A 57,671-nucleotide genomic window follows, 5' to 3' on the forward strand; every position below is an offset into this window, starting at 1 on the left:
ATAACCTCCTTGTTAAATGCTTAAACAAAGCATAGTCGGAAGCTAACTACCACGCCATTAATGCTGGGTGTCCATTTTTTATTACTGGGGGTTTGGAAAGGGGGCGAGTCGATACAGCCCCCTTTCCTCGGGTGTGGGGCGGCGAGTGTCGCATAGCGACATGCTTACGAGCGAGAGCCAGGGATGGCGAACTGGCAGTTGTGCATGGATGCACTTGCTCCACGACTTTAGGCCGCTGGCACAGCGGCTATCATAGCTTCCAGCTAAAAGTTCCTAAGTTAGTACTGGCCGAGCTTCCGGCCTCGGTGTAGTCAATCACCTGCGGTGCGCCTTTCGCACAGGCGATCCTGTGACATGGCGTGAATACGTCCATGTAGCCTCGACGAAAACGTCCCTGTTTTCGACGGTCACAGTTCCGCCTGTGCCTGGAAATGAGGTGTATGTTTGTAGAAATATAGGCAATTTTAAGCAACGTTATTTTTGCAGAATTGCACCAATTCCCTTTCGGAGCCGCCGCTGGCGTTGTTGCAAATTGGCGTAGCCTAGACAGGTGAGTCGACGCAGTGCACAAATGGGGCTTATTCGCAGCTTATTCGCACCTTCAGCCCCTGTGTTGTTGATTGGTTTTCTTGAGATTAAGCCAAGATTATTTCCATTTATCTCTGAGGAACTCAGGCTCCATATATTCGTCCGGATAACGTCTCTTGCTGTCCCGGCGGCGTTGTTTGACCCGTTTGTTCTTTTGCTTGCCTCTGACATGATCTCCCCATGGAGCATCGTTGTCATCGAAATCATAGTGGTTTGACATGATCCATTTCCAATAACACAGTGCATAATAGGTTGCACCGCTCCTTTTTACCTAAAGCGCCGGTCAAGCTAAAGTGAGAAATTTAGCGTCTCAAGGTAAAAATTATTGCATGTCTGTCCCCGATTCCCTGTCCCGATTCCCTTCAGGCACTAACCTGACTCTTGCTAGCCTTGTTTACGAAAACGAACAACAAACATCCCATCGGCATTGGCTTCAAAGGGCCAAATCGTCAAATACTGCGTCTGTTCACCGCTGAATGGGTGGCTGAGCGTTTCCAGAGTAAACTCGGGCCGCTTGGCCAGGAAGGCATCGACCACCTGGCGGTTTTCGCTGTCCGCCAGTGAGCAGGTGGCGTAAACCAGAGTGCCGCCTGGCTTGACCGCATCGCAGGCGCGGCTGAGTATATCGAGCTGCAGCGCGGGTTTATCGCTGATGGCCTGGCTGTCATCCAACCAGCGCATGTCCGGATTTCGGCGCCAGGTGCCGGTGCAGCTGCAGGGGGCATCGACCAGCACGCCGTCGAAGGTTTCTCTGGCAACCGGCAGGGCATCGCTGCGCCAAGGCGCAACCTTGATGTTGAAACCGGCGCGTTTGGCGCGTTTTTCCAGTTCATTGAGCGCAGCCGGGCGGATATCCGAGGCGGTAATAGTGCCAAAAACTCCTTTGGCGGCACTATCTTGCTGCATCAGCGAACTGAGTTGCAGGCTCTTGCCACCGGCGCCGGAGCAGGCGTCCCACCAGTTTTCATTGGATCTTGGGGCGCAAACCTGGCCTATGACCTGGGAGGCCAGATCCTGCACTTCAATAAACCCTTCTTTATAGAGTCTGATTTCATTGAGGTTGATACTCTTGCTGCCAAGGCTGATGGCGTCATTGAAGACGGGAGCGGCGCTAGCATCGACTCCGGCGCTTCTGAGTTCGGCCAGGGCCTTGGACAGCGGCATATTTTGCACCCTGGCCCAGATAGGCGGGCGACTGCAAAACGCGTCTATCAGCAGCTCTTCCCGGGCCGCTGGCAGCGGCGCCACGGCCTGCCAGAACCAGTCCGGCGCCAGGTCTCTTGCCAAGACATGTTGGCCAGAGACCTTGAATACCAATGCGGCGGCGGCTTTGGGGGCCAGAGCCTGCTCAGGCAGGGCGAATGACTTGCCCACTTGTTGCTGCCAGGCACTGATAATGTCCGTCCAAGGGTGAGCTTCTATCGCCGCCGCCAATGCCAGGCGCTGGAACCACAGGGTTTGCTCATCGGTAGCTTCAAGTTGTTGTAACCAACCCCACCAACGAAACAGGGCAAACAGGGTTTCCCGAATGACCTTTCTGTCTTTGGAGCCGTGTTTCTTGTTGCTGCGGAAATAGTTCGCCAGCACCCGATCGGCACTCTGGCGACTGTCGAGGATTTCAGTAAACAGAGTGTTGATGGTGTTGGCATAACTGGCGGCACGTTTTTGGGCCGGAGTCAATGAAGGGCTTGGCGCGGTCAAAGGTTTCTCTGCATCAAGTGTGGATAGCAATGGCGCCAATATTAACAGAAGTGCCGCGGCCTGTCCCCGGCACCTTGTTTTGCTAATGTTTGCTAATGGTTACCACACGACTCAGACTTAGCGGGTAACCATTTGCGCTATCTGTTTGGCCCTGTCTTCATCGCTTAACTGGTCTCTGGACTCAGGGGTGACTATGCCTTTTTGACAGGCCGGGCGCTGGGCCAGCGTATCGAGCCAACGTTGCAGATGAGGCAGGCCTTGAATATCTATGCCGCTCCAGTCGTAAATCCGTACCCAGGGCCAGGTGGCCATATCGGCTATGCTGTACTCATCACCGGCCAGATAGGCATGTTTGGCCAACTGATTATCCATCACCTCAAACAGACGCCGTCCCTCTTTTTGATAACGCTCTATCGCGGCCGGGATCTTCTCCGGAAAATAACGGTAGAACACATTGGCTTGTCCCATCATGGGGCCTACGCCGCCCATCTGGAACATCAGCCATTGGATGACCTTGGAGCGCTTCTTGGCATCTACAGGTAAGAATTTCCCTGTTTTTTCAGCCAAGTAAAGCAAGATAGCACCGGATTCAAACACCACGAAATCATCGTTATCCCTGTCTATGATGGCCGGGATCCGGCCGTTGGGATTGATGGCTAAAAATTCTGGCTGTTTCTGTTCATTGGCACTGAGATCCAGATGGTGTACCCGGTAGGGCAAGCCCATCTCTTCCAGGGCAATACTGATTTTAAAGCCGTTGGGGGTGGCGGCGGTATAGAGTTCAATCATGTGTGTCTCCTAGATTTTATCCTTGTTTTGGCTGGCTCATTGCCGGGCGTAGTCCGGTTTGCTCATACCAGTCCTGCAGCACAGGGAAAGGCTGCAGTGAAATCTGCAGATTTTTGATGAATCCCAATAAGATATAGGCGGTGATATCGGCAATGGAGTAGTTGTCACCGGCCAGATAGGGGGATTCACTCAGGCGCTGCTCCAGCAGAGGCAGGAAAGATTCTAGGCGCTTGCGGGATTCTTCGCCCCAGGCTTGAATGCAGGTTTCCCGGTCGCTGTAGATGCCGCTGATATTGCGAAATGCCTGAAAGGCAGGTAACAATCCCTGCAGTTCAACGATGCGCTGCCACATCTCCACCTTTGCTCGCTCCAGCGGCGTGCTACCAAAGAGCTTGAGCTCGGTAGGGAACAGCTCGTCGAGATAACGGCAGATGGCCACAGACTCGCACAGATAACTGCCATCATCCAGCTCCAGCAGCGGAATGCGGCCATTGAGACTCTTGGCCTTGAATTCGGCCGAGAGATTTTCTCCGCCGCGAAGATCGACGTTTACCCGCTCGATATCTATGCCTTTCTCTGCCATGAAAATACTGACTCTGCGGGCACTTGGGGTAGGTCCGAGTTCATACAGCTTCATCTATCTTTCTCCATCTGTCTTGGGCTGTTTAGTTATTTTCCCTGGCTTGGCTGTCAGGAAAATGTATTCAAATCTTTTTCGGAACGATCATTTAGGTTAGACTTTAGGGGATATCAGAACGATCAGTCAAGAATTAATTTGGCTAAATATACAGCACGTCATTCGCTGGAAACGCTTGGGAGCAGTATGGCAAGAAGTTGCAATTTTGACCGGCAAGATAAGCTGAAATTGGCAATGGAGCTCTTTTGGCAAAAGGGCTATGCCGCCACCTCAGTGGCGGATCTGGTCGAGCATCTGGGGATCAATAGATTCAGTCTCTATAACACTTATGGCGACAAGCTGAATCTGTACCGGGAGGCGCTGCGTCTGTATCTGCAGCAAAACTCTTTGCCAGCGCTCGACAGCCTGCGCGCTGAAGGCGCAGGGTTACAGCAGGTAATTGATTACCTTGAACAGTTTGTGGCCCTGCAGCGAGAGCAAAAATACGGCTGTTTCCTGCAAAATGCGCTGCTGGAGATGAGCTTGGAGGATGCTGTCGTGCAGCAAGAGAGTCGGCACTTGTTTGACTCCATCAAGGAGGCGTTTGCCAAGGCGTTGACCCACGCCAGAGAACGCGGCGAGCTTAACAGTGACAATACCGAGGCGCTCGCGGCCTGGTTACTGTTGCAACTGCAGGGGATTCGGGTGCTCGGCAAGGCCGGTTTGCATCAGGAGTTGCAGCAGGCGTTGAGTGTGATGCGCGCTCAGCTTGGACGTTGAGCCAGATTCTACCTGGGCAGTTTAAGCTCGGGTACGGCAATCAATAATCCAGGAACAGACATCAATAATCCAAGTCCAGGGCAAAGCACAGATAGCGCATCAACGCCTGGGTGTGTTGGAACTCACTGGCACAGAAGTCGACAAAATCGCTGCGACAAACCTGCTCTTTTGTCAGCATTTTAAGCGCCACAAAGTCTTTGCGTTTCAATTCGTTTATCAATGGGTGGCTTTTATCGAACCCCTTGGGTGGTCGCACCAGGCTGTCACCGTCCATCGTAAACCCATGGCGCCGTAATTCCTCCAACGCCTTGCTGTAGGCGCGTGGGTTGTCGTCGATACATTGTCTGATGGCGCCGAGCACCTTGGATTCGGGGCGCCAGATCCCGGCAGCGATAAAGCAACCATCGTTGGCCAGATGCAGATACAACCCGGGAGCGTGAACATCCTTACCCTGAAAATGGCGAAACTGGATCCCGACATTGAGCTTGTAGGGCGACTTGTCGTGACCAAAGCGAGTGTCCCGCTGTGGCCGCATCAAACTGCCTCCGACCTTCTTGGCGACCGCTGTCAATCTGGGAGACAAGGCCTGAATAGGCTGCTGCATCTGTTCAATAAACGCCAGTGCCGGCCCCCTGAGCAGGGTTTCATACTCATCCTGATGTTGCTTGAACCAGGCCCTGTCGTTGTTGTTTTCCAGCCGGGTCAGAAAGGCAAAACCTTGTTCGCTGAAGCTCATTTTTGTTCTCCATTTTCTTCACGGCGATATCTCAGGTGAAAGCCTGTTGTGAGTCAAGTGGTTTTACATTTTTAAAACAAAGATAACCAAATTGGACCCTGTGTAAATATCGGTGAGAATAATTCTCATTTGTCGACTTGATTCTTATAATGCCGCCTTATTTTTAAGGGGAGATGATAGATGACAAGCGAACAATCCCGGCGAACGGCGCCGAGCGGCAAGCTGCCATTACTGCTGTGTGCCTTGGCGCCCTGGCCCTTGCTGGCCGCCACTTCTCAGCCGTCCAAGAGTGGTACCAGCGTGCTGGGTGAACCTAAGGTGGAAGCGATAGAGATCATAGAGGTGCGTGGCCAGCCTTTTCGTCGGGAACTGACGCTGACCCGTCCGGGCGAAGCCTTGGTGACATTGGAGGACATAGAGGAGCAACAGGCGGGAAACTTTGCCGAAGTGCTGGACACTGTGCCCGGCATCACTCTTGATGGCGGCCCCCGCAGCGGCGGTGAAAAAATCAATGTTTGGGGCTTTGGTGAGACAGAAGATCTCAATGTCTATGTCGACAACGCCCCGGTCGGGTTTGAACAGTATCGCTACGGCTCTTTCTTTATCGACCCGGATATGGTCAAGCGAATTGAGGTGATCAAGGGCGCCCACGATCCCCGCTCCGGCAATGGTGGTTTCGGTGGCTCCATGTATGTGGTGACCAAGAGTGCCGATGATTTTCTGGATTACGGCAAAAGCTTGGGCGCCAGAGTCAAGGCCAGCTATGCCGATAATAACGGCTTGGAGACTTACACTGGTACGCTTTATGGCCGCTTGAACTCAGGGCTGTCGGCACTTGTTAACTACAGCTATAAAGATGCCGGCGATCTTAAGCTGGGCAACGGCCAGGTGTTTCGTTTCTCAGGTTATCGGCAAAACAACCTACTGGCCAAGCTGGATTATGAGCTGGGGGCGCACAAGTTGTCTTTGAGCTATACCTCCTACGATGATGAAGGCCGTAAACCCTGGGCCAACCGCCGCGGCGAAATGCCCACTGTATCTGAGTTCAATATCAAAAAGTACGGCTCTTTTGAGGCGGCAAAATACGCCAATACCGCCCTCAACAGTTACAAAGACAGCACAGTTTCACTCAACTATCGTTATACACCGGCCAGTCCGCTGTGGGATCTGCAATTGGCGCTGTCCAGCAGCAGTAACGACAGGCACTGGGTAAGGCCCCAGATAGCCTTCGATAAGATGTTTGTTTCTGTAGGTAACTTTGGCCACGAGTCCTGGCTCGAATACGACAGGGACTTTATCGATATCAACAACACCAGCCAGTTGGGCGACCACTTGCTGACTGTGGGGCTGCAGTACCGCTCGCTCGATCGCCGCTCACTGGTATTCAACAAGAGTTATCAGAACAAGGCGGAGAAAAACTTCGGCCTGTACACGCCTTACTATCAGCCTGGAGGTCGCCAGGATACCTACGCCTTTTATATCAGCGACAGCATTGCCCTGACGGATAACTTCATCCTAAAACCATCGCTGCGGTTCGATAGTATTTACAGCATAGGCCATGGCAATCTGGCGCCGGATTACAACGACCCCAGTGTCGGCCATGACTTTTCCTCTACCCGCCACAGCGGTTGGTCGCCAAGGCTTGGGCTGGAATACCGTCTCAGTGATGTCAGCTTGCTGACCCTGGATTATGCCTACAGCCTGCAGGCGCCTGTGGTGGATGAGATTTACGCGGTGCAATATGCCAAGGCCAGTAGTGCTCAGGCGACCAGTCGCGGGATAGATGTCGAGCGGCTGCACGCCTATAAGCTTGGGCTGAGCAGCGCCTTTGATGGGGTCTTCGCCGGTGATGACAGGCTCTCGACCCAACTGACTCTGTATTGGAATCAGGGAAAACAGAATATCGCCCAGCGCAAAGGGCTCTGGGTCGACAAGAGTCAGCCATTTGAGAGCGGTTATGTGAATCTCGACGGCTACCATATCTACGGTGGCGATTTCGAGGCTCAATACCGTTGGCACGATTGGTTTGCCGACTATACGGCTTCCTATACCCGAGGCAAGCACAGCGGCAGCCTGCGTGACAGCAGTGGCAGGGATGAAAACCTGGCAGACATTCCTCCGCTCAATATGCGTCTGCACCTGGGGTACTACCTGACTCCCGAGCTGTCGCTCTCCTGGCGTGGCAGTTGGTATGATGCGCAGCAGAAGGTGCCGGAAGAGGGCCTGTTTGTCAGCGATAGACCCAGCCAGGCCTATTTTCTGCAAGACTTGTATCTTGCCTTCCAGCCGGAAGATATGTTGCAGGGGCTTGAGCTGAGGCTGGCGCTGCGTAACCTGACCAACCAGTATTACAGTCCGCATCTGGCTGACGGAATTGCGGCTCAGGGACGGGATATTCGCCTTAGTATGGCGTATCATTTCTGATAAAACCCCAGTTATTTTGTGCTTTTGTGAACTGCAAAACTGATCAAGCTCTGATTTTGCGGCATAATGTGCGTTTTGCCTGACCGAAGAATATTAGTAATGACTTCAGAAACTGAACTGCAAAGCCGCTGTGGCGGGAAATGTGAACTCTGTGGAGCCGAAGGCGCTCTGTCTGTCTATGATCTGCCTCATTCGGGTGATCGCACCGATAGCGACATTATGATCTGCGCTACCTGTGAAGGCCAGATTACCGCTCCGGACACCATGGATGTTAACCACTGGCGTTGCCTGAACGACAGCATGTGGAGTCAGGTTCCTGCCGTGCAGGTCATGGCTTATCGCATGCTCAAGCGCCTCAATGGCGAGAGTTGGGCTCAGGATCTGCTGGATATGCTTTATCTGGAAGACGATCTCAAAGCTTGGGGCGATGCCGAGTCTTTGGCGGCCGAGAGCGATGATTCGGCGCCGACACTGGACAGCAATGGCACTCAGTTGGCCGCCGGTGATAGCGTGGTGATCATTAAAGATCTCAACGTGAAGGGCACCAGCTTTGTGGCCAAGCGCGGTACCGCCGTGCGTAACATAGCTCTGACCAATAACCCTGAGCATATCGAAGGTCGGGTCAATGGCACCCGCATCGTTATCCTTAGCTGTTATGTGAAGAAATCATAAGGGGAGTAATTCGCCTCTTTACTGATTGATTCAGTTAAAAACGCCGCAGAAATCGATTTCTGCGGCGTTTTTGCTTTTCAGGCTTGGGAATAGCCGCTTGCTGGCATAATATTCCTTATAAAGAATCTTGCTATAGAGATAGTTATGTCGCAGGAAGAGCTAAAAATACAAACCCACAAGCCACAAGCCCGCAAGCCACAAGCCAAAGATATCAAGGATGGCGTAGATACCATAGTCAGTCAGTGGTTGGTCGCCGGGGTGACTGACGACCTGCAGCCGATGGAAGTCTTTGGCCGCCTGGCCAGGATTTACAAATATATAGATGCTGAAATCCTCCGTTGCCATAGCGAATTTGGCTTGCGTCAGGGAGAGTTTGATGTGTTGGCAACCTTACGCCGCAGCGGTGAGCCATACACTCTGACCCCGGGGCAATTGCACCAGAGCATGATGCTGACCTCTGGCGCCATGACCAGCCGTTTGGATAAGCTGGAGCAAAAAGGATTCATTTGTCGCAGTCACAGCACCGAAGATCGCCGCGCGGTGAATGTACGATTAACCGCCGAAGGCAAGGCCAAGGTTGAGGCCGCATTGCCTGCTCATATGGCGACTCAGCAGCAGTTGCTCAAGGGCATTTCTGCCAAAGACAGGCAGAGACTGGCGGCTTTATTCAAAGTGTGGTTGGCAGAGCTCGAGTCCTGAGCCTTCTATCTTGGGCAAAGGTAACCTTCCGTCATTGGCGGAGCCGCGAGGCTCCTTCAGTGCGCTTGTTTTGTTAATTGATGCACTGCCTGGGCCCTCAATAGCTGCATCTCCAGTTGCCGAACTTGAGTTCTCAATGACCAAGCTGTCTGCTACTGTATTTGAGAAATTAATGATACTGAATCTGGTTGGCTGAAACTCATTGGCACGTACTTTTGATGGTTACCGCTTCAGTCATAGGTTGGCGTTTCAACGGATATTAAATGTTGCGCTCTTGACTGAACCCGGGCTGACAGGAATTCAGATCCCGGCTGCGGCCATTGGGCTTTGAGGTTAAGGTAGCTCAATGTGCCGATATGGTTGTTTTTGGTGTTAACAGGATGAATTATGAAGCTGTTTATTCGTGTGGCTGTAGTGTTGGGGCTGGTGTTTCTGGCGGTGATTGCGCTTGGGATCTACAGGTTCAACTTTACCCAAGATGACCTCTATGTCAGGGAAAACGATATGGTGCGTCCATTGGCTGAATTTGATGGTGGCGCTCAAGGTGTGATGCAGAGGTTGTTCAGCCTGGATACCCGAGAACAGTTCAGGATCCGTTTGCCGGACAGCAATAAGTTAGTCACTCTCACCGGCTTTAAAGAAGAGCAGCATCTGGCGTTTGGCGAATATCAGGATGAAGTGGTTCGTGGGGAGGTGTTGCTCGATTACCGTAAGCTGACTCCCTTAAACTTGCCCGGCAATGCCGAATCCATGCAGTTTGTTGTTCCGTTCGCGGTGACAACCCAGGGCTCAGGTGTGTTCTGGTACCTGGGCATGTTCAGATTCGACTATCAAACCGGTGCCATTGCGCATCTGGCCAGCCAGTTTCTCGGCGACCGAATTGAGATTGAAGCCATTACTCCCAAAGAGCCGTTCGACCCACCTTACAGCGTGACTCTGGCGCTGAAGACCCGCACCCAGGAGCAATCTATGGCCGAAGTGCCGGGCGAGTATGTGGAACGCACTTTCTTTGTGACACTTAACTCGATTCTGCCGTCTTCTTCCCAATAGGCGCCCGACTGAATGAGCCATGAATCTATGTCTCATCAGGCCGCTTTCCGGGCGCTGACAGACTTTTTCCTTGAATTGGGGCTTGAACCCAGTGCTTTGGCGCCACTCTTGGATAAGGCTCAGCTGAAAAGTTGTCAGGCAGGTGAGGTGCTGCTGGCACAAGGTGGCAAACAGCAGTCGGGCTTTTTATTGCTCAATGGTCTGCTGCGGGCCAGCCACTATCTGAGTGATGGGCAGCAGCGCTGCAAAGAGTTCTATTTCCCTGGCGAATTTTGTCTGCTTTACAGCAGTTTTCTCAGTGCTGAGCCTGCCCGTTATCAGCTTGAGGCACTGGAAAACAGCACTCTGGTGGTCGTGCCCCTGAGCCTGTTTGAGCTTAGCGGGTTTCAGCGCGCCGAGCTTTCATTGCTGCGTGCCCAGCTGCGTTACAAGGAGCAGAAAGAAGCTTTTCTATTGCTCAAGTCGCCAGAGCAGCGCTACCTGTGGTTAAAAAATCACTGGCCACACTGGATAAGCGCCCTGAGCCAGGTGCAGTTGGCCAACTATATCGGCATCACCCCAGAGAGCCTCAGCCGTATTCGCCGGCGTCTTAACCTAAGTTAATGCCATCGCCTCAATGGCACAGCACAATAGCGGCCGGTTTCAATCTTCCGGGATGTAGTGTTGTCCATTTTTGTTATTTCACAGCTGTTGGTCACTCTGGCGCTGTTTAGCGATCTTTTGTCATTCCAGTGCAGGCACAGACGCGCCGTGCTCGCTTGTCTGGTGGTGTCGGGCCTGCTGATCGCGGCGCATTTTATCTTGCTCAACCACTGGAGCCCGGCCATTTTAATGTTGGTTGCCAGTGTCAGATTCTTTGTCAGTATCTTCACCGTTGACAGACGTCTGATGTGGCTGTTTATGGCCGCTTCGGTCACGGCCGTGGCCGTGAGTTTCAATCAATGGCTCGACCTTTTGAGTCTGGCCGGCAGTTTGTTGCAGACCAGGGCGGCCTTTTGCAGTGATGACAAACGATTAAGGGAGCTGATGTTCATCGGCAGTGGTTGCTGGCTGCTGAATAACATCCTGTTGGGTTCGCCGATGGCGGTATTGATGGAGTCTGTGTTTATCGGCAGCAATCTGTTGGGGTACTACCGTTTCTATCTGCGCCGCAAAGGCTCGGCGCTCGCATAAGGGGGCTAATTCATGCGCGCCTTGCCACCGATAATCTTGAATGCAGGCACGCCGCGGATCAGTGCCTGACGGGCGAATACCTGGCCGCAGCCGGGGCAGGTACAGGGCGTTTGCGTATGATCTGTGAGGATCCGTTCGACAAAACACTTAACCAAGGCGCCTTTGCCGCCCTTTCGATATTTGAACAGTTTTGCCTTGCAGCCGCAGCAGATGATTTCCACCGTCTGTTGCGGTCCTTTTTTATTGGGCTTACTCACTTGCCCGGCAGTTCGGTTTCCAGCTCAATATCTGTGCAGCCTTTTGGGCAGCGGATGCTGGCAAGCTCTGAGGTGGATTTTGCCGGTGGCAGGGTGGCACTCAAGGCTTGTTGGCATTTAGGGCAGGGCACTTTTTTACCGGCCAGCAGTTGTTTGATCAGATTCTTCTGCGCCTTGAAGGACTGGGCGCTGCTTTGGTTGATATTGGAAAAGTCGGTGGATTGAGCTGTCATAGGCAGTATCTGAATTCGTCTGTTACGGGTAAATAAGTCTGCAGCGATTATAGCCTCGTCGGCGTGACAAATAAAAGAGGGGGCGCCTGGCGCCCCCTCTATCAATGCAGCTTGAGGTGGGGATGGATTATCCGGGTTATCCCCTTGGCAAACATCAGCAGGGTGCCCTTGACCACGCCGTGCAGCTCTATCAAATGGCGGCGATAGAGCGAGGTATAGACAAATCTGGCTATTTTGCCTTCGACCATGACGCCTCCGCCAATGAAAGACATCAGGTTGCCGACTGTGTGGAAGCGCGACAGGTTCACCAGTGAACCGAGATCCTTGTAAAGGTACTCTTTCGAGGGCGTCTTGCCGCTGAGCATGGCTATGATGTTATCCGCTGTCATCAAGGCCATCTGCCTGGCAGCCTGGCCTCTTGGCGGCACCCAGCTGCCGTCCGGCTGCGGACAAGCGGCACAGTCTCCAATGGCAAAGATATGCTCATCCAGCGTGGTTTGGGCATTGGGTTTGACCAGCAGCTGATGGATATGATTGCTTTCCAGGCCGCCAATACCGTGGAGAAACTCAGGCGCCTTGACCCCGGTGGACCAGATCACCATATCGCTCGGGATCTCTTCGCCTTCACTGGTTGTCAACGCCTTGGCCGTCACCTGGGTGATACGGGTATTGGTCATCACCCGGACCCCCAGAGTGCTCAGCTCTCTGGCGACTGCCGCCGAGATCTCTTCCTTTTCCACCTTGGGCAGTATTCGTTTGTCGGCCTCAATCAGGGTGACTTCCAACAAGCTGGTATCTATCTTGTAGCCAAAGCCTTTGAGCTGATCCACTGCGTGATGCATTTCGGCCGACATCTCCACTCCGGTGGCACCGGCGCCGACGACGGCGATTTTGATCTTCTCATCCAACTGTTGATGGCTGGCATAACGCATAAACTTGTTCAACAAGCGCTGGCGGATGGCCATGGCCTGCTCTGTGTTGTCGAGGAAGACGCAGTGTTCCCGTACCCCGGGAATATTGAAGTCGTTGGCGATACTGCCGATGGCAACCACCAGATAGTCATAGTCGATGCGCCGTGATGGCAACAGCTCTTCACCTTTGTCATCACAAATGGGCGCCAGTATCACCTGCTTGGCTTTGCGGTCTATGTCCGTCATGGCGCCTTGTTGAAAGTGATAGCCGTGAGCGGCAGCGTGACTGCGGTAACTGATGGCATCAACCCCGACATCCAATGCGCCTGTGGCGACTTCATGGAGCAGGGGTTTCCAGACATGGCTGTCGGCGACATCGATAAGCGTGACTCTGGCCTTGGCTTTGCGGCCCAGTTTGTGGCCCAGTTTGGTGGCGATCTCCATACCACCGGCGCCGCCGCCGACGATGACGATATTGGCTAACTCGTGCATTTAATGGCTTTCCTGTTGCAGATTTAAAAACAAATTCTGTTATTCCGGCGGGCGAACTTGGTCGCCCTGATTTGCATCAACCCCGCAAGGCCTGAATGATTGAGATCTTTAGACTTTGGCCCGCGCTGGAAAGTCTAGCAGTGGCAGGGTTTGCCAACAATTGGTCTAAAAATGGATTATATATGGACTAAGTCGGAGTTTTCTTTTATTAGCTTTTGAAAAATAAGGAAATGATTTTCTCAAAAATGATATTATCTATTGGATTTGTGCCAAAATGAATTGAATATCTGTGATCTGTCGCCGTTGTCTGTAGTGAATTTGTGAGCTGGCGCTTGTTTGGCCGTATCTTTACCAGTAATGACAAGAATACGGCCAATTGAGAGTCTGCCTATGGCAGCTTGATTGACTCAGGGGTAATCAGCTCCAGGGCGGTTCAACCTAGGCTTTTCAGGCGAGTCTGGCAGTCCTGGTATATGTGCTCAACTATCTCCTCAACAGAGGTATCTTTGGTGCACTTGTCGATAAACACTTTGAGCGTGATCAGCGCATGGCCGGCGGATTTTAATCTCTCGCTGATCATGGCGAAGTAAGCCTCCTCCTTTTCCGCCTTACGCACCACTATGTTCTGAAAACAAAATACTCTGTTACCTGAGTGAGCATGCCACTTACTGAGTCGGTCGAGGGCGATTTCTGCCGAGTGATTGATTTCGACGTGATTGCGCCATGTGGCTTCGGCGTTCTGATCTTGGTAGTGGGGGCAACGAACTGTGTAATTGATTATCTGGGTAATGGCTGTCATAAGGGATCCTGCCTGGTTGATTCCTGAATTCATCATAGGGGCTGAACTAAAAATCGGCCACTGTGACAAGGGTTACAAACGCGGGGGTGTACTCCTTATTGCTTGCTGCTCTTAATCTCATTTAGCCTGTATTCGACAGAAATAAACCGGGGACAGATCTCAAAATTTAGCTGTTGCCGAATAACCGTCGAAATGCTGAGCTGATGGGCCTGGAAGCTTGAAGAGAGTGGTGACAGAAAGAGAAGAGGCCCACTCGGTGAGCGGGCCTCTTGTACAGCTTTCTCATTGCAGGGAAAAAGCGGACGATGAAATTATATTACAAATGTATCAAAGTGCGTTAGTGAAAATTTGGCAAATTTCCTCGTGAGTCGCCTGTTTAGGGTTGGTAAAGCCGCAGGCATCTTTCAGAGCATTCTCTGCAAGTACAGGAATATCTTCGGCTTTTACTCCAATTTTTGTCAGGTTTTCAGGGATTTTTACTGCCGAAGCCAATTCTTTAATTGCTTTGATTGCCGCCGCTGCCCCTTGTTCATCGCTCATGGCACTGACATCAACACCCATGGCTTTGGCAACATCTTTCAGTCTTGGTGCCGCCACTTGAGCATTGTATTCCTGCACATAAGGCAGCAAGAGTGCGTTACAAACGCCATGGGGCAGATCGTAGAAACCACCTAACTGGTGCGCCATGGCATGTACATAACCCAGGCTGGCATTGTTGAATGCCATACCGGCGAGGAACTGGGCGTAAGCCATCTGTTCACGGGCCTGGATATTGTCACCATGCTCTACCGCATTGACCAGGTTGGCGTGAATAAGCTCAATGGCCTTGATGGCACAGGCATCAGTGATGGGGTTAGCTGCTGTGGAAACATAGGCTTCTACCGCGTGTGTCAGGGCATCCATACCGGTTGCCGCGGTCAGGCTGGCAGGTTTTTTCAGCATCAGTTCAGGGTCGTTGACCGAGATGATGGGGGTAGTGTGCTTGTCAACAATGGCCATCTTAATATGGCGGCTTTCATCTGTGATGATGCAGAAGCGGGTCATTTCACTGGCGGTGCCGGCCGTTGTATTGATAGCCACTAAAGGCAACTGGGGTTTGGCTGACTGATCCAGGCCTTCATAGTCTTTGATGGAACCTCCATTGGTTGCAACCAGGGCAATACCCTTGGCGCAATCGTGTGGTGAACCGCCGCCCAGGGAGATTACGAAGTCACAGTCGTTGGCACGCAACAGCTCAAGGCCTGCTTCCACGTTGCCAACGGTTGGGTTGGGTTGAACGCCATCGAATACTGTGGCGCTAATACCTGCCTGTCCCAGCTTTTCGGCGATCTGTCCCACCAGACCTATGCTGACCAGAGGCTTGTCTGTCACTATCAGGGCTCGTTTGAATCCCAGAGTCTGGATATCACCGATAGCATCGTCTACAGCGCCCTGACCCAGGACGTTTACTGAAGGGATAAAGAATTTAGCAGCCATAAGTTCACCTGTATATGCTGTTGAAAATGAAATCTGTATCTCTCTCTTGATGTCAAATTACCAACTCATCTGACCAAAAAGTGTGAGGTGGCGCCAAGAATTGCGCCAAAAAGAAAGAAAATTAAGAGAGAAATGAAACTAAGTGACATAAAAGCTGTTTTTATGACACATATGCGGATAACACCTTTCCTTCCATGGTGGTTAGGGGTCCCACGGTCACCATATTATCCCTTAACAAGGGGAGGGCTATTAGTCGAAAGCATGGAATTTTCTCGACAAAGTCCCGTATTTATATTGGGTAATCGAACCTTTCCGTGGTAGACCGATCCTTTAAGTACCACATAAGTGGTAGCTAAACAAGTAATTTATGCCAGAGGTTCATGCTCTCTATCTGGCCGCCTATTTGGGTATTAAGGTGCAGACGGCCGCCATAGCGGTAATCTGCCGCGGCAAAGGTACGGTTCATACCAACGGAAACGGCTCTGGCTATGGTATAGGCGGTTCGGTAGCCCTGGTGGAGTATTGCTTGTTCCATATGTGCCAGCAAGGCTCTGGCGCAGCCCTGTCCGCGAGCCTGTGGCAGAGTGGCGAAATCTGTCATCTCTGCACTGAGACTCTTGGGATCTTTTTCTGCCGAAGCCAGGGCTATCAGTCGCCCTTGTTGGCGGATCCCAAAGTAGTCGACATCACTGGCCATGCTCTGCCGCAAAAATTCCGGATCTTCAATGGGGAAGGGGTAGCTGGGAAACACCTCGGCATAGAGCCTGGCCATCTGCGGCAGGTCCTCTTCGCGGCAGCGACTGACCTCGGCCGGTGAATGGAATTCAGGCTTGATATCCGCCCTGGCGCGCTCCAGCAGGGTATCCAACTCCGGCATGGTGCGAAATTGTCTGGTTTTGTCTTGGTAACGGGCGAGAAATACGGCGTCCTGGCCTTGATAAAAATTGGGGATCCTGGCCTCTTCGCTGAAACCATATGCCAGAAACAGGCCGGCCTTGTGCTCAGGTAGCTTGGCGATGATCTTGCCGTAGCCATGTTGCAGCGCCAGAGCATTCAGCGCATCCAATAAAGGACCGGGGGAGGCATTACCAAGGGAGATCAGATAGATGCGATCATTGGCCGGGCCATGCTGGATGTGGGCACCGAGTAAGTTGAGTTGCTGATCAAATTGAACTTGGGTCATGAGTGTGAACTGTCCTGATGCGAGGTGAGCCGGGGCTTGGGAGCTGGTTGGTGAATGATATTGACCAGCACCAACAAACCGGCGGAGACCAAAATGCCATAGATACTGGGATCCAGACCGAGTTTAGCCAAGCCATCCGGCAGCTTGAGCAGCTCTGTCAGTAGTGCCAGCGCCGTGAGGCCACCCCCTAACATGGCGCAAAGTGCCGCCGTGGAGCTGACTCTGGGCCAAAACAGCGCCGCCAGAGTCGGGACAAACAGTCCGGAAACCATAAAGGCATAAGCATAGAGAATGGCATCCAATACCTGCCTGGCCTGACTGGCGAGGTAGATGGCCGCCAGCCCTAATAATAGAGTGGCAATCATCGACAGTCTCAGGGTGTTGTTCCCTCTGGGATCCAGCCCGAGCAGATCTTGGGTCAGGTTGCCGGATGCCGCCATCAGGCAACTGTCTGCGGTGGACATGATGGCGGAAAAGTATGCCGCGATAATCAGCCCGGTAAAGCCCATTGGCAAGAGATCGCGGATCATCGCCGGTACCGCCATTTCACTGTCCATATGTGGCAACATGACTCTGGCGCACATCCCCAATAAAACACCGGATATCGCCATCAGGGGATATTCAAGCACCCCGGCCAGATACCAGGCGCGCTTGGCGGTGGCGCTATCTTTACAGGCAAACATTCGCTGATAGAGAGTCATGGCAATCAGCCACACAGGTGTGATGGTGAGTAGCCAATTGATGGCCGTGATGGGATCTATGTCGGTCAGTGACATATGGGACGGCGGCAGATTGCGGCTCAACCCCTGCCAGCCACCGACCTCTACCAGAGCGTAGGGCAGGGTAAAGCCAATCAAGCCCAGCAATAAAATGAGCCACTGAACGCTGTCGGTATAGATAACCGCCTTGAGGCCCCCAAATACAGTGTAAAGTATGGTGGTCCCGCCTATAACCCAGAGTGCCAACTGCAGCGGCGGCAAGGCATCGAAGCCCTTGGGCAACAGAGTGGCGGCCGCCAGTTTGGCGCCGGCGAGGATCTGCGCGCCGGTAAACCCCAGATAACCGATACAGGAGATCAAGGCGGCCAACATGGCGACTCTGGCCCCGAATCTGTGCTTGAGCAGATCCGGATAGGTATAAAAGCGCTCGCCCTGCTCCAGACGTTTGACCCTGGGAATAACAAACACAGCAGATAACCAGGCCCCCAGTAAACCGGTAAACAGCAGCCAGCTGCCCGCAAGCCCCATACTGAAGCCAAGGCCGGCAAGACCTATGGAGAATCCGCCGCCCACATCCGTGGCGGCAATGGAAAAGCCCACGTGCCTGGCTTTGATGTTGCGGCCACCGAGATAGTAGTCATCGCCGTCACTGTGGCGTTTGAAATGGAAGTAACCAAATCCCAGTAAACCTACGAGATACGCCAGGAAAATTCCATAGTCCAATGCGTGCATGGATCACTCCTGTAGCAGGAATGATACGTCGGCGCTGCGCCCCTCAAAGTTGGTGGCTATCAGACGCTCGCCTTCCGGGCCTGTTTGCCTGCGGACATATTCCGGCTGCACCGGCATTTTGCCCAGGCCGCCGACGCCATCGACGATAAAGGTGGGAATTGCCGGGCCGGATACCCAGCCGCGGATGCCGTGATAGATTTTCAGCATTCGCTGATAACTGACCTGAAACTTGCTGTTGCCCGGCGCCGGATCCATGGCATAGACGTAATAGGGACGTATGCCTATGGATACCAACTCCATTACCAGTTCCTGCATAGTATCTATGCTGTCGTTGACGCCTTTGATCAGCACACTCTGGTTGCCGAGCATGATGCCGGTTTCCCTGAGCATGGCGATATGTTTGCTGAATAAGGGGGTGATTTCTCTGGGGTGGTTTACTTGGGTGTTGATCAGTGTGACTCGGTTACGCTTCAGTACCCGGCACAACTCGGGGGTGACCCGGGTAGGAAGCTGCGCCAATAAACGGCTGCCGATACGCAGAATTTTCAGATCCGGTCTGGCCTCTCGGATCATCGACAGAATCTCATCCAGCTTGTCATCTGTGAGCAGCAAAGGATCGCCGCCCGACAGGAGCACGTCCTGTACCTCTGTATGTTGGCGCAGATACTCCACCGAACGACGGATCCTGTCCATGGAGATCACATTGAGCGGATCGGACACCATGCGCTTGCGGGTGCAGTGGCGGCAATAGGAACCACAGATGTTATGCACCAGAAACAACACCCGGTTGGGATACCTGTGCACTATCGAGGTGTCTTCCGGCATCATGTCATCTTCCGCCAATTGATCGCCCATTTCATGGGGGGCGACCTCCAACTCATCCTGCTCAGGGACGTACTGCAACCGAATCGGGCAGTTGGGATCATCTTTGTCCATCAGCTGGGCTATATAGGGGGTGATCTTGGCGGCAATCACTTCATAAACTTGGTCATCGACCGCGCGAATATTGTTGAATACCTGGGACAGTTGTTTGTCATTCTTAAAGCTCAGCGACAGAGTTTCTCGCCAGGGGCGATTGGCAACATCAAACTGCATCAGCGCCTGATGGCTGGAAAATGGCCGCTTCTCTGTGATGACTTTCAGTGGAATAGGATTTTCTTCGCTCTTGTACTTCAGGCTGGTGGCCGACATGGGGATAGTCCTTTTCTGATAATTAATGCTCGATAATTGATTTGAGCTCTAATTGTTAGCCATCTAATGATTACACTATGAGGTTTTTGTATCAACAAAAGATGAATAATTTGTTGATCCAAAGTTGCATTTGGCGGTGCTGACATTTTGGGAAATGCAGCTATTGAGTCGATGGGCTATGAGTTTGCCGGGCTTTTCTGATAAGCTGGCGCCTTTCGGCTACCTGTGATTTCAGTAGCCCTTTTCGAACCAGTGTGAGTAGGAAGTATTCATGGAAAAGTATGAGCAGTTATTAATCTCGCTGCGCAAAGTGATCCGCGCCATCGACCTGCATTCCAGGCAGCTGAGCAAGCACTCGGGCCTCACCGGACCGCAGCTTATGGTGATGCAGAAAATCGCTTCCATGGGATCGCCGCTCGCTAAACAGGTGGCGACCGAGATCAATCTGAGCCCTGCCACCGTCACCACCATCATCGACCGTCTGGAAGCCAAGGACTTGGTCATACGTCAGCGCAGCCAAACCGATAAGCGCAAGATACACCTGTTGCTGAGTGAGTCGGGTGTTGCCTTGTTGGGACAGGCGCCCAAACCCTTGCAAGAGCACTTTATCAAGCGCTATCAGGCGCTGGAGGCCTGGGAGCAGAGCCAGCTCTTGTCTGCGGTGGAGCGGATTGCCACCATGATGGATGCCGAAGAGCTGGATGCCGCCCCCATGCTGCTGGTGGGACAAATTCAGCCGAGCGATGAGCCGGAAGCTGTGACCCCAAAGCAAACCAAGAGCTGAGTTTTCCTCTTTACAAGCGGGTCGCCGTCAGCGACCCCAAGATTGACTTCTGTTTGAACCCCCGTTTTCCCCCTGGTTGCCCATCCCGGCTTTTGTCGGCGATGTCTTGCACTCAATTGGTGAAAGATTGCACATTCTTGAGTCATTGGTGCAACTCATTTACCTTTGCTGCCTTTTGAGAGACGCTCGCCAAGCATCAGGGTTGATTTCATCAAGTTGCTGAATTGAATCATTAAATACTTGTCACCTGGCTGACACACCTCTGTCTTATTGCTGTTATTTTACCCTGGCATGCTATCTGCTCACAGGGAACTTAAGGTGATTGGCGTGGAGTGCTGAGATGGGACTGGAGAAGTTGCTGTATCTGCAAGGGATAGGGGACGGCTTCAGCGATAGCTATGGGCGTTTTTGCCCTACATCGGCCGACACACGCAAACAGATCCTCTGCGCCATGTGTGGCCCTATACCCGAAGATGCGAGCGAGCTTTGGATTGAGCAGCGGATCCATCAGCTCGATGCCGAACCCTGGCAGCAGCTGTTGCCTTCATTTCAGTGGTGTTATCTCGACAGTCTCAGTCTGAGGTTCAGACTCGAGGCGCAGTCTTTGCTATCCAAGGCGCTGCAGCTGACGCTGACGAGTGAGCTGGGTGAGGAGTTTGTTGTCAGCTTTTCAGCGGCAGACTGTCCGGTGCGTGGCGATTATCGCATCGGTGAGCGCTGCTATTTTGAGCACGAGCTTAAACTGGACGAGGTTTCCGGTAACTGTGGCATTGCCGCCGGACTTGGCTACCACAGGGTGTCTTTATCCATCATTGAGCGTGAGGGCGATGAGAAGCTACTTGCTGTCGGTACCTTGATGGTAGCGCCAAGGCAGGCTTTCCAAGGCGTACTGCAAAAAAATACGGCGCGACAAACCGAGCCTCATCGCAGGCCCTGGGGTGTCAGTGTGCAGTTGTTTTCTCTGTGGCAGGAGGATACTCCCGGCCCTGAGGCAATGGGTGACTTTGGAGCCTTGCTGAAGCTGATAACCCAGCTGGCCCCCAAGGGGCTGGACTTTATTCTGCTTAATCCCCTGCATGCGCTGGCGCTCACCGAGGATGCCTCCCCAAGTCCCTACAGCCCAATAGACAGACGCCGCCTGCACCCCTTGTATATCTCGCCGCTGCTTTGCGCCGAAGGGACGGCACCAATCCGTGATGCTGAATCTTTTGCCGAGCAAACGGCCTTCAGCCCCTGGCTGGACTATGCCCTTGTCAACCGTGATAAGTGTGCCCGCCTCAAAGCAATGTGGCAGCGTTTCAACGCTTTGCCCAAGGATGCTCCCAGGCGCCTGGGCTACGAAGGTTTTGTGCGTCGGGAGGGACTGGCGCTGCAGCACTATGCCTGGGAGCAGGCGAGTTTCGCCACCGGAGATTGGCCCTCAGATGCCAACTTTTATCTCTATCTGCAGTTTGTTGCCGAAGAGCAGCTGGCTTTGTGTCAATCCCGCGCCATAGAAGCTGGCATGAGTATCGGCCTTATCCGGGATCTGGCTGTCGGCACTGTTGGCAGCGGCACTGAGGTGAGTCAGCATCAGAGTCAGTTTTGCCAAGGTGCCAGCATAGGGGCGCCGCCGGATGCCTTTGCGCCCCAGGGGCAGAACTGGGGGCTGACGCCTCTGGATCCCGTCGGTCTCAAGCAAGCGGATTTTAGCCATTTTATTGAGTTGCTGCGCACCAATATGCGCCACAGCGGTGCCATTCGGATAGATCACGTGATGTCGCTGTTTCGTCTCTGGTGGTGGCCGGCCGAGGCCGAAAATCAGATTGAAACTGCAGTCGAAACTGAGTCTGGCAAGCCTGAAGGCGCCTATGTCTATTACCCCTTCGATACCCTGCTGGCGATTTTATTGCTGGAGAGCCAGCGTGCCCGCTGCCTGGTGATTGGCGAAGACCTTGGTCTGGTGCCACCGCAAATCTTAGCGCCGCTTAAGCTTGGCGGGCTGTACTCCAATGAGCTGTTCTATTTTTGCCGTGAGCAGCAGAATTTCCCCGAGTTTGGTGGATTTCGGCCGCCAAATGACTACAAGCCAAACGCCATCATGATGCTGAGCAACCATGATGTAGCGCCGCTCAAAGCCTGGCTGGAAGAAGAAGATCTCAGGCTCAGGCGGGAACTTGGTTTGCTGGGTGCTGAACAATACGCAAGGGAAAGCGATGACCGCCGCAGGGATATTCAGGCTCTTGAAGTTTGGCTCTCGCAATTTTATCCCTTTGAAAACAAGATAAAAGTTGCACTTGAGCCGGACTCTGTCACCTATACCCAAAACGTGATCCATAACCTCGCCGTTACAGTCGCCTCGGGGCGCAGTGCGCTTTTCAGCCTGCCGCTGACAGATCTGCTCGGCGATAAGGTGGCGGTCAATATCCCGGGCACCAGCGCTGAGTATCCCAACTGGCGCCGACGTTATTCGTTGGCCGTGGAGCGCCTCAATGATTCCGAGCTGCTGCAAACCTTGCTCAGGGATATCCGCCGGGTGCGCGAGCAAAGTTGCTGCGCTGAGCTGGAGCGGCTTCGAGCTCAATCAACAGGAGATGCAGATGAAACAGCAAATCGCCGCCAATGAAACCGCGCCGCACTTTAGTGAGCCAAAGCAGGAAAGCCTGGTCCCGGAACTGGACTTTGCCGCCGCCTGCGCCTTGGCCGAAGGGCGCCATGGCGATCCCTTCGCCTGGCTCGGAATGCATCTGGTCGAGCAAAATGGCCGCAGCCGCTTGCTACTGCGCGCCGTGCTGCCCGGCGCCGCCGCTGTCGAGGTGCTGGACGCGAAAACCGGCCGTAAGGTAGCCGAGCTTAACCCTGTCGTTGGCGCCGAGCCCCTGTTCAGTGGTTTTATGGGGCGCAGGGTAAAACCCTTCGACTACAGGCTCCGCATCAGCTATCCCCAGGCCGAGCTGGTGCTGGACGACCCTTACCGCTTTGATGCTTCGCTCGATGAGCAGGCATGTTTTCTCTTCAATGAAGGCAGTCTGCTGAAGGGCTGGCAGTTGCTTGGAGCCAATTGGCTGGAGTGCCAGGGCGAAAAAGGTGTGCGTTTTTGTGTTTGGGCTCCCAATGCCAAAAGCGTGTCTTTGCTGGGGGATTTCAACCATTGGGACAGGCGTCGCCACAGTATGCGCCGCCACCCGGCCTCAGGTCTTTGGGAGCTGTTTTTGCCGCAAATCCAGGGCGGTGAGCACTATAAATTTTTGCTGCAAACCCAGGATGGCAGCTGGCTGGAAAAGGCCGACCCCTGCGCCAGACAGATGCAAGGTGCGCCCCACAACGCCTCGATAGTGCCGATGGCGGAAAGTGATTGGCAGTGGCAGGACAATGATTGGATGGCCGCCAGGGCGCAAAGCACCTGGCACCGACAGGCGGTCAGTATCTATGAGCTGCACCTGGGGTCCTGGCGGCGTAACGGCGAAGGTGGTTTTCTCAGCTACGCAGAGGTGGCAGAACTCTTGGTGCCTTACCTGCAATCTCACGGTTTTACCCATGTGGAATTTATGCCGCTGAGTGAATACCCCTTCGACGGTTCCTGGGGTTATCAACCCGTGGGGCTGTATGCTCCCAGTCACAGGTTTGGCGATCCCGAGGGGCTTAAACTGCTGGTTGATGCCTGCCACAGGGCGGGTATTGGTGTGCTGCTCGACTGGGTGGCGGCGCACTTTCCTTCCGATCCCCACGGCCTGGCGCATTTTGATGGCACTTGTCTGTATGAACATGAAGATCCCCGCCGTGGCCGTCATCCCGATTGGGACACCTTGATCTACAACTATGGCCGCAAAGAGGTGCAGAGTTTTCTGCTCAGCAATGCCTGTTATTGGCTGGAGGAGTTTCATTTCGATGGCCTGCGCCTCGATGCCGTGTCCTCCATGCTCTATCTGGATTACAGCCGCGAAGAGGGCCAGTGGCAGGCCAACGAATATGGCGGCCGTGAGAATTTGGAAGCGATAGCCTTTTTGCAGCAGCTAAATGCGCGTCTCTACCATGAGTACCCTGGGATCATCATGATTGCCGAAGAGTCCACCGCCTGGGATGGCGTCAGCCGGGATGTCGCTGCCGGCGGCCTGGGGTTTGGCTTCAAATGGAATATGGGCTGGATGCACGACACCTTGGATTATCTCACCAAGGAGCCGGTACATCGCAGCTATCACCACGGGCAACTGACTTTTTCCCTCATCTATGCCTATACCGAGCAGTTTATTTTGTCGCTTAGTCACGATGAAGTGGTGCATGGCAAGCGCGCCTTGTTGGAGAAGATCCCCGGCGATGACTGGCAGAAGTTTGCCACGCTGCGGGCGTTTTACGGTTTTATGTGGGCTCACCCGGGGAAAAAGCTGCTGTTTATGGGCGGCGAGTTTGGCCAGCGACGCGAATGGCAACATGACTTCAGCCTCGACTGGCACCTGCTGCAGTATCCGTCTCATCAGGGGCTCAGCGATTGGGTGCGGGACCTTAACCACTGTTATCGCCGGCAGTCGTCATTGTGGCAGTGTGACGGCGAGCCGCAAGGGTTTCGCTGGCTCGACTGTAACGACAGTCAGCACAGCCTGCTGGCGTTTACGCGTATCGATTCTGACGGCAACATGGTGCTGGTTATCTGTAACTTTACCCCTTGTGTCAGGGAAGGCTATCGACTGGGATTGCCAGAGCCCGGACGTTACCGTGAGCTGCTCAACAGCGACAGCGCATTCTACGGCGGCAGTAATCAAGGCAACGCCGGCGGTATGGAAGCCGAGGAGATCCCCTGGCAGGGCATGCCATACAGCGCGCTGATCCGGGTGCCGCCCCTGGCGAGCGTCTATTTCGCCTTGGAGCGTGGCTGATGCAGATGCTTGCAGGCAAACCCTGGCCTCTGGGCTCGACCCTGGTGCATGCAGCCAATGGCGATCCGGAAGGGGTGAATTTTGCGCTGTTTTCGGCTCATGCAACCCGGGTAGAGCTGTGCCTGTTTGAATTCAAAAATAGCCAATGGCGGGAGTCGGGCCGTTTCGAGCTTATGCCGTCCTCGCAGCAGGTGTTCCATGGTTTGTTGCAGGGGGGCGGTGAAGGGCTTTGCTATGGTTATCGGGTGCATGGCCCTTATCAGCCTCAGGAAGGGCACAGATTCAATCCGGCCAAGCTGCTGCTGGACCCTTACGCCAGAGCCTTTTGTGGTCGCTGGCAGTATGGGCCCTGGCAACTTGGCTATGCCATAGTCGATGAGCAGGGCCGGCCATTGGCCGCAGTGTGCCATCCGGGGGATGCTGAACCCCCAGTACCAGGGGCCCCGAAGCGGGAATCCGGCAGCGGCGGAATAGGTGATGACTTATGGGCCGATCCCTGTGACAACGCCTGGGCCATGCCCAAATGCCAAGTGGTAGCAGATACCCGCTTTACCGGCAAGCGCTTGCCGGGCGGGCAATGGCGTAATGAAGTGATCTACGAGATGCACCTCAAGGGCTTCACCGCCGCCATGGCCGGGATCCCTCCTGAGCTTCGCGGCACCTTTGCCGGTTTGGCGCACCCGGTGGCGATAGCTTATCTCAAGTCGCTTGGGATCACCTGTGTCGAACTGCTGCCGGTGCACGCCTTTCTGTCAGAGCCTTTTCTGCTGGAGAGCGGTCGCAGTAACTACTGGGGTTATAACAGCATAGGTTTCTTCGCTCCCCATGGGGCATATTCGGCCTCTGACGACGCCATTGGCGAATTCAAGCAGATGGTCTCTGCCCTGCATGATGCCGGTATCAAACTTGTGCTGGATGTGGTCTTCAACCATAGCGCAGAGGGTAATCGTCAGGGGCCGACCGTCAGTTTTCGCGGCTTGGACAATCTCAGCTACTACCGTTTGCATGCAGCAGATAAGCGTTTTTATATCAATGACTCTGGCTGTGGCAACTGCCTGGATATCAGTCATCCAAGAGTCGTACAGCTGCTGATGGACTCGCTGCGTTACTGGGTCGATATCATGGGGGTGGATGGCTTTCGTTTCGATCTGGCCACCAGCCTTGGCCGTGAGATGCAGGGTTTCAGCAATCGCGCCGGATTATTCGATGCCTTGCTGCAGGACCCTGAACTGCAGCAATGTGTGCTGATAGCCGAGCCCTGGGACATAGGCCCGGGCGGTTATCAGTTGGGGCAATTCCCCAATCGTTTTGCCGAATGGAACGACAGATATCGCGATACCCTGCGGCGCTTCTGGCGCGGTGATGCCGGGCTCTTGCCCGAGCTTGCCAGGCGCCTTTCCGGCTCAGGCGATCTGTTTGAACACTCGGGGCGCGGCCCTCAAAGTTCAATCAACTTTATCTGTAGCCATGATGGATTCACCCTGAGAGATTTGGTGAGTTATCGCGAGCGGCACAATCAGGCCAACGGTGAAAACAACCGCGATGGTCACCACGAAAACTTCAGTGCCAACCATGGCGTGGAAGGCGAGAGCAAAGATGCCGCCATATTGGCCTTGAGAGCGCGCCAAAGCCGTAATCTGCTGGCGAGTTTACTGCTCTCCCAGGGCACGCCCATGTTGCTGGCCGGCGATGAGTTCGGCAACTCCCAGAGCGGCAACAACAACGCCTATTGTCAGGACAACCCATTGGGCTGGCTCGATTGGCACAGGGAAGATACTGAGCTCGGCGCCTTTGTTCGCAAGCTTATCCATATCCGCCGGGATTGCGGTTTTTATGACAGCGATGACTATATTCACACCGATGCCCTCCAGGCTCCCAGAGCCCTGGCTTGGTTTGCTGCCTCCGGCGAGGCCATGACACCCGGCCATTGGGGCGAAGTCCAGTGCCGCAGCTTACAGTTGATGCAGAGCCGTCAGCTCAATAAGAGCCTTCAGCGGGCAGAGAGCCATCAGCTGAGCAAGAGCCTTCAGCTGAGCAAGAGCCATCAGCTGAGCAAGAGCCATCAGCTGAGCAAGAGCCATCAGCCCAATATGAGCCCTCAAGGAGAAAACAAACTTCAGACCGAAGCCCTGCTGATCCTGCTGCATGCCGGTGACAGCTACAGCCATTTTTGTCTGCCATCTCCGCCGCCCGGAGCCGGTGAGCAGTGGCAATTGCTGCTTTCCAGCGAAGCCGGACGGGATGAACAGCAATCCTGCTATCCCACAGCTTCATCTTTCGCCGTTGCCGCCTTCAGTTTTCAGCTGCTGGCCGCAGGTGGCCGTTATCTGTCGTCCTCAGCCAAAGGAGCCAGCCATGACTGACACTTCAAGGAATAGAGTCAAGAGCCGCAGTAAGAGCCAATCGACAACAGCATCAAAAGCCGCATCGCCAATCGCGCCCGCCACTCAACAAGCCCCAGGCCATCTGGCGCACCAAGACTGCGAGCCCTGTGATTCACTGCCGGCGGCCTTTGCCAGACAGCTGAGATACGATCTTAACCGCAATGAGCGCAGGCCTCAGGAGCTCTATCAGGCGTTGGCCCTGAGCGTCAAAGAGCAGCTGTTGGACGATTGGTGCGCCAGTCGCAGCCAGGATGCTTTGTACCAGCGCAAACAGGTGGCCTATCTGTCGCTGGAGTTTCTGATGGGCCGAAGCCTGGGCAACGCCTTGCTCAATCTGGAGCTGACCGACGAGTGCCGGGAGATGCTGCAAGGTTATGCGGTAGCGCTTGAAACCCTGCAACAGCAAGAGCATGACGCCGGTCTGGGGAACGGCGGTCTCGGGCGGCTGGCGGCTTGCTTTATGGACAGCTGCGCCAGTCTCGGGCTGGCGGTCACTGGCTATGGCATTCGTTATGAGTACGGCATGTTTGCCCAGCAGATAGTTGATGGTTATCAGCAGGAGCAGCCGGACCGCTGGCTCAGGGATGGCAACCCCTGGGAAGTGCGAGCCTCACAGCACAATGTGACAGTGCCTTTCTTCGGTCATGTGCAGAGTCATGTTGACCGCGATGGCCGTCGGCACAGAGCCTGGGTGGATACCCAGGATGTACTGGCGGTTGCCTATGATATGCCGGTGCCGGGTTATCGCAACGGCCGGGTCAACACTCTGAGGCTTTGGAAGGCCGAGGCCACGGATGAGTTTGACCTTGCCGAGTTCAACCAGGGGGATTACACCGAAGCCGTGGCGGCCAAGAATCTGGCCGAGCAGATCACCATGGTGCTGTACCCCAATGACAGCAGTGAAAACGGCAAAGAGTTGCGGTTGCGGCAGCAGTATTTCCTGTCCTCTGCCAGTTTGCAGGATCTGTTGACGACCTGGGTTGCCAACAAAGGCCGGGACTTCAGTGAGTTTGCCAAGTTTCATGTGCTGCAGCTCAATGATACCCATCCGGCGATTGCGGTTCCCGAGTTGATGCGCCTGCTTATCGACGAATATCAGCTGGAGTGGCAAGCCGCCTGGGACATAGTCAGCCACTGCATGGCCTACACCAACCACACCTTGTTGCCGGAGGCGTTGGAGCGCTGGCCGGTGCGCATGTTCGCCCAGATGCTGCCGCGTATTCTGGAGATCATCTATGAAATCAACGCCAGATACCTGGAGTTGGTGGCACATCACTGGCCCGGCGACGTGTCACGTCTGCGGCAGATGTCCATCATAGAAGAGGGGGATGAGTCCCATATCCGTATGGCCTATCTGGCAATAGTGGCCAGCTTTTCGGTCAATGGTGTGGCGGCGCTGCACTCAAGGCTGTTGACCACAGGGCTGTTTCGGGACTTTTACGAACTCTGGCCGCATAAGTTCAACAACCGTACCAATGGTGTGACGCCCAGGCGCTGGCTGGCTCACTGTAACCCCCGTTTGACTGCGCTCATCAGCAGTCGCCTGGGGCAGGATTGGCTGAGCGACCTAAGATGCCTGACTGCCCTCAACGCCTTTACCTCGGACAAGCCATTTATTGCCGCCTGGCGTGAGGTGAAGCAGGCCAATAAACAGGCGCTGGCCGAGCTGGTGGCGCAGCGCTGCCAGGTGAACTTCGACCCCTCCATGATGTTTGATGTGCAGGTTAAGAGGATCCACGAATATAAGCGGCAACTGCTGAATATCATGCATGTGATCCATCTCTATCAGCGGATTGTCAGTGGCGATACCCAGGGGATGCAACCACGCTGCGTCTTGATTGGCGGCAAGGCGGCCCCCGGTTATGCCATGGCGAAACGGGTGATCAAATTGGCCAACAACGTGGCTCATATGGTCAATGAGGATCCCAGAGTCACTCCCTGGCTCAGGTTTGCCTTTTTGCCCGACTATAACGTCAGCGCCATGGAGGTGATCTGCCCGGGTACGGATTTGTCAGAGCAGATATCCACCGCCGGCAAGGAAGCCTCGGGCACAGGCAATATGAAATTCATGATGAATGGCGCCCTGACCATAGGCACTCTGGATGGCGCCAATATCGAGATGCTCGAAGAGGTAGGTGAAGACAACTTCTTTCTGTTTGGCCTCAATGCCCTGGCGGTGGAGGAGCTCAAGGCGCACTACTGTCCGGCGCAATATATAGCGTCCTCGGCGGCGCTCGGCGGCGTAATGGCGTTGCTCAAAAGTGGGCACTTTAATCTGCTGGAACCGGGGATCTTCGACCCCATCATAGCCGCCATTGAGTCGCCACAGGATCCCTGGATGCTGGCGGCCGATTTTGAAACCTACCGTCTGGCCCAGCTGCAAGCCGCCAAGGCTTATCAGGACCCTCAGCGCTGGACCGCCATGAGTATTCGCAACACCGCGGTCAGTGGCCGCTTCTCCAGCGATGTCACCATAGCCGGTTATCGCGACCATATCTGGGGCGCGCAGTGAGCGCCTTTTTCTGTTAATTGGGAGCACGCTTTTATGCCGAATCCGAGTCCGCGTTATATCAGTAACCTTACCCGTGAAACCTATGCTCTGATCCTGGCTGGAGGCCGGGGTTCCCGCCTCCATGAGCTGACCGATTGGCGGGCCAAGCCTGCGCTCTATTTCGGCGGCAAGTTCAGGATCATCGACTTTCCGCTGTCCAACTGCATCAACTCGGGGATCCGCCGGGTAGGGGTGGTGACCCAGTACAAGTCCCATTCGCTTATCCGCCACGTGACCCGCGGCTGGGGGCATTTCAAAAAGGAGTTGGGGGAGTCGGTGGAGATATTGCCGGCGTCTCAACGGTATTCGGACAACTGGTATCAGGGCACGGCCGATGCTGTGTTTCAGAATATAGACATCATACGTCACGAGCTGCCGCGCTATGTGATGGTGCTTTCGGGCGATCATATCTACCGCATGGATTACGCCGGTCTGCTGGCCGCTCATGCCGAGTCCGGCGCCGATATGACGGTTTCCTGTATGGAGGTGCCGGTGGCCGAAGCGGCCAACGCCTTCGGGGTGATGGAGGTGGACAGCAGCAACCGTATTCTGGGGTTTGAAGAGAAACCGGCCCAACCCAGGCCCTTGCCGGATAACCCCGAATCCTGCCTGGCATCTATGGGCAACTATGTGTTCAACACAGAGTTTCTGTTTGAACAGCTGAAAAAAGATGCCCAGAACGCCGATTCCAACCGGGATTTCGGTAAGGACATTATCCCGGCCATCATAGAAAAGCACCGGGTCTATGCCTATCCGTTTCGCAGCGCCTTTCCCAACGAGCAGGCCTACTGGCGCGATGTGGGAACTCTGGATTCTTTCTGGCAAGCCAATATGGAACTGCTGTCGCCGACGCCTGCGCTCAATCTCTATGATGCCAAATGGCCCATCTGGACCTATCAGGAACAACTGCCGCCGGCCAAGTTTGTATTTGACGATGATGACAGGCGCGGCATGGCGCTGGACTCTGTGGTTTCCAGTGGCTGCATTATCTCTGGTGCCACTGTGCGCCACTGCGTTCTCTTCAATGAGGTCAGGGTTTGTTCTTACTCAGAGGTGGAAGACTCAGTGATCCTGCCCGATGTGGTGGTGTTGCGTCATTGCCGGATTCGCAAGGCTATCATCGACCGGGGCTGTATTATCCCCGAGGGGATGGAGATAGGCTTCAACCATGATCACGACAGGGCCAAGGGTTTTCGGGTCTCGGAAAATGGTGTGGTGCTGGTGACCCGTGACATGTTGGGACTGCCTGTGGGGTACGAATAATGGCGGCGAAAGTAAAACTGCAGGTGTTGATGTTGGCGGCGGAAAATGCCGCCTTGGCCGGTGCCAAAGTCGGTGGTATGGCCGATGTACTGGCCGAGTTGCCTTTGGCGCTGCAAAGCCAAGGTGTGGCGGCGCATATCATAATGCCGGACTATGGTTTTTTGGCCAAGGAGCAGGGGGCCGATTTTCTGTGCGAGTTTGAATTTGCTTTCGGCGCAGGCACCACCCGGGCGCGGCTGTATCGTATCGCCAATCCGGCGGTTCAGCCTGACTCTCAGGGGTTGTGGATCTATCTTCTGGCTCATGAAGGTTTTTGCAGCGTTAAGCGTGAAGTCTATAGCCTGGATGGCCCTGAGCGCCCCTTTGCCACAGATGCAGGCAAGTTCGCCCTTTTCGGCGCTGCAGTGGCGGCGGCGTTGAAACAGGGGTTATTGCCGCTGCCGGACAGGTTTCACCTGCACGACTGGCACTGCGGCGGTTTTGCCATGTTAAGAGCACTGGATCCCGCCTATCTTGGCCTATCAAAAGTGCCCTGTGTTCTCAGTATCCACAATCTGGCGATGCAGGGTGTGCGGCCGCTTGCCGGCGAGGCATCTTCCCTGGCGGCCTGGTATCCCTGGCTGTTGGCCGAAGGGGCAAATCCCAAGCTGCAACTGGCGCTGGATACCCGCTACCCCGGGTGCATCAATCCGCTGCGGGCGGCGATTCAATTCAGTGATGTTATCCATCTGGTCTCGGCGACTTACGCCAAGGAAGTGCTGCGGCCGTCACAATCTGAACTGGGCTTCTTTGGCGGCGAGGGATTGGAGGCTGACCTGCAGGCCAAAGCCAAGCTTGGCCAGGTGTTCGGTATTCTCAACGGCTGCGACTATCAAAAAGGACTACCGCTCGCTGCCGGCAAGCGGCGGCAACTCAAGTTGCAACTGCCCAAGATAGCCACAGAGGCATTATTGAGTAAACTCGGGCGCAGCGAAGCAGTGACGCCGGCAGATATGATTGCTCAAATCCGCTTGGGGCAGATATCTGAGTCACCGGGAATGCTGCTGACCTCGGTTGGCAGGCTCACTGAACAGAAGTTACTCTTGCTGTGTCATCCCTGGCAGGGCAAGACAGTGCTGGAAGAGCTGCTGCTAAGGCTGGCGCAGTTCAGCGACAGTGCCTGTTTTTGGCTGCTCGGCAGCGGCGATGAGCAGATAGCGGCACTCTTTGGCCGCATCGCCGCGAGTAACAGCAATTTTCGCTTTATCAATGGTTATCATCAGGAGCTGGCCGATGCCCTCTATCAATGTGGCGATCTGTTTGTGATGCCCAGTTCTTTTGAGCCTTGTGGTATCAGCCAGATGCTGGCTTTGAGAGCAGGCCAACCCTGTTTGGTGCATGCCACAGGTGGGCTGGCCGATACCATCAGTGACGGTGACAATGGCTTGGTATTCGCAGGGATTGGGCTGGATGAACAGGCCAAGGCGCTGCTTGACGCCCTGTCCCGGGCCTTGGAGCTCTATCCCACTGCCAACTGGAACGCCCTTAGAAAAAGGGCCTCCGCCAGTCGCTTCTTATGGCAAGACAGTGCCCAACTTTATTTGAAGTTGTTATATAACGCCTGAATTTTCGGCAGCAATGAATGCTGCGCCAAGCTAAGCGCATAAATTAGTCAGGTTTCCAAAGGTGCTCTGCTACACTAGACCTGTAGATTTCTTCTTTGTTATTCACAGGCTTGGGAATAGATGGAACAGAGCATTTTCCTTCCTTTGGCACAAAATGCCGCTTTTCTGCTGGCATTGGTATTTATTTATGATGCGATTCCCAGACAACAACAACGGGACTATTTCCAGCTGTGGCGCTTGTTAATAGGCGTCATTATCGGTGGTATCTGTATTGCTTTGATGCTCACCCCCTGGAACTATGAACCGGGAATTTTCTTCGATAGTCGCTCTGTACTTTTAAGTATTTCAGGTCTGTTTTTCGGCGGTTTGCCAACCCTGATAGGGTGCAGTATTGCAGCCGCTTTTCGTATTTATCAGGGGGGCGGTGAAGGTGTTTGGATTGGCGTGGGAGTGATTTTCTCCAGTGGTTTGCTTGGTCTACTTTGGCGTAGGCGACGCAAACAGTCGCTCGCCGATATCGGCTACCCGGAGCTGGCCTGTTTTTCCCTGCTGGTGCATTTGGTGATGCTGGCCTGGATGTTGCTGCTGCCCTGGGAAACCGCCAAAGGGGTGCTTGCCAGTATCAGTTTACCTGTACTGACTTTATTCCCACTCACCAATGTGTTGCTTGGGCGCTTGCTGTCGCGGCGGCTGGAGTTTGAGCGCGACAATCGCATTCGGCTGCAGGATGACTTTCTGTTTCGCTCCCAGTTCAATATCGGCAATATAGGGATTTCGATTACTGCGCCGGATCAACATTGGCTCAAGATAAACCCCCATATGAGCAAGATGTTGGGTTATACAGAGCAGGAACTGACGCAATTGACCTGGTCTGAAATGACCCATCCCGATGATTTGCCCGCTGATATGGCGCAATTCAGGCGGATGCTGGACGGTGAAATCGACGAATATGAGATGGAGAAACGTTTTATCTCCAAGGCTGGTCATTATGTTTATACCCATATGACTGTGGCCTGTCAGCGCCATCATCAACAGGTGCAGCTGGTGATAGCCGGCTATATCGATATCACCTCGGCCAAGTTGGCTGAGCAGGCGAGTGCCGCCAGTCGCGAACAGTTGGAACTGGTGTTGCAAAGCGGTCAACTCGGCTTCTGGGATTGGGATCCCATCAAGGATACAGTAGTGCGTAACAAACGCAGCGCCGAGATCCTTGGTTGCTCGCTTGATAACCTCAACGATAACAAACGTCTGTGGCTAGATGGTATTCATCCCAAGGACAGAGACTGGGTGCTGCGTTCTTTGGATGATCATCTGGCCGGAAAAACAAAGCAGCACCAGGTGCAATACCGGCTGATCCGCCCGGATGGAGAGTTGCGTTGGGTACAGGACACCGGCAAGGTGGTTAGCCGTGATGAAAAAGGACGGCCGCTTAGGGTTTGCGGTGTACATGTGGATATTACCGAGCAAAAACAGCAGGAAGCTTCCCTTAAACTGGCGGCGTCCGTCTATGAAAACTCCAGTGAGGCGATGAGTGTGCTGGATGAAGTCGGCACTATTATGACGGTTAACTCGGCATTCAGTGCCATCACGGGATATCAAGCGGAGGATATTCTTGGCAGCAACATAGACATGCTCAAATGTGACGATCATGGAGAAGTGTTCTATCGTGAACTAAGTCAGGCGCTCGGGCATAAGGGGCGTTGGCAGGGCGAAATGTGGCTTCGTTGTTACGATGACCGCAAGATAATGATTTGGCTCAGCATCAATACTATTCATAGCTCAGGCGATACGCCGCTGAGAAGAGTGGCGCTGTTTTCCGACATTACCGACAAAAAGCAGAATGAGCGTCTCATCTGGCGTCAGGCCAACTATGATGCCCTCACGGGCTTGCCAAACCGACGTATGTTCACCGAGCACCTGGGCAATGAAATTCGCAAGGCTGTTCGTCATCAACAGAAATTTGCGCTGCTGTTTCTGGATCTGGATTTTTTCAAGGAAGTTAACGATACCCTGGGCCATGATATGGGCGACCTATTGCTGGTGGAAACCTCAGAGCGACTGCAGGCCTGTGTCCGTGAATCCGATGTGGTGGCCAGGCTTGGTGGCGATGAGTTCACTCTATTGCTCTCGGATGTGCAGGATCATAACGGGGTTGAGCGGGTTGCCAATCATATCCTCAGTAGTCTGGCCGAGCCCTTCAAGTTGGGCGATGAGACCGCCTTTATCAGTGCCAGCATAGGTATTACCCTTTTCCCAGATGATGGACAAACGGCTGAATTGTTACTTAAACATGCGGATCAGGCTATGTACGCCGCCAAAGATCAAGGCCGTAACCGCTTCAACTATTTTACCGCCTCAATGCAGGAATACGCCAGATACAGGATGCGGCTTATTCAGGATTTACGTCAGGCTCTTGAACGAAATGAATTCGAACTCAGGTTCCAACCTATAGTCGAGCTGGACAGCGGTCGGGTATTCAAGGCCGAAGCCTTGCTGCGTTGGAATCACAGTGAGCGCGGCAGTGTCTCGCCGGCAGAGTTTATCCCTATTGCAGAAGACACTGGGTTGATTTTCGATATCGGCAACTGGGTGTTTGAACAGGCGGCGCGTCAGAGTGCCGCCTGGCGCAAGGCCTATGGCCGCGAGGTGCAGATTAGTATCAATAAGTCGCCAATCCAGTTTCGCGACGAGGGTAACCGTTTTGCCGAGTGGCTGGAGCTGTTGGCAAGTCTTGAGGTGTCCGGCTCCGGGATCTGTATAGAGATAACTGAGGGGTTGTTGCTGGATGCCAAAATGGGGGTCAGTGATAAGCTGTTGGCCTACCGGGATGCCGGCATTCAGGTGTCGTTGGATGACTTTGGTACCGGCTATTCTTCCTTGGCGTATCTGAAGCGGTTTGATATCGACTATCTCAAGATAGATCAATCGTTTACACGTAATTTGGAAACAGATGAGAGCGATTTGACTCTCTGTGAAGCCATCATAGTGATGGCGCACAAACTGGGGATGAAGGTAATAGCCGAAGGAGTTGAGACTGCCGGTCAGGCCGAGATCTTGACTCGTATAGGTTGTGACTATGCTCAGGGGTATCTGTATTCCCAGGCATTGGATATCGAAGGCTTTGAACAAAAATATCTTGGTAAGCATCAGGTCATCGGCAGTGGAAAAGTCAGCTGATAACTTGTGTTTGCGCTATACTCGCCGGCCTTTTTATGTTTCAGGTGTTGAAGATGCAGTTTTCTGAAACCCAGCTGCCGGGAGCGCTGCTCGAAGCCGTTGCCCAGTGCGGCTATCGTGAGCTGACGGCGGTGCAGCAGCAGGTGTTGCCGGCGGCATTGGCCGGGCGGGATATTATGGCTTCGGCCCAGACAGGTACAGGCAAAACCGCGGCCTTTGGTTTGCCGTTGTTGGCCGCCTTGATTGATGAGTGGCAGCAACTGGGGCTCGCTGAGCCTGAGTATGGCGCCGCGCCTAGAGTGCTTATCCTGACACCAACCCGCGAGCTGGCACAGCAGGTGGCAACTCAGTTGGATAAATATGCCGTCCATACGCCATTTCGCATTCTGGCCATTTTCGGCGGCGCCAACTTCAACCCTCAACGTAAGGCGATAGCGGCCGGTATTGAAGTGCTGGTGGCGACGCCGGGGCGGTTGTTCGATCACCTTAGCCAAGATCATCTCAGGCTGGATAAGGTTAAGACCCTGGTGTTGGATGAGGCGGACCGCATGTTGGACCTGGGGTTCTTACCGGATATTGAGCGTCTGGGGCGCTATCTGCCAGCCGGGCATCAGACCATGTTGTTTTCGGCGACCTTCCCCGAGGAGGTCAAGCGCCTCGGGCATAAGTTGCTTGATAAGCCAGAATGGTTTGAAGTGGATAAAGAGCGCCGAACTCAGGTGCAGATCCTGCAAAAGGTGTATCCGGTAGACTATCGCCGTAAAGCCGAGTTGCTTGCCGAGCTTATTGGCCGCAATAACTGGCAACAGGTGTTGGCTTTTGTCAGTACCAAGGAGAGCGCCGAGCAGTTGCAGCAAGAGCTGAAACTCGACGGCATCAAGAGCGCCTGCTTTCACGGTGACAAGACTCAGGGCGCCCGCAGCCGTGCTCTGGCGCAGTTCATCGATGGTGAGATTCGGGTATTGGTAGCAACCGATGTCGCGGCCCGAGGCCTGGATATTCCGGCCTTGCCAAGGGTTATCAATCTCGAGCTGCCATCCCAGGCTGATGACTATATTCATCGCATCGGCCGTACCGGCAGAGCCGGGCGCAGCGGCGAAGCCATCTCTTTGGTGAGCCCGGCCGAAGAGCAAAAATTGGCTGAAATAGAAGCCTTGCTCGGTTACAAGCTGCCAAGAGAAGTACTGCCGGGTTACGAGAAGGGAGCGCCGTTGCCGGAGCGTTATTTACAGCCTATAGATAAGCCCCGACATGCCAAGACTCACAGGGGCCATAAACCCGGTCGCAAGGGCCAGGCTCCGAAAGGGCCGAGGCGCAGATAGATTAAAGAAGCCTGCTATACTCAATGCGTTGCCTCAATAAGCCGTCGGCAGCGCAGCCCCCTTAGCTTAAGGAATAGTAAAGGTATCAGGAGATGAGTATGTGGCGAAAATTAGTGATCTTGTTGTGGTTGAGTATGCTTGTGGCTTGTAGTTCTACCCCCAAAGATTGGTCCGGTATGAGTTCAACCGAGATAGCCTCCTGGAAAGAGGCCGGTTTTGACTCCCGAAGCGCCCAGCAGTGGCATGTTGCCGGTTTCGATGCCTCAAGCGCAGGCGCCTGGCAGGATGCAGGCTTTAAACTCCAAGATGCCAAAGAGTGGCACTTGCAGAGTTTCTCTGCGGCCGAGGCCAAGGGCTGGCGCGCCGGTGGCTTTGACTTGGACGATGCCATTGAGAACCGTGCCAAAGGGCTGACACCGATAGTGGATCACGAACTCAAGCCTTAAGGTTTACAGAAATGGGCGCTATTTGCGCCCATTTTGCATCTGTTTACAATTTCCAGCTAACTCTTTCCCTGCTTGGGTTACACTCTGTTGCCTCAATGCTGTAAGGAATGGAGTCACAGATGATCCTTAAACCCGTCGCCACAAATCTGATAACCGGCTTTCTCGGCTCAGGCAAAACTACCTTTATCAAAGCGCTGCTGGCCAATAAGCCCGCTGGCGAGACCTGGGCGGTATTGGTCAATGAGTTCGGTGAAATAGGAATAGATGCCGGTCTGATGGGGCAGAGTGACTCAGGCGTTGTGATACGAGAAGTACCCGGTGGCTGTTTGTGTTGCGCCGCCGGGGTGCCGACTCAAGTGGCAGTGACCCAGCTGCTGGCCCGGGCCAAACCCGACAGATTGCTGATAGAGCCTACCGGCCTTGGACATCCCAAAGAGATTTTGAAAACCCTAAGCTCGAAACAGTTTGCCGAAGTGCTCAGCCTCAAGGCCAGTATCTGTCTGTTTGACCCGCGCAAACTCAGTGACAAGCGTTATACCGAACATGAGAACTTTCTCTCCCAGCTGCAGATAGCCGATATCCTGATGGCCGGCAAGCAGGACCTCTGGCAACACCAAGCGCCAATGGCTCTGCCTGGGGATAGGCCGCAAAGTGATCCGGGGAGTGAGCAGCTAAGTGAACAGATAGCCGCCTTTATTGCCGCTCAGCAACTGGAAGGGGAGCTGTTTTACTGGTCCAAAGAGCAAAAGCTCAGCGATGAATTGTTGCGAGCGCTGGCTCAGCCGGCAAAGGCCAATTTGAACGTTAAAGCCACACCCATAGGCGCCGGGCTGCTGCGGCAAAATGCCGGTGTGTTTGCCATCAAACCACTTGATGCCGACTCACAAAGCCCCGAAGCACCCGAGTGGGACGCTCGCGGCATAGTGTTCAAGAGTAATAAAGGCGAGGGCTGTTACAGCTATGGCTGGATCTTTACTCCGGATTGGCTGTTCGATCTCGAGCGCCTCTATCGCTGGGCCAAGGCACTCGATGTGGTGCGGCTAAAAGCTGTGATGATCACCAAAGACGGCATAGCGGCACTCAATATGCTCGACGGTGAATTGAGTGTTGAAGAGCTCGATGATGTCATGGATTCCAGGCTGGAAATCATCAGTCGCGCCCCCTTGCAGCCTGAGTCTTTGGAGCAGCAACTGCTTGCCATCAAAGTCGCCGAATGATGGCCTATTTAAGGTAGTGGCATCCTGGCGGATAACTCGGGTACAATCCGCCATTCACTTTTCTAAGGTGATTGATTTCGGAGCGCTAATTTGAAAAGAGGCCGAGTAGGTGCCTCTTAATATGGCCTCTGATATCGAACTTATGGTTTAACACCTTCGATGTTGAGAAAGCGTCATGACCCAAAACAGCGTCTCCCAGACTGAGCAGGATCTCGCCTTACTGCAGCAGCCGGTCAGTAAACTCTTTTGGCGTTACACTGTCCCCACTGTGATGTCCATGTTGGTGACCGGAATTTACGTCACAGTAGATGGGATGTTTATCGGCCATTACCTGGGAGAAACAGGTCTTGCGGGTATTATGCTGGCTTACCCTGTGGGCGCCATTCTCTATGCGATCGGTGCGCTTTTAGGTATGGGGGGCGCCGCGCTTATCTCCATCAACCTTGGTCGTGGTGACGTCGCCAGGGCCAGAAAAATTCTCGGCAACACCTTTAGTCTTTGCCTGTTGAGTGCGCTGGTGGTGTCGCTTGCCGGAACCATGTTGACCGACGATATTCTACGCTGGCTGAAAGCCGAAGGTGAGGTCTATGAAGGTGCCTACCAATACCTGTTCTGGTACTTTGCCTTAGGTATTTTCCCCATTATCTCCATGGCCTTCTCGGCGCTTTTGCGTAATGACGGTCGCCCCAGTTTCGTCACCTGGATCCTGGTATTTGGAGGTGTGCTCAACACTCTGCTGGATTGGCTGTTTATTGTGGTCTTTCCCTTTGGCCTTGCCGGCGCCGCCATTGCTACCATGTTGTCCCAGGCGGTCACCGGCGGCCTGTGTCTGCAACATTTCTTTGGCAAGCGCACCCGGCTTAATATCGACTGGCAGCAGATGAAGCTGAGCCTGGAGCTGGTTTGGGAAATCGTTAAGTTGGGGATGCCCAGTTTCCTGATGAATCTCTACCTGTCGATTGTCTTGACCATGCATAACATGGCGCTGCTGTGGACCGGCACTTCGCTGCATGTGGCCGCCTATGGCGTGGTGAGTTATACCGAGGCCCTGTTCTATTTTGTGTTTGAAGGCATAGCCCTCGGCACACAACCCATTCTCAGCTTCAATGCCGGTGCCGGTCAATATGACAGGGTCAAGCAGACTGCCAAAATGGCATTTTCCGTTACCTTAATCTGCGCCTTGCTGGGATTGGTGCTTATCTACAGCCGCCCGGAATGGATGGTGTATCTGTTTGCCGGTGACAACCCGACCCTGGCCCCGGTTGCCATTGAAGGCATGTATCTCTATTTCTGGGGCTTACCGATGGAAGGTTTGATTTTGGTGGGCGCCAGTTTCTTCCAGGCCATCAATCGTCCGGCCGAGGCCTCGATACTTACGGGCAGCAAGTTGCTGCTGATAGGCCTGTTCCTCTGGGTGTTTGCCTGGGCCTTTGGGGTGCCGGGCGTGTGGATCTCCTTGGCGTCCTGCAGCAGCCTATTGTGCCTGTGGATGTTCTACAGCTTAAAGCGCACCAAGGTGGCATTACACCAACCTTGAGGGACAGGAAATGATGGCAAATATTTACCTGCATCAGTGATATATAAAGAAATATTAATTTAGAACTCGGGTTATTTTTGAGCGGGATCATGTTATAAAAGACTATCTTGCATTAGTTCATACTCTTGGGGGAATTTGTGACCAGTAAGCGGATTTTAATTGTGGGCGGCGGCGCCGGAGGATTGGCGCTGGCATCCAAGCTGGGACGCAAATTGGGCCTGAAGGAAGAGGCTGAAATAACCCTGATAGATAAGAGTCCGGTACATATCTGGAAGCCCAAACTGCACGAAGTGGCCGTTGGGGTGATAGATCAATCAGTAGAAGGCTTGCTGTATCGCGACCATGGCCTGAAAAATGGCTATCGTTTTCTGCGCGGTGAAATGCTGCAATGCGATCCTGAGGCCAAGACTATCACTCTGGCGGGTGTCAGTAATGATGACGGCGAGCAGATTATCGCCGAGCGTGATTTACCCTATGATTATTTGGTGATCGCCATCGGCGGGGTGGCCAACAGCTTCAACACCCCGGGTGCCAAAGAGCACTGTATCTTCCTCGACAGCCTCGACAGCGCCAATCAATTTCACCACAAGTTGCTGGACAACCTGTTGCTGCTGGATGAAACCAGTGAAAAGCTCAGTATCGGCATAGTGGGCGCCGGCGCGACCGGAGTTGAGCTGGCCGCTGAGTTGCATCATGTGCTGGACTCGGTCAAAGAATACGGTTACCTCAATGTCGACAAGCATCATCTGGAAATTCACCTGATTGAGGCGGCGCCCAAGATATTGCCGGCATTGCCGGACAAGGTGAGTTCCAGAGCCCAGTCTGTGCTGGATCATATCGGGGTTCGCTTGCATATTGGGGTGCAGGTCAAAGAGGTGACCAAGCAGGGGTTTGTGACCCAGGAAGATGTGCTGATCCCTGCCGGACTCAAGGTGTGGGCGGCCGGCGTCAAGGGGCCGGATGTACTGCAACAGTTTGATAAGTTGCCGGTCAATAACCGTAATCTCATCGAGGTCGATGCCTGTATGCGGGTCAAGGGCCACAAGGATATCTACGCCTTGGGCGACTGCGCCTTTTTGGTGCAGGACAACGGCAAGCCTGTGCCTCCTCGGGCCCAAGCCGCATCGCAGATGGCGGAAACCCTGTATAAAAATATTCTCAACCGCTTGAAGGGCAAGGCCGAAAATCCTTTTGTCTACCGCGACTATGGTTCATTGGTGTCACTGAGCCGTTTCTCGGCGGTGGGCAATCTGATGGGTAACCTGAGATCCGGCTCCCTGTTTATTGAGGGTTATGTGGCGCGGATGATGTACATGTCCCTGTATCAACGTCATTTAGCGAGTTTGTACGGTTGGTTTTCGGCGTTGGTGTATCGTCTGGCGCAGCGGCTGCTGAAGTGGCACAGGCCCAAACTCAAGCTGCACTGATAAAGTGATTTTGAATCTTATCCTAAAGGCGCTCTGTAGAGCGCCTTTTTAGTGGCTGGAATTTCAGCTTGCTTGCACCCTGGCGCTCGAGTCTCTGATAACCGGCTCTGGGGTAAAGATTTCACTGCAAACGCTCTGTTCACGGCGATTGGCAATCAACAGTTCGGTAGCTATCTGGGCAATCTTGCCGTTGGGCTGATGCACTGTGGTCAACTTGGGCCAGGTTTGGCGTGAGAAGGGGCTGTCCTCAAAGCCGACAATCGAGAGCTCGGTGGGAATATCCACCCCTTCCAGCCTGGCGGCAAACAGGGCACCGGCGGCGATTTCGTCGTTACAGGCTACTATGGCGCTGGGCCGGTTAGCCTTTTTGAGTAGCTTTTTGGCACCTTCAACTCCGGATTCAAACGAGTATTCACCCTCGACAATCAGCTCGGGAGATTCGTCCAGGCCGTTGTCCCTCAAGGCCTGACGATAACCTTCGAGACGCTCTTTGGTTGATTGGTGCTGATAGTCGCCGCTGAGAAAGGCGATTTGCCTATGTCCGAGATCGATAAGATGTTGGGTAATGGCCACGGCGCCGGATCTGTCGTTAACCAGTACCGCCAGCCCGGTATCGGCCAGCACTCTGTCACCGGCCATGATGCGAACATAGTTGGCGCCTATGGCATCCAGGGCGGAAAGTACCTTGGGATCTTCCGACAGCGGCGGCGTCAGTACCAGTCCGGCCAGGCGGGCATGTTTCACCATGGTGGTCAGCTGTTCACAAATACCATCGGCCTTGGCATCACAGGGATGGATCAGCAGCTCATAGCCCTTGTCCCGACAGGCGGAGAGAATACCGTTCTGCATATCGATAATGTAGTAGGCGTTGGGGTTGTCATAGACGAAGCCTATGACATAGGAACTGGTGGCAGCCAGGTTGCGGGCAGCTAAATTGGGCTGGTAATTCAACGCTTTGATTGCAGCATTGACCTTGTCGATAGTGGCCTGTTTAACCGAAGGCTCATTATTGGTGACCCGGGATACTGTCTTGATGGAAACGCCGGCATATTTAGCCACGTCATTGATGGTTACTTTCATTCAACTTAGTCCGAGATATCAGGCGAATACTCACAGCCAGCAGGGGCCGGAAGCGGCATGGCCGCTGTCGAGCATCTTATACTGCTGACTTTTAATCAGTTTGGCAACGCAGAATTTAGCCATGATTTAGTCTGGGACTTAATTTGTTTCCCGCTACAGTTGACATGCTTGGTTGTATAAAACGCTGCCAGAACAGTTTTTGACCAGCTTAAAAATCTGTTTTACCCCACTAACACAGCAATATGACAGTTTTTGTTTGCTTTGCAGTTATTTTGTTGTGGCAAGGCTGTTAATTATTGTGTAATGTTTGTTCCTGGACATGACAGCGTTGTCATTCCCTTGGAGGGAATGGTTATGGCAACAAAAAAGATAATAAAGTGATGGAAGGGAAACGAGATGAAAACATCTACCTTTAAGAAAACTGCCCTCGCTGCAAATATCGCTATCCTTCTTGGGGGAGCGGTATCTGTTGGCGCGCTGGCTGCCGAGGCAGCAGATAACAACAGCAACGAAACTGCCAATATTGAAAAAATTGAAGTCCGCGGCATGCGTGCCTCGATGAAGGCTTCGGTGAATACCAAGCGTTTTTCTGATGCCGTAGTCGATGCGGTAACTTCAGAAGATATTGGTAAATTCCCCGACAGTGATGTGGGTGAGTCTCTGGGACGTATTCCAGGGGTCGCCGTTAACCGCCAGTTCGGTCAGGGGCAACAGGTTTCTATCCGCGGCGCCTCGGCGCAGCTGACCAGTACCCAGCTCAATGGTCACTCTGTGGCTTCTACCGGTTGGTTCGATCAGCAGGCCATCGACCGCAGTTTCAATTACACCTTGCTGCCACCCGAGATGGTGGGCTCGATTGAAGTCTACAAATCGTCCCAGGCCGATATTGCCGAAGGGGGCATAGGCGGCACTGTTATCATCAACACCCGCAAACCGCTGGATTTGGATGCCAACTCGGTGTTCCTGAGTGCCAAAGGGGATTATGGTAGCGTCTCGGAAGAGATAGATCCTGAAGCCTCCGGCCTCTACAGCTGGAAAAATGAAGATGAGAACTTCGGTGTGTTGCTGGCAGGTTCCTGGAGCCAGACGGACTATCAGCGTAATGGTATCGAAACCCTGCTTGGCTGGGGGGAGATAGTGCCAACCACTTTCCAACAGGATCGTGAGCGCACCGCAATCAACCTGGTGTTGCAGTATCGTCCTACCGACAGACTGGAACTGGGGCTCAACTACATGAATCTGGAGTTGGACGCCAACAACGCCAACACCTCCATCTTCCTGTTCCCCACACAACGAGGCGAATACACCTGTGAACAGGTCAATGCCGCCGGTGTTTGTACCAAGATAAACCACAGCGATCAAGGCGGTTTTGCCTGGGCACAAACCTGGGCCCGTAAGGCGAGCATGAGCTCGGATACAGTGGATTTCAATTTCAACTATGAAGCGGATAATTTCACAATTGAAGGTCGCATTGGTCGCACCGAAGCCGAAGGTGGTACCGACTTGACTGCCAACTATGGTAACTCAATCGGTGTCCCGGCTGACTTTGCCGGTATTTATGATGCCACCGGCGATAAGATCAATATCGATATCGCCAACAAGTATTTTGAGGCCGGTGACTTTAACGACCCATTGGCCACTGCCGGCTGGGCGCTGAAGAAGCAGCCCAACACGGATGAAGAAACCTTCGCTCAGTTGGACTTCAACTTCCCGGTTGCCTGGGGCGCTATCAGTGCCATCAAGACAGGTGTGAGTTATGCCGATCATGAAGTCACCCAGATGACAGATAAGGCGATAGTCAATGATGCCAAGGTTCTGACCAAAGATGCTTCTGCCTACTACAATGGCACCATGTCATCCGGCGCCGGTTTCACTCTGCCTGAACCGATATTTGATGCCATGATTGCCGATGCCTATGCCGCCATCGATGGCTTTACTATCGACAAATCCGGTTATGGCACCATCCAGGAGGAGAACCTGGCCCTGTACGCCATGGCTACTTTTGCCGGGGAAGGATTCCGCGGTAACTTCGGTTTCCGTTATATCTCGACCGATATTGAGTCCGACTATTATGCGCTCAACAAACAGGGGCAGTTTGCCGATGACCTGAGCACAGACAAGTCCAGCTATAACGACGTATTGCCGAGCGTTAACATCGCCTTCGACTTGAGCGAGGATGTGATACTGCGCGCCTCTGCCGCTCAGGTGATCTCTCGCCCCAACTACGCCGAACTGTTTGCTACCTCGACCCTGCCGGGTTACAACGATGGCACACCTTATAATGAAAAACTGGTGCGTGGCAGTGTGGCGCTGGATCCATTCAAGGCGACTCAGGCCGACTTGAGTCTGGAGTGGTATTTCAGTGATTCGGGCCTGTTTGCCGCCACTTACTTTATCAAGGATGTCAGCTCCTTTATCACCACCAAACAGAAGCTGAATCAGCAGATAGGTATTGAAGATCCCAACCTGGTAACCGAAGGTAAAAGTTCTTGTGGCGTAGGTATCTATGACTGCTGGACTGTAAGTGAGAAGTACAATGCCGACGGCGGCAGCATAGATGGTATCGAGCTGCAGCTGCAGGACTCCTTCGACAACGGTTTGGGTTACTCGGTGAACTATACCTTTGCCGATGCATCCTCTCCGGCAGAAAACTATCCTGACCGTGTGGGCGTGTTCTCTGACTCATCCAAGCATACGGTCAACCTGGTAGGTTACTATGAGATGGACGACTTCAGCGCTCGTCTGGCCTATAACTGGCGCTCTGAGTATATGATGCGCGAGCTGCCTGGCTTCTATGGTAACCGTCAGCACGAGTCTTACGGGACCTTGGACCTCAGTGCCAGCTACTCGGTAACCGACTATTTGGATATCACTTTTGAAGCGGTCAACATCACCGAAGAAGACAGCATACAGACGGGTGTTTCCCCAATTAGTGCAGAGGATGTGATCAGCGAATTCAAGGCCGATTACCCAGTGTGGAGCTTTGAAGGCGAAGCCAGATATAAAGTAGGCGTAGCCCTGCGCTTCTAAGTACAGCTCTTTATCTTCAATACCAAAGCCGACCTTAGGGTCGGCTTTTTACTCTTTATTGTTCAAGGTTTTCATCCTGCCATTTTGCGGCGTCAGGATGAGCTATCTCTGATGACAGAGGAGTGACTGATTTGGTTAATGATAGTGACGATGGATTATGGTTTCAGAGTTAAAGCAGACAAAGTTACTTGGATAGCTTTGTGCAAGTTGTTCAATGATGGGGAGTCATTGTCACCTAGGAGGTGTTGCGTTAATCTCAAACCATTAATTGGCCTTAATTGTCTTTGATAATTGGTGGCTCAAACATAAGTAAGCATTTGCCATGAGCACTGTGGCACATTACCCAGGCACTCGAGGTCCCTGCTCGGCGGGAGGAGAATAATAACAAAACCAAGGAGAGCATTATGAAGTCGGCTGTTGAACAGTTGTCCACTTACAAGAGTGTGCATCTTAACCCCACCAATATCAAAAGCCATTTTATTGGTATCCCTTTGATTATCTGGTCAGTATTTTTAATGCTGTCACTGTGGCGTCTGCCTTTTGCTGACGGTACGTTCAGTATAGCCATGCTACTGGCTGTCCTGGTCATGGCCTATTACATCAAGTTGCATTGGCGTTTGGCGCTGGGACTGGCGCTGTTTATTCTGCCGGTTATTCTGACAACCGAATGGCTCTATACTCAAGGCTATGCCAGTATCTGGTTGGGCATAACAGTTTTTGTTATAGGTTGGATATTCCAGTTTATAGGTCACAAGTATGAAAAGGCCAAACCTGCTTTTATTGATGATCTCAACCAACTGCTTATTGGCCCGTTTTTCCTGATGGCCGAAGTGTTTTTTATGCTGGGACTGGAAGATGAGTTGGATCGCACTATTACCGCGATCGCTCGGGACAAACGTCGGGCACTGGAAGCGGCCAAAAGGGCAGCCAAAACTGCCCAATGACTCAGTTCAAAGCAAGTTGAGTTTCAGGATGGACGATAAAATTGCGGCATGATCCGTACCGTTTTGATCATGTTGTCGGCCACTTCTACCACTTCCATAGGGTAACCTGCGAGTCTCAGGCTAGTGTTGGCCTGGGGGATCTCTTCCAGATATTCCAGGATCAAACCATTGAGGGTCTTGGGGCCGTCGGTTGGGAAGTCCCACTCCATCTCTTTGTTGAGGTCGCGGATGTTGATGGTGGCATCGATCAGGAAGCTGCCATCCTGCTGCGGGGTAATATCTTCGCTGGGAGTGGTGATCATGGAAGTGGTAAAGTCGCCGACGATTTCTTCAAGAATATCTTCCAGCGTCACCAATCCTTGAATATCCCCGTATTCATCTACCACCAGGCCGATGCGTTCCTTGTTGTGCTGGAAGTTGGCCAATTGCACGTTGAGCGGCGTGCCTTCGGGAATAAAGTACAGCTCTTTTACAGCCCTAAGCAGGGAAGATTTACTGAACTGTTCCTTGGATTGCAGTCTTAACGCATCACGCAGATGCACAAAACCTACGGCATCATCTATGTTGTCACGATACAGGAGTACCCGGGTATGCGGGCTCTGAATAACCTGTTTGTTGATGCTTTTGAAGTCATCATTGACATTGATGGCGTAGAGTTCAGAGCGGGGCACCATGATGTCTTCCACAGTGACCTTCTCCAGATCCAGAATTGACAACAACATTTCCTGGTGGCGTCTGGGGATAAGGGCTCCTGCTTCATGAACAACAGTGCGGAGTTCCTCCTGGCTCAGGGCATCATCGGCACGTATGGTGCGGATCCCCATTAGTCTGAGTATGAAAGACGTGATGATGTTGACGCTTTTGACCAGAGGCAAAAACAGCCATAACAACCACTTGAGTATCAGGCTTGATGGGAAGGCGATGCGTTCTGGATGCAGTGCAGCCACAGTCTTGGGCGTCACTTCGGCAAACACTAATACCACGAGTGTCAGTACCCCGGTGGCGATGGCTAATCCCAAGTCGCCCCAGAGTCGGATACCCAGAATCGTGGCGATTGAGGAGGCGAGAATATTAACCAGGTTATTGCCTATGAGGATCAGGCCTATGAGTTTGTCGGGACGGTCGAGTAGTTTGATGGCGCGTTTGGCACCTTTGTGGCCATTATTGGCCAGATGACGCAACCGGTAGCGGTTTAGGGTCATCATGGCGGTTTCCGAACCGGAAAAATACGCCGAAATCAGGATTAACAGCAGGAGAATTATCAGGAGTATGCCGGTCGATATATCGTCCAAAAAGGGGCCCCGTCAGGAATAGCGAAAGTTAGTAAATACTGGCAATTGGATGGAGTGTCAAGTCAGGCAAAGGTCTAGCCCTGCCTGACTTAATTCAGATTAGCTCAGGATAAGTTCTTTGACGATGCGGGCGCCAAAGTAAGCCAGAGAGAGCAGGCTGGCACCGGTCAGACTGTAGATCACTGCCGTGCGGATACGGCAACCCACGGTATATTGCTGCCACAGCATAGCGATATAGACGAACCAGGCCAGAATGGAAAGTACCGCCTTGTGACCCTTGCCATCGGCAAACATATCATCAAGGAAAATAAAGCCGGTGGCCAGCGACAGACTCAGCAGAATCACCCCTATGATGATCAGATGATACAGCTGCTTCTCTACCGTCATCAGTGGCGGAAGCGCGGGGTTCAAAATCAGTTGCTTTTTCTTTAGCTTATTTTGGATTACAGCCAGTTGTATGGCGTAAAGCGCTGCTATCATCAAGGCACTGTAGGCCATCAGTGACAATACCACGTGGACCAATACTTCAGGGTGCACTTCAAAATGAGTGATGTACTTAGGTGGCAAAAGCCATAACAGGGATACGGATATCACGGAGCAGGCGTACACCACAGGTACCAGCACAATGACCTTGATACGTGAAAGTACCAAGGTAAAGGCCAGGGCGATAATCCAGTTCACCATGGATATTACATTGGTCAGACTGAAATTCTGGCCATCGACAGTAAAGATTGCCTGGTACAAGGCTGCAGCGTGCAGTATCACACCCAAAGCGGCAAAACCGGCAACGGTGCGGCGGTTGGGCCCCTCGGCGTGAAACAAGCGGCTTGTCACTAATATCAGCGCTATGCTGTAGAAAAACATCGCGGCAGCAGAGAGAATGACCATCTGGGATTAACCTATCCTTATGTGTAATTGGCCTCTGTGGGCAGCTTTAGAAAACTTGCAGGTATTAGAATAACATGAGCCACCGGTAATTGGGCAGTGACCCAGACGACAAAATTACTCAGTGCCCAGTAGATTAGTGCGTAATAAAGGGTAATTGGTTCCCGTCAAAAACATTCATTTGTACCTTGATAAGCGTCTATTTAACCCCATGTTGAGAACAGGGCTGCATTAATACTCCGGCTATAGTTATAATATGCCCCATCATTTTACATTCATAAACGGTATAGAACTGGACGATGTTTGAGAATCTCACCGACAGATTGTCCCGCACCCTGAAAAATATCAGTGGTCGGGGTCGCTTGACTGAAGAGAACGTGAAGGACACCCTGCGCGAAGTTCGTATGGCACTGCTGGAGGCCGATGTGGCTCTGCCTGTGGTGCGGGAATTTGTCAGCAGCGTCAAAGAACGTGCCGTTGGCCAGGAAGTGGCTAAGAGCCTGACCCCTGGGCAGGTATTTGTCAAAATCGTTCAGAGTGAACTGGAAAAAGCCATGGGGGAGGCCAACGAGGCTCTCAATCTGGCCGCTCAGCCACCTGCTGTATTGATGATGGCAGGACTGCAGGGCGCGGGTAAAACCACCAGTGTTGCCAAGCTGGGTAAGTTCCTGCGAACCAGACAGAAGAAGTCTGTGCTTGTGGTCAGTGCCGACGTATACCGTCCGGCGGCGATCAAGCAGCTGGAAACCCTGGCCAATGAAGTCGAAGTCGAATTTTTCCCATCGGACGTCAGCCAAAAGCCGGTGGATATCGCCAATGCCGCCATCGCTTACGCCAAGCGTAAGTTTATTGATGTAGTCATTCTGGATACCGCCGGTCGCCTGCATGTGGACGAGGCGATGATGGATGAAATCAAGGCGTTGCACGCCGCGGTCAAGCCGGTTGAAACCCTGTTTGTGGTTGACGCCATGACAGGTCAGGATGCGGCCAATACTGCCAAGGCCTTTAATGAAGCGCTGCCGCTGACCGGGGTGATCCTCACCAAGGTGGATGGTGATGCCAGAGGCGGTGCCGCCCTGTCCATTCGTCACATCACAGGTAAACCGATTAAGTTCCTGGGTGTGGGTGAAAAAACTGATGCGCTCGAGCCTTTCCATCCAGACCGGGTAGCTTCCCGTATTCTGGGAATGGGTGACGTGTTGTCGCTCATCGAAGAAGTTGAGCGCGGTGTCGATAAGGAAAAAGCCCTTAAGCTGGCTTCTAAAGTGAAGTCAGGCGGCAGTTTTGACCTGGAAGACTTCCGTGAGCAGCTGCAGCAGATGAAGAATATGGGCGGCATGATGGGGATGCTGGAAAAACTACCCGGCGTTGGTCAACTGCCTCCCGATGCTTTGGCGCAGGTGCAAAACGGTAAGCTCACAGGTCAAATGGAAGCTATTATTAACTCCATGACGCCAAATGAACGTAAGCGTCCGGATATGATCAAAGGCTCACGAAAACGCCGCATAGCTGCCGGTTCAGGCACTCAAATTCAAGATGTAAACCGCTTGCTGAAGCAGTTTACCCAGATGCAGAAAATGATGAAGAAAATGTCTGCCAAAGGCGGCATGCATAAGATGATGCGCGGCCTGGGAGGCATGCTGCCTCCGGGAATGAAGTTCCCTGGTCGCTGATACAGAATAACCTTACCAGGAAGCTGAAAACCTTCCTTAGCTATTGTCCCGCTTGGGATAAGCTGTGAATGGGCGTTGTAAAATTAGCCGGGATCGGTTGCAATCGCCCGAAAGTCAGGTAAAATCTTCCGGCTTTCTATCTGGGACTCTTCGCGAACACGGGGTTCCAGTTTTTATTTTTGCTGAAAAGCAAATCATTAGAGGATAAAGAACGCATGGTTACCATTCGTTTAGCTCGTGGTGGCGCTAAAAAGCGTCCATTTTACAACATCGTTGTTGCTGATAGCCGCAATGCCCGTGACGGTCGTTTCATTGAGCGTGTAGGTTTCTTCAACCCTCTGGCCAAAGGTCAGGAAGAAACTCTGCGCCTGGATCTGGACCGTGTTGAGCACTGGGTTTCAAACGGTGCTGCAACTACAGAACGCGTAGCAAAACTGATCAAAGACGCTCGTAAAGCAGCTGCTTAATAGCGTTTAAGGTATAGATTGATGAGCAGTAACCCACAGCCAATCGTGTTGGGCAAACTTGGTTCCAGCTATGGCGTTAAAGGTTGGCTGAAAATCACCGCCTATACCGATTCTGTTGAAGGTATTTTTGACTATTCACCTTGGCTCATTAAAGAGCAGGGCGAATGGCGTGAAGTGAAGGTCACCCAGTGGCGCTATCAGGGCAAGGCGGTTGTTGCCGCACTTGAAGGGGTAGAGACACGGGAGCGGGCGCAGATGCTCACTAACTGTGAGATCGGCATACTGCCTGAGCAGATGAAAGACCTGCCGGAAGATGAATTCTACTGGCGCGATCTTATCGGCTGCGAAGTGATCAACACCAAGGGCTACAACATGGGCAAGGTCGATCAGATCGTGGAAACAGGATCCAACGACGTCTTGCTGGTGAAGGCTAACGCCAAAGATAGCTTTGGCAAAGCGGAACGTATGATCCCCTTTGTCACCGAACAGTTCATCAAAGAGGTGAACGTTTCGGCAAAACAGATTTTAGTGGATTGGGATCCGGACTTCTGAGTCGAGGAAACAGCTTATGTGGTTAGGGGTCATCACCCTGTTCCCGGAGATGTTTCGAGCAGTAACAGACTTTGGCGTGACGGGTCGGGCCGTGAAGAATGGCCTGCTGGAAGTACAGATGTGGAATCCCAGGGATTTCACCCATGATAGACACAACACTGTGGACGACAGACCTTATGGTGGTGGTCCCGGAATGTTGATGATGGTTCAGCCCCTTCGCGATGCCATTCATGCAGCCAAGGCTGCGGCAGGTGAGGGAGCCAAGGTGATATATCTGTCACCTCAGGGACGCAAGCTGACTCAGCAAGGCGTGTCTGAGTTGGCACTATCATCCAAGCTGATCCTGGTGTGCGGTCGCTACGAAGGTATCGATGAGCGCATCATTCAGACGGAAGTGGATGAGGAGTGGTCGGTTGGTGATTACGTGCTCTCGGGCGGTGAATTGCCGGCAATGACCCTGATAGATTCGGTTTCGAGACTGGTTCCCGGCGTGCTGGGCAAACAGGCCTCGGCAGAGCAGGATTCCTTCTCTGACGGATTATTGGATTGTCCTCACTATACCCGGCCTGAATGTCTTGATGGACTGGATGTTCCGGCGGTGTTGCTCAGCGGCAACCACGAACAAATTAGACGCTGGCGTCTACAGCAGAGTTTGATAAGAACACTGCAGCGACGGCCAGAATTATTTGAAAATCTAGCTCTGACTGACGAACAGACGACTCTATTAGCGCAGTTCGTTGACGCAATGGACTCAGCCTAGTCGCAGCTCAGTTAATTCTAGAACGGAGTAAGTTATGAACAACATCATTAAAATGCTCAACGATGAGCAAATGAAAAAAGACGTACCTGATTTCGGTGCCGGTGATACCGTAGTCGTTCAGGTTCGTGTTAAAGAAGGTGACAAAGAGCGTCTGCAGGCCTTTGAAGGCGTGGTTATCGCTAAGCGTAACCGCGGTCTGCACTCTGCATTTACCGTACGTAAGATCTCTAATGGTGAAGGTGTTGAGCGTGCTTTCCAAACGCACAGCCCAATGATTTCCAGCATCGAAGTTAAGCGTCGTGGTCGCGTTCGTCGTGCCAAGCTGTACTATCTGCGTGAGCGTTCAGGTAAGTCTGCACGTATCCGTGAGAAGCTGGCTACTAAATAAGCCGCTATATAAAGACGCAAGTGTTCGCACAGAGACCCGCCTATATGGCGGGTTTTTGTTTTCAGCCGTAAATCACCTCCATAGCAGAAGGTGGACATTCAGCTATGCCAGACGAAGGTTTCTATTAGAAATTTCCCCCCGCAGTAATCACTGCTCAGCTTTCATCTTGGAAATGTAAACCCTAAATATCGCATATGGGCATAAGCTCCTGGCAAGAGGCTTTTATAGAAAAGTGTTAATGTATTTTAGGGTGACACTATTATCTTCTATTGAGATTATTGATGTTTGGGTGATTCTGTTGCAGGTTTATAGGCGATATATTTTTCACTACACATCGTTTTCCATTAAAGCTGGGGTTGGTGTGCGAGATATCTCACAAGGTTGTGAGACAAACAAGAGTTAAATAGCGGGTTTTGTCACTGAAAAATAATTAAACCATTTAAAATTAATTGCTTACCAACCTTGTTTTGATTGCTGCAAAAAAGTTGCAAGAGTTATTGGGCGGTTTATGTACAACTCCTGGGCCGGGATTGTATTAGTATTTAAATCATCCAAGGACAAGGATGATTCAGGGAACAAGGTCAGGAAGGCCTCAACCGTGAGGAACACGGTCCAGGGATAACTCAAGGAAGATGCTTATCAGGATGATGGCAAACAGGGAAAGCTACTGACCCAAGGAATATGGTCAGCGTCAGGAAGACGAAACAGGATGTATTGAAAGGATGCACAAGGACGATACAGGACACGCTTAAGGACAGAGCAAGGCCCGATCAAGGGATAATCGGGACTAAGGGAACAGGTACGCAAGTACAGGGACTCACCAGGATGGTACAGGGAGCGCAGGACGCACGGCAGACGCATGGATGGTGCAGGGAAGCAACTTAATAGCTGGAAGGCTTAACAGAGAAACAGATGGGCGCGGCTTAATTGTCGCGCCCTTTCTTATTTCGGGGCTTTGAGAATAGATAAACTCAGTCGCTTCATACTCTGAATTTTAATGGCAGAACAACCCTAACTAGCTTTCATGGGTAGAGAAGGCCTCATCGACACCTGCCCGAATTGCACCCGCCTCCTGAGCCACAACCGCCACCGACACTGCCCCTGGCCGTTGGCGCTTCATGCCATTCGGGTTCGGGAAAGATGGGCCATTCGATTTTCTGGATTTGTTTGCCGTGCATCAGAATATGGCCGCGATACTGGTTGATGCCATCGGTACTGAACTCAAACATAAAGCGTGCCTTCCAGCACAGACCATTCCGGCCACCTATGCTGGGACGCGCCGACTCCATGGCGATGGCAAGCATCTGCACCTTTTGTCGCTGGCATTCCCTTTCGGCAAATACCCGGCTGAGTTCGGCCATTTGTCGCAGCTGCCAGAAAAACGCAGCAATCATAACCAGCGCTGCGATCAGTAGAAAATCTGTCATCATTCTGTGGTCGCCCTGAACAGACCGCCAATGGCGCCGGATAGGCGGTCACTGCGGTGAGGATTGCGAAGTTCGCTCAATACCTGGGTACGTATCCCGGGTATGGCCACAATATCAGCAAAGATTTGATTAAAGAAGCTTTGCTCCTGTAAAGCCAAAGCCTCGAGATAAATTTTGCGGCATCCATCCTGTTTCAGACTAAGCCAGCAGCGGGCGGCGATGGCAACCAAGGCATCAATATTTAGCGCTTGTTGCTTGTTCAGCTCAGTTATCGCCTGTTGGCAGAGTTCGGGGTGAGACGCCAAGGCGCGAAGGAAGTAAACCTTATGTTCGGGGGCCGCTTCTTTGAATGCCTGGAAGAGCGTTTCGGCAAGCGGCTCAGGCAGCAATATATGTTCCAATTGCTGGCAAAGGGCAATCTGTACCTCGGCGGCGCCTTTGTTCAATCCTTGTTGCAACAGGGCTGAGTGATCCAGTTCATTGACCCTGGCACAGATATCCGCCAGCCCTTGCAGTCCCAGATGTTGCCAGTTTTCGGCTGCCACCTTGCCGCTCAGGTATTGGCAGGCATATTCATACTGTACAGAAGCGGCTTGTCCCAATTGTTTACGCACCAAGGCGTTGAATAGGGCCAATTTTTCCTGCGATGGCTTGAAACTGAAGGGATGATTGGCCATCTGTTGCTGCTGGGCTTCGCTCAGTTCACGGGTCAGGTTTTCCCCCATGGCTTCAAGCAGCATTTGAATAAACTGGCTACGCGCAGCTGGGACCAGGAGTCCGCGCTCATCCAAGGGTAATTTCAGGAACCAGATATATTGCTGATTGCTGCCATCCCAGAACACCAGGGCAAACTGGGCATGCCCTTGTATGGGAAAGGGGTAAGGGCTTTGAAGGGCTTCTATTTGATGAAAAGCCATGGGATCTATGTGCTGCACCCTGCGGCCGAGATCATAGACCTGATACTGGGTGTTGGCGGCGGTGAGAAGTTCGCTGAGGGTAGTGATACTGTCCATGCTCGTTTGACTCTTGTACAACAAATGCGGTGCATTATAGGGATAAGCTTGGCCCGATGGTATGATTGACGCCAATTTATTGTTTTGGATCTATGAGGTAACAGATGCCTTTTCTGGCGACTGAAAAACTCCTGTTGGCCATAGAGGTCGAATTGAAAGCGCTGGGAATGTGGAGCGCAACGGCTCCTGGCGCGACTGCCATGGCCAGCCAGGCGCCCTTTGCCTGTGACAGTATGGCGTTTGAAGCCTGGTTGCAGTTTATTCTGTTGCCGAAAATGCGCGCGCTGATAGAAGCACAAATGCCGCTGCCATCAGCTATAGCAACTGCGCCTATGGCCGAGCATGTATGGGGTGAAGCGCCCACATATCGTAATTTGATCACTTTGTTGAGAACCTTGGATGAACTCCTTACCAAACAAGCAAGATGAGACCCAGCTTCAAGCCGAGATTTCGGAGCAATCTTTGACACCAGTGGATGAAGAGTGCCCCGAGATCCGTATCCTCTATGAAGATGAACACCTGGTTGCCATCCATAAACCGGCGGGATTACTGGTGCACAGAACCTATCTGGCGCGAAAAGAGCGTTTTTTCGCCATGCAGCTGACCCGGGATCTGGTGGGTTGCCATGTGTTTCCGGTGCACAGGTTGGATAGGCCTACTTCGGGCGTCTTGTTGTTTGCCAAAAGCAGTGAAGTTGCTGCTCTTCTGTGTCAGCAGTTTGCCGGGCGCGAGACGCGCAAGGAGTATCTGGCCCTGGTGCGCGGTAATATGCACCAAGCCGGTACGCTGGACTATCCACTCAAAGAGGAGTTGGATGCCGTGGCCGATAAAGATGCCGACCGCAACAAGGAAGCCCAGGATGCCATTACTCAATATGCGCCGTTGCTCAATGCCGAGATCCCTTTCCCGTCAGGGCGGTACCCCAGCAGTCGTTTTGCCTTGATGCGCCTCTCGCCGTTGACCGGACGTAAGCATCAGCTCAGAAGGCATATGGCTCATCTGCGTCACCCCATCATAGGTGACACCACCCACGGCGATGGCAAACAAAACCGTTTCTTTCGTGAACACTTCGGCCTCAACCGTTTATGGTTGCTGGCTCAGAGCTTGAGCTTCACTCACCCAAAGACAGGCGAACCCGTCACTATAGTGACAGAGCCGGAGGCTGAATGGCAGCAAGTGTTCGATGGCCTGGGCTGGGATGAGTCCCTGCTTGAGTCAGACAGCGGTTTACTGCTGGCTTAGGGAAGGTGCGAATAAGTCCTCGTGGCACTCTGGCTTGCACAGCAATTGGCGTTCAAGGCATCTGACTGAAGGCATGCCGGGGCCTGTCGAAGTCGGATAACGCAGAGAGCCGGTTGCTGTGAAAGCCCCGAAGGGCGTGGCTTACAGACCTGCCTGCTATGTTGTGCTTCTTGCAAAGGACTAGGGCCATTTGCTGCGAACCACGCCTTGCATCCAGACCCGTAAGCCGACGCAGAGCACACATGGGACTTGTTCGCACCTTCCTTAGGTTTCGTCTTTATTGGTGCGCTTGTGCATCATGTCAAGCAAGGGACGGTAAGCGTCGAGTGGATAGTGGGCATGGTGTTGGTCTTGTTGAGCGGCTCTAAAGTAACACATACGGCGAACATGAGTTGCCCTTTGATGTTGCTTCTGAAGTTTCTGTCTGCTGCTCTGTCGCATCGCTGCGTTTCCTTATCGCCAATGGCGTGTCGGCTGGGTGTCTGTTGATGCTTATGCTTGCAGCATAAGCAGACGATACAGTATGGTGGAGAACAATGAGTATTGACTCCGAGGTGCAGAGTATAACATGAAAAAAGTGAACCTGGTGTTTGGAACTGTCTATGGTAATGCCCAGTTTGTTGCCGAGACGCTCCAGAAGCAGCTCCAGACTCATGGCTTTGAAGCTAAACTTTGGCAAAGTCATGAGCTTAAAGGATATATACCGGCGGCCGATGAGTATCTGTTGCTGGTTTCTTCCACTACCGGGCAAGGGGATCTTCCGGATGATATTTTGCCCTGGTTTTTGGAACTGAAAGACACGGCCCCCTACTTGCCTGAGCTCAGGTACGGAGTTATTGCCCTGGGAGACTCGAGTTATGAGACCTTCTGCGGCGCAGGTAAACAATTGGATGAACTGTTTGCGGAGCTTGGCGCCAAACGTATCGGTGAACGTTTGGAGATTGATGCCTGCGAAACCATGGAACCCGAGGTCGAGGCTCAAGCATGGCTCAACAACTGGCTACCCCTGCTGAAAACAGAAGCGGGCGCCTGAAAGGCTTTTCACAACATTGGTTTAAGTTTGCTCAGCGCCTGAGTCAGGCGCTGCTTGTCCCCATAGCTATCCTGCCTGCTGCCGGAGTGATGAAAGGCCTGG

50 protein-coding genes (1 of these 50 running past the window's edge) are annotated in these 57,671 nt (G+C 53.1%); 31 read left to right on the forward strand and 19 right to left on the reverse strand.

The features are described 5' to 3' along the window. Window positions 1-646: 646 nt before the first annotated feature. The 4 genes from CX650_RS13630 to CX650_RS13645 all read right to left on the reverse strand — a co-directional run bounded on the left by CX650_RS13630 (window position 647) and on the right by CX650_RS13645 (window position 3,715). Window positions 647-808, reverse strand: coding sequence for a hypothetical protein (locus CX650_RS13630; protein ID WP_037437387.1), 162 nt, complete (start codon window positions 806-808; stop codon window positions 647-649). A 164-nt stretch (window positions 809-972) separates the two neighbouring features. Continuing rightward, entirely contained in the window at window positions 973-2,289 is a 1,317-nt protein-coding gene (locus CX650_RS13635) for an RsmB/NOP family class I SAM-dependent RNA methyltransferase (RefSeq protein WP_229800034.1), read from the reverse strand. A gap of 117 nt (window positions 2,290-2,406) precedes the next feature. Continuing rightward, window positions 2,407-3,078: a glutathione S-transferase family protein gene (locus CX650_RS13640; protein ID WP_093982546.1), complete on the reverse strand. Its 672-nt coding sequence runs from the start codon at window positions 3,076-3,078 to the stop codon at window positions 2,407-2,409. 16 nt (window positions 3,079-3,094) lie between these two features. Next, on the reverse strand, window positions 3,095-3,715 hold the full coding sequence (locus CX650_RS13645) for a glutathione S-transferase family protein (protein WP_101096113.1): 621 nt from the start codon (window positions 3,713-3,715) through the stop codon (window positions 3,095-3,097). A 186-nt stretch (window positions 3,716-3,901) separates the two neighbouring features. Between CX650_RS13645 and CX650_RS13650 the strand changes: the two genes are divergently transcribed. Beyond that, window positions 3,902-4,474: a TetR/AcrR family transcriptional regulator gene (locus CX650_RS13650; protein WP_071476619.1), complete on the forward strand. Its 573-nt coding sequence runs from the start codon at window positions 3,902-3,904 to the stop codon at window positions 4,472-4,474. Window positions 4,475-4,535: 61 nt separating this feature from the next. Here CX650_RS13650 and CX650_RS13655 read toward each other — a convergent pair whose 3' ends face one another. Next, window positions 4,536-5,210, reverse strand: a complete 675-nt coding sequence (locus tag CX650_RS13655) for a DUF2461 domain-containing protein (protein ID WP_101096114.1) — start codon at window positions 5,208-5,210, stop codon at window positions 4,536-4,538. A 180-nt stretch (window positions 5,211-5,390) separates the two neighbouring features. Between CX650_RS13655 and CX650_RS13660 the strand changes: the two genes are divergently transcribed. The 6 genes from CX650_RS13660 to CX650_RS13685 all read left to right on the forward strand — a co-directional run bounded on the left by CX650_RS13660 (window position 5,391) and on the right by CX650_RS13685 (window position 11,228). Continuing rightward, window positions 5,391-7,634 (forward strand): TonB-dependent receptor domain-containing protein, encoded by a 2,244-nt coding sequence (locus tag CX650_RS13660; protein WP_101096115.1) that lies wholly within the window; start codon window positions 5,391-5,393, stop codon window positions 7,632-7,634. Between the two features lie 99 nt (window positions 7,635-7,733). After that, window positions 7,734-8,306, forward strand: coding sequence for a PhnA domain-containing protein (locus CX650_RS13665; RefSeq protein WP_039034741.1), 573 nt, complete (start codon window positions 7,734-7,736; stop codon window positions 8,304-8,306). A 144-nt stretch (window positions 8,307-8,450) separates the two neighbouring features. Then, on the forward strand, window positions 8,451-9,005 hold the full coding sequence (locus tag CX650_RS13670) for a MarR family winged helix-turn-helix transcriptional regulator (protein WP_101096116.1): 555 nt from the start codon (window positions 8,451-8,453) through the stop codon (window positions 9,003-9,005). A 387-nt stretch (window positions 9,006-9,392) separates the two neighbouring features. Further along, on the forward strand, window positions 9,393-10,055 hold the full coding sequence (locus CX650_RS13675) for a hypothetical protein (RefSeq protein ID WP_101096117.1): 663 nt from the start codon (window positions 9,393-9,395) through the stop codon (window positions 10,053-10,055). 12 nt (window positions 10,056-10,067) lie between these two features. Continuing rightward, window positions 10,068-10,658, forward strand: a complete 591-nt coding sequence (locus CX650_RS13680) for a Crp/Fnr family transcriptional regulator (protein WP_101096118.1) — start codon at window positions 10,068-10,070, stop codon at window positions 10,656-10,658. Between the two features lie 60 nt (window positions 10,659-10,718). Next, window positions 10,719-11,228 (forward strand): YgjV family protein, encoded by a 510-nt coding sequence (locus CX650_RS13685; protein ID WP_101096119.1) that lies wholly within the window; start codon window positions 10,719-10,721, stop codon window positions 11,226-11,228. Window positions 11,229-11,233: 5 nt separating this feature from the next. Here CX650_RS13685 and CX650_RS13690 read toward each other — a convergent pair whose 3' ends face one another. The 8 genes from CX650_RS13690 to CX650_RS13725 all read right to left on the reverse strand — a co-directional run bounded on the left by CX650_RS13690 (window position 11,234) and on the right by CX650_RS13725 (window position 19,221). Next, window positions 11,234-11,485, reverse strand: coding sequence for a hypothetical protein (locus CX650_RS13690; protein WP_028778989.1), 252 nt, complete (start codon window positions 11,483-11,485; stop codon window positions 11,234-11,236). Next, window positions 11,482-11,718, reverse strand: coding sequence for a hypothetical protein (locus CX650_RS13695; RefSeq protein ID WP_101055448.1), 237 nt, complete (start codon window positions 11,716-11,718; stop codon window positions 11,482-11,484). The genes CX650_RS13690 and CX650_RS13695 overlap by 4 nt, the downstream gene beginning before the upstream one ends. Window positions 11,719-11,819: 101 nt before the next feature. Beyond that, window positions 11,820-13,121, reverse strand: a complete 1,302-nt coding sequence (locus tag CX650_RS13700; protein WP_025889419.1) for an NAD(P)/FAD-dependent oxidoreductase — start codon at window positions 13,119-13,121, stop codon at window positions 11,820-11,822. Window positions 13,122-13,554: 433 nt separating this feature from the next. Continuing rightward, on the reverse strand, window positions 13,555-13,920 hold the full coding sequence (locus CX650_RS13705) for a cytoplasmic protein (RefSeq protein WP_101096120.1): 366 nt from the start codon (window positions 13,918-13,920) through the stop codon (window positions 13,555-13,557). 327 nt (window positions 13,921-14,247) lie between these two features. Beyond that, complete coding sequence (yiaY, locus tag CX650_RS13710; RefSeq protein ID WP_101055445.1) at window positions 14,248-15,396, reverse strand: L-threonine dehydrogenase; 1,149 nt, start codon at window positions 15,394-15,396, stop codon at window positions 14,248-14,250. A gap of 352 nt (window positions 15,397-15,748) precedes the next feature. Next, on the reverse strand, window positions 15,749-16,579 hold the full coding sequence (gene ablB, locus CX650_RS13715) for a putative beta-lysine N-acetyltransferase (RefSeq protein ID WP_101096121.1): 831 nt from the start codon (window positions 16,577-16,579) through the stop codon (window positions 15,749-15,751). Beyond that, window positions 16,576-18,030: a sodium:solute symporter family protein gene (locus tag CX650_RS13720; protein ID WP_101096122.1), complete on the reverse strand. Its 1,455-nt coding sequence runs from the start codon at window positions 18,028-18,030 to the stop codon at window positions 16,576-16,578. Before CX650_RS13720 ends, ablB begins: the two co-directional genes overlap by 4 nt. A 3-nt stretch (window positions 18,031-18,033) precedes the next feature. Further along, window positions 18,034-19,221 carry a KamA family radical SAM protein gene (locus CX650_RS13725; protein ID WP_101096123.1) on the reverse strand — a complete coding sequence of 396 codons (1,188 nt, stop codon included), beginning with the start codon at window positions 19,219-19,221 and terminating at the stop codon, window positions 18,034-18,036. Between the two features lie 271 nt (window positions 19,222-19,492). Between CX650_RS13725 and CX650_RS13730 the strand changes: the two genes are divergently transcribed. From CX650_RS13730 to CX650_RS13790, 13 genes are all read left to right on the forward strand, one after another. Continuing rightward, on the forward strand, window positions 19,493-20,005 hold the full coding sequence (locus CX650_RS13730) for a MarR family winged helix-turn-helix transcriptional regulator (protein ID WP_039034750.1): 513 nt from the start codon (window positions 19,493-19,495) through the stop codon (window positions 20,003-20,005). 340 nt (window positions 20,006-20,345) lie between these two features. Beyond that, window positions 20,346-22,610 carry a 4-alpha-glucanotransferase gene (gene malQ, locus CX650_RS13735; RefSeq protein WP_101096124.1) on the forward strand — a complete coding sequence of 755 codons (2,265 nt, stop codon included), beginning with the start codon at window positions 20,346-20,348 and terminating at the stop codon, window positions 22,608-22,610. Further along, window positions 22,585-24,855, forward strand: a complete 2,271-nt coding sequence (gene glgB, locus CX650_RS13740; RefSeq protein WP_101096125.1) for a 1,4-alpha-glucan branching protein GlgB — start codon at window positions 22,585-22,587, stop codon at window positions 24,853-24,855. Before malQ ends, glgB begins: the two co-directional genes overlap by 26 nt. Next, window positions 24,855-27,218, forward strand: a complete 2,364-nt coding sequence (glgX, locus tag CX650_RS13745; protein WP_101096126.1) for a glycogen debranching protein GlgX — start codon at window positions 24,855-24,857, stop codon at window positions 27,216-27,218. Before glgB ends, glgX begins: the two co-directional genes overlap by 1 nt. Then, window positions 27,211-29,751, forward strand: coding sequence for a glycogen/starch/alpha-glucan phosphorylase (locus tag CX650_RS13750; protein WP_101096127.1), 2,541 nt, complete (start codon window positions 27,211-27,213; stop codon window positions 29,749-29,751). Before glgX ends, CX650_RS13750 begins: the two co-directional genes overlap by 8 nt. Window positions 29,752-29,784: 33 nt before the next feature. Next, window positions 29,785-31,053: a glucose-1-phosphate adenylyltransferase gene (glgC, locus tag CX650_RS13755; protein WP_025889422.1), complete on the forward strand. Its 1,269-nt coding sequence runs from the start codon at window positions 29,785-29,787 to the stop codon at window positions 31,051-31,053. After that, complete coding sequence (locus CX650_RS13760; protein ID WP_229800033.1) at window positions 31,053-32,657, forward strand: glycogen synthase; 1,605 nt, start codon at window positions 31,053-31,055, stop codon at window positions 32,655-32,657. The genes glgC and CX650_RS13760 overlap by 1 nt, the downstream gene beginning before the upstream one ends. A 120-nt stretch (window positions 32,658-32,777) precedes the next feature. Further along, a complete protein-coding gene (locus CX650_RS13765; RefSeq protein ID WP_101096128.1) occupies window positions 32,778-35,834 on the forward strand; it encodes an EAL domain-containing protein in 3,057 nt (1,018 codons plus the stop codon). A 53-nt stretch (window positions 35,835-35,887) separates the two neighbouring features. Continuing rightward, a complete protein-coding gene (locus CX650_RS13770; protein WP_101096129.1) occupies window positions 35,888-37,156 on the forward strand; it encodes a DEAD/DEAH box helicase in 1,269 nt (422 codons plus the stop codon). A gap of 98 nt (window positions 37,157-37,254) precedes the next feature. Continuing rightward, window positions 37,255-37,602, forward strand: a complete 348-nt coding sequence (locus CX650_RS13775) for a hypothetical protein (RefSeq protein WP_101096130.1) — start codon at window positions 37,255-37,257, stop codon at window positions 37,600-37,602. A gap of 119 nt (window positions 37,603-37,721) precedes the next feature. Continuing rightward, window positions 37,722-38,819, forward strand: coding sequence for a CobW family GTP-binding protein (locus CX650_RS13780; protein ID WP_101096131.1), 1,098 nt, complete (start codon window positions 37,722-37,724; stop codon window positions 38,817-38,819). 175 nt (window positions 38,820-38,994) lie between these two features. After that, complete coding sequence (locus CX650_RS13785) at window positions 38,995-40,356, forward strand: MATE family efflux transporter (RefSeq protein WP_101096132.1); 1,362 nt, start codon at window positions 38,995-38,997, stop codon at window positions 40,354-40,356. Window positions 40,357-40,493: 137 nt separating this feature from the next. Beyond that, the gene (locus tag CX650_RS13790; protein WP_039034798.1) at window positions 40,494-41,783 is read left to right on the forward strand and encodes an NAD(P)/FAD-dependent oxidoreductase; all 1,290 of its coding nucleotides are present in this window, start codon (window positions 40,494-40,496) and stop codon (window positions 41,781-41,783) included. 63 nt (window positions 41,784-41,846) lie between these two features. Here the strand turns inward: CX650_RS13790 and CX650_RS13795 are convergent, their stop codons facing one another. After that, window positions 41,847-42,863 (reverse strand): LacI family DNA-binding transcriptional regulator, encoded by a 1,017-nt coding sequence (locus CX650_RS13795; RefSeq protein ID WP_039034755.1) that lies wholly within the window; start codon window positions 42,861-42,863, stop codon window positions 41,847-41,849. Between the two features lie 396 nt (window positions 42,864-43,259). Here CX650_RS13795 and CX650_RS13800 point away from each other — a divergent pair, with 396 nt between their 5' ends. Both CX650_RS13800 and CX650_RS13805 read left to right on the forward strand, forming a co-directional pair. Then, the gene (locus CX650_RS13800; protein WP_101096133.1) at window positions 43,260-45,893 is read left to right on the forward strand and encodes a TonB-dependent receptor; all 2,634 of its coding nucleotides are present in this window, start codon (window positions 43,260-43,262) and stop codon (window positions 45,891-45,893) included. A gap of 404 nt (window positions 45,894-46,297) precedes the next feature. Then, window positions 46,298-46,837: an Mpo1 family 2-hydroxy fatty acid dioxygenase gene (locus CX650_RS13805; protein WP_071477052.1), complete on the forward strand. Its 540-nt coding sequence runs from the start codon at window positions 46,298-46,300 to the stop codon at window positions 46,835-46,837. A gap of 23 nt (window positions 46,838-46,860) precedes the next feature. Here CX650_RS13805 and CX650_RS13810 read toward each other — a convergent pair whose 3' ends face one another. Together CX650_RS13810 and CX650_RS13815 are read right to left on the reverse strand one after the other, a co-directional pair. Beyond that, window positions 46,861-48,129, reverse strand: coding sequence for an HlyC/CorC family transporter (locus CX650_RS13810; RefSeq protein ID WP_039034758.1), 1,269 nt, complete (start codon window positions 48,127-48,129; stop codon window positions 46,861-46,863). A gap of 99 nt (window positions 48,130-48,228) precedes the next feature. Then, the gene (locus CX650_RS13815) at window positions 48,229-49,017 is read right to left on the reverse strand and encodes a cytochrome C assembly family protein (protein ID WP_039034759.1); all 789 of its coding nucleotides are present in this window, start codon (window positions 49,015-49,017) and stop codon (window positions 48,229-48,231) included. A 296-nt stretch (window positions 49,018-49,313) separates the two neighbouring features. Between CX650_RS13815 and ffh the strand changes: the two genes are divergently transcribed. The 5 genes from ffh to rplS all read left to right on the forward strand — a co-directional run bounded on the left by ffh (window position 49,314) and on the right by rplS (window position 52,854). Then, the gene (gene ffh / locus CX650_RS13820; RefSeq protein WP_039034760.1) at window positions 49,314-50,687 is read left to right on the forward strand and encodes a signal recognition particle protein; all 1,374 of its coding nucleotides are present in this window, start codon (window positions 49,314-49,316) and stop codon (window positions 50,685-50,687) included. A gap of 215 nt (window positions 50,688-50,902) precedes the next feature. After that, window positions 50,903-51,154: a 30S ribosomal protein S16 gene (gene rpsP / locus CX650_RS13825; RefSeq protein ID WP_025010564.1), complete on the forward strand. Its 252-nt coding sequence runs from the start codon at window positions 50,903-50,905 to the stop codon at window positions 51,152-51,154. Between the two features lie 21 nt (window positions 51,155-51,175). Beyond that, window positions 51,176-51,706, forward strand: coding sequence for a ribosome maturation factor RimM (gene rimM, locus CX650_RS13830; RefSeq protein ID WP_101096134.1), 531 nt, complete (start codon window positions 51,176-51,178; stop codon window positions 51,704-51,706). A 16-nt stretch (window positions 51,707-51,722) separates the two neighbouring features. Beyond that, the gene (gene trmD, locus CX650_RS13835; RefSeq protein ID WP_101096135.1) at window positions 51,723-52,466 is read left to right on the forward strand and encodes a tRNA (guanosine(37)-N1)-methyltransferase TrmD; all 744 of its coding nucleotides are present in this window, start codon (window positions 51,723-51,725) and stop codon (window positions 52,464-52,466) included. A 34-nt stretch (window positions 52,467-52,500) separates the two neighbouring features. Next, window positions 52,501-52,854, forward strand: coding sequence for a 50S ribosomal protein L19 (rplS, locus tag CX650_RS13840; protein ID WP_039034762.1), 354 nt, complete (start codon window positions 52,501-52,503; stop codon window positions 52,852-52,854). 1,040 nt (window positions 52,855-53,894) lie between these two features. Here the strand turns inward: rplS and CX650_RS13850 are convergent. Together CX650_RS13850 and CX650_RS13855 are read right to left on the reverse strand one after the other, a co-directional pair. After that, complete coding sequence (locus tag CX650_RS13850) at window positions 53,895-54,284, reverse strand: DUF3301 domain-containing protein (protein WP_039034764.1); 390 nt, start codon at window positions 54,282-54,284, stop codon at window positions 53,895-53,897. Continuing rightward, window positions 54,281-55,294: a DUF3549 family protein gene (locus tag CX650_RS13855; protein WP_071477054.1), complete on the reverse strand. Its 1,014-nt coding sequence runs from the start codon at window positions 55,292-55,294 to the stop codon at window positions 54,281-54,283. The genes CX650_RS13850 and CX650_RS13855 overlap by 4 nt, the downstream gene beginning before the upstream one ends. A gap of 104 nt (window positions 55,295-55,398) precedes the next feature. Here CX650_RS13855 and CX650_RS13860 point away from each other — a divergent pair, with 104 nt between their 5' ends. After that, window positions 55,399-55,722, forward strand: coding sequence for a YqcC family protein (locus CX650_RS13860; RefSeq protein ID WP_101096136.1), 324 nt, complete (start codon window positions 55,399-55,401; stop codon window positions 55,720-55,722). Next, window positions 55,694-56,536, forward strand: a complete 843-nt coding sequence (truC, locus tag CX650_RS13865) for a tRNA pseudouridine(65) synthase TruC (protein WP_101096137.1) — start codon at window positions 55,694-55,696, stop codon at window positions 56,534-56,536. The genes CX650_RS13860 and truC overlap by 29 nt, the downstream gene beginning before the upstream one ends. 264 nt (window positions 56,537-56,800) lie before the next feature. Here the strand turns inward: truC and CX650_RS20070 are convergent, their stop codons facing one another. Next, window positions 56,801-56,977 carry a hypothetical protein gene (locus CX650_RS20070; protein ID WP_096142632.1) on the reverse strand — a complete coding sequence of 59 codons (177 nt, stop codon included), beginning with the start codon at window positions 56,975-56,977 and terminating at the stop codon, window positions 56,801-56,803. A gap of 127 nt (window positions 56,978-57,104) precedes the next feature. On the opposite strand from CX650_RS20070, the gene CX650_RS13870 reads away from it, so the two are divergent. Both CX650_RS13870 and CX650_RS13875 read left to right on the forward strand, forming a co-directional pair. After that, a complete protein-coding gene (locus CX650_RS13870; RefSeq protein ID WP_101096169.1) occupies window positions 57,105-57,569 on the forward strand; it encodes a flavodoxin in 465 nt (154 codons plus the stop codon). Continuing rightward, a protein-coding gene (locus CX650_RS13875) for a PTS transporter subunit EIIC (RefSeq protein WP_071477056.1) crosses the window boundary here: on the forward strand, window positions 57,521-57,671 show its 5' portion. 1,331 nt of this gene lie beyond the right edge of the window; 151 of the gene's 1,482 nt are visible here — the first part of the coding sequence; it begins with the start codon at window positions 57,521-57,523; the stop codon falls past the right edge of the window. Before CX650_RS13870 ends, CX650_RS13875 begins: the two co-directional genes overlap by 49 nt.

The sequence above is a fragment of the Shewanella indica genome (genome assembly GCF_002836975.1).
Taxonomy (GTDB): Bacteria; Pseudomonadota; Gammaproteobacteria; order Enterobacterales; family Shewanellaceae; genus Shewanella; species Shewanella indica.

Coding starts and splice junctions, on each gene's coding strand:
- rimM (WP_101096134.1), top strand. CDS start 51,176: ATGAGCAGTAACCCACAGCCAATCGTGTTGGGCAAACTTGGTTCCAGC.
- CX650_RS13655 (WP_101096114.1), bottom strand. CDS start 5,210: ATGAGCTTCAGCGAACAAGGTTTTGCCTTTCTGACCCGGCTGGAAAAC.
- rplS (WP_039034762.1), top strand. CDS start 52,501: ATGAACAACATCATTAAAATGCTCAACGATGAGCAAATGAAAAAAGAC.
- CX650_RS13775 (WP_101096130.1), top strand. CDS start 37,255: ATGTGGCGAAAATTAGTGATCTTGTTGTGGTTGAGTATGCTTGTGGCT.
- glgC (WP_025889422.1), top strand. CDS start 29,785: ATGCCGAATCCGAGTCCGCGTTATATCAGTAACCTTACCCGTGAAACC.
- CX650_RS13670 (WP_101096116.1), top strand. CDS start 8,451: ATGTCGCAGGAAGAGCTAAAAATACAAACCCACAAGCCACAAGCCCGC.
- trmD (WP_101096135.1), top strand. CDS start 51,723: ATGTGGTTAGGGGTCATCACCCTGTTCCCGGAGATGTTTCGAGCAGTA.
- CX650_RS20070 (WP_096142632.1), bottom strand. CDS start 56,977: ATGCGACAGAGCAGCAGACAGAAACTTCAGAAGCAACATCAAAGGGCA.
- truC (WP_101096137.1), top strand. CDS start 55,694: ATGAACTCCTTACCAAACAAGCAAGATGAGACCCAGCTTCAAGCCGAG.
- CX650_RS13725 (WP_101096123.1), bottom strand. CDS start 19,221: ATGTCGGCCACCAGCCTGAAGTACAAGAGCGAAGAAAATCCTATTCCA.
- CX650_RS13705 (WP_101096120.1), bottom strand. CDS start 13,920: ATGACAGCCATTACCCAGATAATCAATTACACAGTTCGTTGCCCCCAC.
- CX650_RS13720 (WP_101096122.1), bottom strand. CDS start 18,030: ATGCACGCATTGGACTATGGAATTTTCCTGGCGTATCTCGTAGGTTTA.
- CX650_RS13850 (WP_039034764.1), bottom strand. CDS start 54,284: ATGATGACAGATTTTCTACTGATCGCAGCGCTGGTTATGATTGCTGCG.
- CX650_RS13870 (WP_101096169.1), top strand. CDS start 57,105: ATGAAAAAAGTGAACCTGGTGTTTGGAACTGTCTATGGTAATGCCCAG.
- CX650_RS13630 (WP_037437387.1), bottom strand. CDS start 808: ATGTCAAACCACTATGATTTCGATGACAACGATGCTCCATGGGGAGAT.
- CX650_RS13675 (WP_101096117.1), top strand. CDS start 9,393: ATGAAGCTGTTTATTCGTGTGGCTGTAGTGTTGGGGCTGGTGTTTCTG.
- CX650_RS13680 (WP_101096118.1), top strand. CDS start 10,068: ATGAGCCATGAATCTATGTCTCATCAGGCCGCTTTCCGGGCGCTGACA.
- yiaY (WP_101055445.1), bottom strand. CDS start 15,396: ATGGCTGCTAAATTCTTTATCCCTTCAGTAAACGTCCTGGGTCAGGGC.
- CX650_RS13785 (WP_101096132.1), top strand. CDS start 38,995: ATGACCCAAAACAGCGTCTCCCAGACTGAGCAGGATCTCGCCTTACTG.
- CX650_RS13640 (WP_093982546.1), bottom strand. CDS start 3,078: ATGATTGAACTCTATACCGCCGCCACCCCCAACGGCTTTAAAATCAGT.
- CX650_RS13750 (WP_101096127.1), top strand. CDS start 27,211: ATGACTGACACTTCAAGGAATAGAGTCAAGAGCCGCAGTAAGAGCCAA.
- ffh (WP_039034760.1), top strand. CDS start 49,314: ATGTTTGAGAATCTCACCGACAGATTGTCCCGCACCCTGAAAAATATC.
- CX650_RS13780 (WP_101096131.1), top strand. CDS start 37,722: ATGATCCTTAAACCCGTCGCCACAAATCTGATAACCGGCTTTCTCGGC.
- CX650_RS13760 (WP_229800033.1), top strand. CDS start 31,053: ATGGCGGCGAAAGTAAAACTGCAGGTGTTGATGTTGGCGGCGGAAAAT.
- CX650_RS13800 (WP_101096133.1), top strand. CDS start 43,260: ATGAAAACATCTACCTTTAAGAAAACTGCCCTCGCTGCAAATATCGCT.
- CX650_RS13665 (WP_039034741.1), top strand. CDS start 7,734: ATGACTTCAGAAACTGAACTGCAAAGCCGCTGTGGCGGGAAATGTGAA.
- CX650_RS13765 (WP_101096128.1), top strand. CDS start 32,778: ATGGAACAGAGCATTTTCCTTCCTTTGGCACAAAATGCCGCTTTTCTG.
- CX650_RS13805 (WP_071477052.1), top strand. CDS start 46,298: ATGAAGTCGGCTGTTGAACAGTTGTCCACTTACAAGAGTGTGCATCTT.
- CX650_RS13695 (WP_101055448.1), bottom strand. CDS start 11,718: ATGACAGCTCAATCCACCGACTTTTCCAATATCAACCAAAGCAGCGCC.
- malQ (WP_101096124.1), top strand. CDS start 20,346: ATGGGACTGGAGAAGTTGCTGTATCTGCAAGGGATAGGGGACGGCTTC.
- CX650_RS13730 (WP_039034750.1), top strand. CDS start 19,493: ATGGAAAAGTATGAGCAGTTATTAATCTCGCTGCGCAAAGTGATCCGC.
- ablB (WP_101096121.1), bottom strand. CDS start 16,579: ATGACCCAAGTTCAATTTGATCAGCAACTCAACTTACTCGGTGCCCAC.
- glgX (WP_101096126.1), top strand. CDS start 24,855: ATGCAGATGCTTGCAGGCAAACCCTGGCCTCTGGGCTCGACCCTGGTG.
- CX650_RS13770 (WP_101096129.1), top strand. CDS start 35,888: ATGCAGTTTTCTGAAACCCAGCTGCCGGGAGCGCTGCTCGAAGCCGTT.
- CX650_RS13795 (WP_039034755.1), bottom strand. CDS start 42,863: ATGAAAGTAACCATCAATGACGTGGCTAAATATGCCGGCGTTTCCATC.
- CX650_RS13645 (WP_101096113.1), bottom strand. CDS start 3,715: ATGAAGCTGTATGAACTCGGACCTACCCCAAGTGCCCGCAGAGTCAGT.
- CX650_RS13860 (WP_101096136.1), top strand. CDS start 55,399: ATGCCTTTTCTGGCGACTGAAAAACTCCTGTTGGCCATAGAGGTCGAA.
- glgB (WP_101096125.1), top strand. CDS start 22,585: ATGAAACAGCAAATCGCCGCCAATGAAACCGCGCCGCACTTTAGTGAG.
- CX650_RS13650 (WP_071476619.1), top strand. CDS start 3,902: ATGGCAAGAAGTTGCAATTTTGACCGGCAAGATAAGCTGAAATTGGCA.
- rpsP (WP_025010564.1), top strand. CDS start 50,903: ATGGTTACCATTCGTTTAGCTCGTGGTGGCGCTAAAAAGCGTCCATTT.
- CX650_RS13855 (WP_071477054.1), bottom strand. CDS start 55,294: ATGGACAGTATCACTACCCTCAGCGAACTTCTCACCGCCGCCAACACC.
- CX650_RS13660 (WP_101096115.1), top strand. CDS start 5,391: ATGACAAGCGAACAATCCCGGCGAACGGCGCCGAGCGGCAAGCTGCCA.
- CX650_RS13700 (WP_025889419.1), bottom strand. CDS start 13,121: ATGCACGAGTTAGCCAATATCGTCATCGTCGGCGGCGGCGCCGGTGGT.
- CX650_RS13815 (WP_039034759.1), bottom strand. CDS start 49,017: ATGGTCATTCTCTCTGCTGCCGCGATGTTTTTCTACAGCATAGCGCTG.